Genomic DNA, 55,157 nt, shown 5'->3' with positions numbered 1-55,157 from the left:
CCTCCATGATCCGGCGTTTGCTCCACAGCGTCTCGATCAGGACGGTGAAATAGGCCTCGAAAGCCTTGCGGACATAGCCGCCACCCTGGAAAAGGAAGGCGTTCTTGGCGGTCTGCTGGCTGATCGTAGAACCGCCACGGATGCGCCCGCCCTGCGCGTTGCGATAGGCTGCGCCGGCGATCGCGCGGAAATCGAAACCATGGTGTTCGCAGAAGCGCGAATCCTCGCCGGCGATGGCGGCGCGTGCCATGTCGGGGTCCATCTGGGACAGCGGCATCCATTGCTTGGTGACGCTGCGTCCGGCGAGCAGGTCGCCCGCCATCGTCCAGGTGAACGGCACCGGCACGAAGCGGTAGATACCGACCCACAGCACGCTGACGCCGACGAATACGAGGCCGGCCTTGAACAGGATGCGGAGGATGGAGATCATCGCCGCCTCTTACGGGGCGGGTGCGGTCGCCAGCAAGCCCAGGATGGCATCGGCGGCATCGACGCCGGTCCGGTAGGCGCCATGGGCGGTCGAGAAGTCGTGACGCGAACAGGCCTCGCCCGCGAAGAACAGCCGGTCGTCCACCGGCGCCGCCAGCACAGCGCGCGCGGGGGCATGGCCGACGCGGGCGTGGCTGTAGCTGCCGTGGATATGCGGGGCGGCGCGCCAGTGCGTCGCCGTCAGCGGCGTCACGCGCGATCGCCACGACGCGCCGAGCAGCGCGACCAGTTCCTTATGCGCGAAATCGGTCGCGGCGGCGGCATCGGGCATCGCCTCCGCACAGGCGCCGCCAAAGAAGCTTTCGATGATCGGCAGACCGAAGGGCGACAGGCGATGGCTGGCGGTGCAGGCACTGTCGGGAGCGCCGATGAGGTGGGCATTGGCCGGCCATTCGGGCGCGTCGACGGCGAAGAACACCTTGTCGGCGAGGCCGAGCGGCAACGCGGCGGCGGCATCGTGCTTGGCGGGAAGCGGCGGGTCGAAGCGAAGCGCAGCATAAGTGGTCGTTGGAATGGCGAGCACGACGCGATCGGCCTCGATCACGCCCACCGGGGTATCGAGGCGGATCGTACGGCCGCCGTGATCGATGCGGAGGACCGGCGTGGCGAGCCGCACCGGCACGTCCGCGGCATGGTGGACGACGAGCGTGCCATAGCCGGCGGGAAGCGCCCAATTGTCGTCCGTCGCGGCATCTTCATAGGCGGCCCAGTCGTGCAGCGACACGCGGTCCAGCGGCGCGCTATTGGCATAGCCGGAGATGGCGTCGATCATCGGACGCCACGGATCATCCAGCGCGACGAAGGCCGAGAGCGGCTGGTCGGGTCCGTCGAGCGCGGCATGAGCGGCGGCTTTGAAACGCGCATAAGCGTCGCGAAAGGCACTTTTTGCCTCGGGCGGGAAACCGAGGTCGCGCCATTGCTCGCCCCAATTAGGGGAGGAGCGGTCGATCGCAAAGCCGTCGCGCTCGGCGATCGCGGTCCAGGGATTGCGCCGGGCGGAGTGGAGCCAGCCGCAGCCGAGGTCGACGGTCGGCTTGACGGGGATAGGGAGGCTCAGGCTGTGCGCTCTGCCCCCCAATCGATCACCCGCCTCGACCAGCAGCACCTCCGTCCCCGCGTCGTCCAGACGACGGGCAGCAGCGATTCCGGCCGCGCCGCCGCCGATGACGACGGTGCGGCCCATGTCATGCGGCGGCGAGCAGGCGCTTTTCGCCGGCGATGCGCATCATCGCCTTCTGCAGCTTTTCGAACGCGCGCACCTCGATCTGGCGGACGCGTTCGCGGCTGACGCCATAGACCTGGCTCAGTTCCTCGAGCGTCTTGGGATCGTCGGTCAGGCGGCGTTCGGTGAGGATGTGCTTCTCGCGGTCGTTGAGGTCGTCCATCGCCGACACCAGCATGCCGTGGCGGACGTCCGCCTCCTGTGCCTCGGCGACGACGCTGTCCTGCAGCGGCGCGTCGTCCTGCAGCCAGTCCTGCCACTGCCCCTCGCCATCCTCGCGCATCGAGACGTTGAGCGACGTATCGCCGCCCATCGCCATGCGGCGGTTCATCGACACGACGTCGCTCTCGGCGACGCCCAGATCGGTAGCGATCTTGGTGATATGCTCGGGCTTGAGGTCGCCGTCCTCGAACGCGTCGAGCTTAGACTTCATCCGGCGCAGGTTGAAGAACAGCTTCTTCTGCGCCGCGGTGGTGCCCATCTTCACGAGGCTCCACGAGCGCAGGATATATTCCTGGATCGAGGCGCGGATCCACCACATCGCATAGGTGGCGAGGCGGAAGCCCCGGTCCGGCTCGAATTTCTTCACGCCCTGCATCAGGCCGATGTTGCCCTCGCTGATGAGTTCGGACGTCGGCAGGCCATAGCCGCGATAGCCCATTGCGATCTTCGCCACGAGCCGCAGGTGCGAAGTGACGAGCTGCGCCGCCGCATCGGTGTCGCCATGCTCCTGGAAGCGCTTGGCGAGCATGAATTCCTGCTCGGGCGTGAGGATGGGGAATTTCTTGATCTCGGACAGGTAGCGGTTGAGGCTCTGCTCCCCGCCGAGGGCAGGAATCGTCGCGGGGACGTTGCTGCGTGCTGCCATGATCTGATCTCCCTTATTTTGCGGAGGCATTCATCCCGCACTGCGGCGACGAACGGCTCTAACCTATACGTGAAGCTCGGTGAACAGTTCCTGCATGTCAGCAGGCATATCGCTATCGAACGCCAAAGCGGTGCTTTTCACCGGATGGATGAACCCGAGGTGCGCGGCATGCAAGGCCTGCCGGCGGAAACCGAGGGTTTCCAGCAATGCTTTTTGAGCACCCTTTGTTCTACCATAGACCGGGTCACCCAGCAAGGCGTGGCCGATCGAGGCCATGTGAACGCGCACCTGATGCGTGCGGCCCGTCTCCAGCCGGCATTCGACCAGCGCCGCGTCGCGCAGCCGTTCCATCGTGCGGAAATGTGTCACCGCGCGCTTGCCGCCCTGCACGATCGCGATCTTCTTGCGATTGGTCGCCGACCGCGCGAGCGGGGCGTCGACCTTGCCCTCCGCCGGGCGGGGCAGGCCGCCGACGATGGCGCGATAGCGGCGGTCGATGCTGTGGTCGTGAAACTGGCGGGCGAGCCCCTCATGCGCGCGGTCGGTCTTGGCCGCGACCATCAGGCCCGACGTGTCCTTGTCGATGCGATGAACGATGCCCGGCCGGGCGACGCCGCCGATCCCCGACAGGCTGCCCTGGCAATGGTGAAGCAACGCGTTGACGAGCGTGCCGTCGAGATTGCCCGCGGCGGGATGGACGACGAGCCCGGCGGGCTTGTCGATCACGATGAGGTGTTCGTCCTCATAGGCGACGACGAGCGGAATATCCTGCGCTTCGTTGTGCGGCAGCGTCGGGATCGGCACCGCGACCGACAGCCGGTCGCCCGCCGCGGCGCGCTTGGCGGGGTCGCGCACCATCGTGCCGTCGCGGGTGACCGCGCCACTGGCGATCAGCACCTTCAGCCGCTCGCGCGACAGCGTCGGCACCGCATCGGCGAGCGCACGATCCAGCCGCCAGCCGTCGGCCGTGGTGGCGATCGTCGCCTGTATGATGGAAACCCCCCGGTCCATGGATTAGGGATGTGGGCATGGCGGTGACGATTGCAAGCGAGCTTGTCCGGCAAATCCTGACGGAGGCCGCGGCGTCCCCGCAGGTGGAGATCTGCGGGCTGTTGTTCGGCGATGCGCAGGCGATCACCGCCGCCCTGCCCTGCCGCAATGTCGCCGCCGATCCGGCACGCTGGTTCGAGATCGATCCCGCCGCGCTGGTGGCGGCACATCGCGCGGCGCGGACCGGCGGACCGCAAATCGTCGGCCATTATCATTCGCACCCGACCGGCGTGGCGGTGCCGTCGCCGCGCGATGCAGAGAGTGCGATGGCGGACGGCGCCTTGTGGCTGATCGCGGCGGGCGGCGTGGTGCGCGGGTGGCGCGCGGTCGCGGACGGCCCGGTCGAGGGACGGTTCGAGCGTGTTGCCCTAGATGCGCGTCCCATCGGCTGAGCCGCGCGCGGCTTGCCAGCGCGACTCGGGTCGGCCACAGATCGCCCGAGAGTTCAGGGGATACCAATGTCCGTCAGCCCGGTCGATTTCGCGAGTTTGCTGTGTTCGCGGCTGTGCCACGATCTGTTGTCGCCGGTCGGCGCGCTCAATAACGGGCTGGAACTGCTTGGCGACGAGAACGACCCGGAGATGCGCGCGCGGGTGTTCCAGCTGCTCAGCGAGAGTGCGCGCGCATCCGCAAACAAGCTCAAGTTCTTCCGGCTGGCGTTCGGCGCGGGCGGCGGCTTCGCCGAGCGGATCGACAGTCGCGAGGCGAAGACCGCGATCGAAGGGCTGCTGGTCGACAACAAGCGGACGACGTTCAACTGGTGGGTCGAGGGCGAGGCGCTGCCGAAGACCGCGATGAAGGTGATGCTGAACCTGACGCTGATCGCCAGCGAGGCGCTGGTCCGCGGCGGCACGCTCGACGTCGGTGGCGAGGAGAACAACGGCCAGCTCGAGATCGTGGTCAAGATCGAGGGGCCACGGATCATCCTCGACCCGGAATTGCGCGAGACGCTGACCGACGGCGAGCGCACGGGCGGCGTCACCCCGCGCGCGGCGGCGGCCTATCTGGTGCATACGTTGGTCGCGCAGGCAGGTGGCGCGGTGCAGGTCAGCGAGCCGGCGGACAACGTCATGATCCTAGGCGCGGTGTTCAACGCGGGATAAACCCGTCACCCGTCATTGCGAGCGCAGCGAAGCAATCCAGAGCGTCATACGGTTCTCTGGCGTGCTTCGCTGCGCTCGCAATGACGAACGGTGGGGGCAAGGTCGGCTGGGTCAATTACTCAGCATCGCATCAAGCGCTGGCGTCAAATATTCGCGCGTTTCGCCATCGACCAGCGTGACGATCCGGCCGGCGATGCGGTGCGTCGCCGCCAGTGCCAGCCCCAGCTCTACCCCCAGCACGGTCAGCGCGGTCGCCCAGGCGTCCGCGGTCAACGCGTCGGCGTGGATGACGCTTACGGACACGATGCCGTTGGTCACGGGATGGCCGGCGCGCGGATCGATGGTGTGGGCGCCGCGCCGATAGTCGCCGGAGGTGGCGACGGCGAGGCCGTGCAAGGCGATCCGTAGCGGCGCCAGAGTGCCGCCGGGCGGCACCTCCAGATCGACCCACCATGGCTCGCCGTCAGGGCGCAGGCCGCGGCCGATGAGTTCGCCGCCGATCTCGACCAGCGCATGGACCACGCCGCGCCGCGCGAGCAGGTCCGCCACGGCGTCGACCGCAAACCCCTTGGCGATGCCCGACAGGTCGAGCGCCAGCCCGCCCGGCTGGCGCAGGCGGCGGTCGCCAGCGCTGTAGGTCAGGCGTCGCCAGCCCGCCGCAGCGAGCGCGGACGACAGCGCCACGTCGGTCGGCGGCGCATCGACCGGGTACGGACCGAAGCCCCACAGGTCGACCAGCCGGCCGATCGTCGGATCGAACGCACCGCCGGTTGCCGCGGCGATCGCCAGCCCACGCGCGACGACATGCGCGAAATCGGGCGGCAGCGTCGCCCACTCTCCTGCGCCCGCGCGATTGAAGCGCGACAGCAGCGAGGTCGGCGACCAGTGGCTCATCTCGCCGACGATGCCGTCGAAGCGCGCGACGATCGCGGCCTCGAGCACGGCGACCGACATGCCGGCGGGAAGGACGGCGCGCACGCTCCAGCGCGTCCCCATCGTCTCCCCGCCGAGATCGACGACCGCCGCGGCCGGATCGTGCGCCGCAACCGCCGCCGGGTCGATGACCGCGGGCAAGGCGATCCGCATCGCGGGCGGGCTCAGGGGGTCAGCACTTCCAGCGTGGTGACGTAGGTCATCCGGCGTTCGGTCGCGCGCGGAACGGTCGTCTTGGTGTCGGTCGCGGTGGCGTTGAGCCAGTACATACCGGCAGTCGGCCAGGTCACAGTGAGCACGCCGTCAGCGCCGGTTGTCAGGTTCATCGCGCCTTCGTCGTTGCGATAGCGCTTGCCGCCGGGGATGACGGTGACCTTGAGACCGGGCGCGGGCTTACCGTCGATCAGGAAGCGGAATTTCGCTGCCTCGCCGGCGACGAGTTCGTCGGGATGGGTGACGGGCGCAAATTCCAGCCCCTTGCCGGTCGGCTTGAGCACCGTCGTGGTCGGCGCGCCGGCGGTGAGGAACACCTCGTTGCGCGACGACATTTCGGTCAGCTTCACCTCGGTGGCGTTGGCGGGGATGTCGGCGACGGTCAGCGGCGCGGGCTGGCCGGGACGCGGCAGGCCACCGCGGCCGCCGACGCGCTTCTCGACGCCATCCGCCTTGAAGCTGCCCATGACGGCGGACATCTGCGTCGCCACCTTCCATGTGCCGGGCTTGTCGAGTTCGACGTCGAACACCGAGCGATAGCGGCCGGTCGCGCCGTTTTGCAGCTTGCCCTCGCTGCCATCGGGCTGCCACACCTTGACCCCGTCGAGGCGCAGCGGCTGGTGATCGAAGAAGAACAGGTCGTTCGACACCGCGGCGTCGATCGTCGCCCAGCTGTCGGTGCCGGAAAAGACGGTGCCGGACGGCAGCATCCACATCCGGTGAGCGGAGAGCACCGCCGGGGCCGCGATAAGCGCAGTCGCGGCCAGCAGGCGGATGGCATAGGGCTTCATCGGGCGGTCCTTCAGCGGGCGGAGAGCGTGATCGCGCCGAGCTCGGTCTTGCCGGCGGCACGCGCATTCGGGTTGGGCACGGTCAGCGGCAGCGTGACAAGTTCGCGGCCGCCGGTTTCCCGCGCCGCCTCGACGTTGAGGACATATTGGCCGGGCTTGAGATTGTCGGGCAGGCGGACGGTATATTGCCCCGGCGCGCGGGTGGCGCCGCTGACGCCGTCGGCGGGGACGGTCATCGAGCGGCCGCCCTTGCGCCACCAGGCGCGCAGGTCGGCGAGATATTTCGTGCCGGCGTCCTTGCCGGTCTTCTTCGTCTCATACCAGAGCGCAACGGTGCGTGGCGCGCCGCCGCCGACCGGCTCCACCCACATCGCGACATAGGGGCGGTGATATTCGGCGACATCCTGTTTGGGGATGGTGACGGTGACGGTAGCGGCGCTCGCCGGGGCGGCGATGACGCCGCCGATCAGCGCGAAGGTCGATGGGCGCATATTTTCCCCTTAATGGATGAAGACGAGGATCAGGACGATCGGGATGACGACGCCGGCCGCGACGATCGGCCAGGTGGTCGGGCGGTGGCGGGCGTGGAGCTGGAGCAGCAGCAGCCCGGTCAGCGTGAACAGGATGCAGGCGCCGGCGAAGATATCGAGGAACCAGCTCCACGCGCCGCCGGTGTTGCGGCCTTTGTGGAGGTCGTTGAGATAGGCGATCCAGCCGCGGCTGGTGGCTTCCGAGGTGATCGCGCCGCTGGTGCGGTCGATGCTGACCCAGGCGTCGCCGCCGGGCCGGGGCAGCGCCACATAGACGTCGGCGTCGGACCATTCGCCGGGATGGCCGGCGGGATCGAGGCCGACCGCGCGGCTGACCGCGGCGGCGACGGGCGCGGGCAACGGTGCATCGGCGGCAGCGGGCTTCGCGAGTGCGCGCAGCAGCGGCGGAGGCAATGTGCCGGCCTTGTCGGTGACGACCGGGGTCGCGCCGATCGAGGCGGCATGGTTGAGCGTGATCCCGGTCGCGGCGAACAGCAACATGCCGACCAGCGAGATCGCCGCGCTCATCCAGTGCCATGTATGCAATTGCTTGAGCCACCAGCCGCGCCATTTGCTCTTGCGCTTGCGGACGACGGGTCTGGGGGCGGATTCGGTGCGGCTCACCCGCCTCGACTAGCCGCGGCGGAACAACAGTTCAACTCTCTTGCGAATGATTATCATACGCACCTGTCAGAGATAGCGCATCCACCGCGCACCGCTGGCCCGCTTGTGCGCGGCGAACCATCGCGTCGCCAGCCACAGCGGCGGCGTCAGTACAGCGGCGATCAGCCAAAGCCAGGCGACGGATGGGACGTCGGGCAGGTCGGCGGTGGTCACGCCCGCCGCCCTTGCCGCGACGATCCGCACGATGTGAAGGACGTAGAGGTGGAGGATATAGAAGAACAGCGGCGCGCCGCCGAGCACGGCCAGCCAGCGCCCTGCCCGTGCCGGCCATGCCGCCAGCAACAGCGCACCGATACCGAGCGTCAGCAGCAGGAAATCGAGCGAAGGCGGGTATTTGGTGACATTGAGCAGGCTCATCACCGTCGCGAGCGGGGTATCGCCGACCTGCCACGGATGGGGATCGCCATAGCCGTTCAGCCCGCGGACGACGGCGAAGGCGACCAGCGCTACCATACCGCACCGGCGCAGCCGGTGTGTGCGCACCGCCGCCGGCGTGTCCACCGCGAACCACGGCCCGATCGCATAGCCGAGCGCGATCACCCCGACCCACGGCAGCACCGGATAGGAGGTTCGCGCCCGCGCCCCCTCCCACAGATCGATATAGCCGCGATCGTGCAGGATGGCCCACAGGACATGGCCCGGCTGGCCGTCGGCGATGGCGACCGGATCGAGCATATTGTGGCCGACGACGATGATCCCGCCGATCGCGGCGATCCACGCGCGCGGCAGGTGGACGAGCGCGGCGAGTGCGATCATCGACCAGCCGATCGCCCAGATCACCTGCAGGAACACGGTAGTCGGCGGCCAGGCGAAGGTCCAGGCGAAACCGATGACGGTCAGTTCGAGGAGGATCAGGAACAGCCCGCGCTTGAGCAGGAACGCCGAGGTCGCCGCCGCCGGCCGGCGCGCGCCGTACAGCCATGCGGCGAGGCCGGTGAGCGCGACGAAGACCGGCGCACACAGATGCGCCGCCAGCCGCGTGAAGAACAGGCCCGGCGTCACCGCGGCAAGACCCATCGGATCGGCGACCTGATGGCCATAGAAGAAGGTTTCGCGCGCGTGATCGACCAGCATCAGCAGCATGACGAGCCCGCGTAGGCCGTCGATCGATCCGATACGGGCGGCGGTTGCGGCGGTGCGGGCAGCAGGGGCGCGGACGGGCGTGGCGAGCGTGTCGATCGTCATTATCCCGCGCTATGATATAGCATTACCCCAAGATCAACCTCGGGATCGGTGCTTGCTTCCCGCCCCCCCCGGGCGTTAACCGCGCTGTCGCCAGAAGTTACCCGGAGTGATCCCGATGAAGACCCGTGCCGCCGTCGCGTTCGAGGCGAAGAAGCCGCTCGAGATCGTCGAACTCGACCTCGAGGGACCGAAGGCCGGCGAGGTTCTGGTCGAGATCATGGCGACCGGCATCTGCCACACCGACGCCTATACGCTCGACGGCCTCGACAGCGAGGGATTGTTCCCGAGCGTGCTGGGCCACGAGGGCGCGGGGATCGTGCGCGAGGTGGGCGCGGGCGTCACCAGCGTCGCGCCCGGCGACCACGTCATCCCGCTCTACACGCCCGAATGCCGCCAGTGTAAATCCTGCCTCAGCGGCAAGACCAACCTGTGCACCGCGATCCGCGCGACGCAGGGCAAGGGGCTGATGCCCGACGGCACGACGCGGTTCAGCTACAAGGGGCAGCCGATCTTCCACTATATGGGGTGTTCGACCTTCTCGAACTTCACGGTGCTGCCCGAGATCGCGGTGGCGAAGATCCGGCCCGACGCGCCGTTCGACACCAGCTGCTACGTCGGCTGCGGCGTCACCACCGGCGTCGGTGCGGTCGTCCACACCGCCAAGGTGCAGCCGGGCGACACCGTCGTCGTCTTCGGGCTGGGCGGCATCGGCCTCAACGTCATCCAGGGCGCGAAGCTGGCCGGCGCGAAGATGATCGTCGGCGTCGACATCAATCCCGACCGCGAGGACTGGGGCCGCCGCTTCGGCATGACCCATTTCGCCAATCCGAAGCTGGTCGGCGATATCGTTCCCCATATCGTCCAGCTGACCGACGGCGGCGCCGACTACAGCTTCGACGCGACCGGCAACACCGACGTGATGCGGCAGGCGCTGGAATGCTGCCATCGCGGCTGGGGCACGAGCATCGTCATCGGCGTCGCCGAGGCGGGCAAGGAGATCAGCACCCGCCCGTTCCAGCTGGTGACGGGACGCAACTGGCGCGGCACCGCGTTCGGCGGCGCGCGCGGGCGCACCGACACGCCGAAGATCGTGGACTGGTATATGGACGGCATGATCCAGATCGACCCGATGATTACCCACCGGCTGACGCTGGATGAGATCAACAAGGGGTTCGACCTGATGCACGCCGGCGAAAGCATTCGCAGCGTCGTGATCTATTGAGGAAAGAGCCCCCATGCTGGTGTTGTGCCAGACATGCTCCGGGTGACGCGACGGTCCGGTCCGGCATGCACGGACCATAACGATAAACAGGAGAGTGACTATGTTCAGCCATGTGATGATCGGCACCGACGATATGGATGCGTCGAAGGCCTTCTATGACGCGACCCTCGGTGCGCTCGGCATCAAGCCGGGGCGGAGCGATCCGCTGGGCCGCACCGTCTATATGAACGACGGCGGGCGGCTGATCCTGACCAGGCCGATCAACGGCGAGCCGGCCTGCCATGCCAATGGCGGGACGATCGGCTTCGCCGCCGCCTCTCCCGAGGCCGCCGAGGCATGGCATGCCGCCGGGCTCGCCGCGGGCGGCACCGCGATCGAGGACGCGCCGGGTGTGCGCCAGTCACCGTTCGGGCCGCTGTTCCTCGCCTATCTGCGCGATCCCGCGGGCAACAAGGTGTGCGCGATGCACCGCGTCGCCGCCTGATGACCGATGCGGCGCGCGCGCTGGTCCTGACGCTGACCTGCCAAGACCGGGTCGGCATCGTCGCGGCGGTGTCCGGCGCGCTCGCCGGGATCGACGGGTTCATCCTCGACAGCCAGCAATATGCCGATCTGGAGACGGGGCGCTTCTTCATGCGCGTCGTCTTCACAGGCGGCGGTGCGCGCTTCCCGGACGAGCCCGCGGCGGTGCGCGCGGCGCTGGCGCCGGTCGCGGCGACGTTCGGCTTCGACTGGGACCTCAACGCCAACGACGACCGGCCGCGCGTGCTGATCGCGGTGTCGAAGGGCTCGCATTGCCTTAACGATCTGCTCCACCGCTGGCAGACGGGCGCGCTGCCGGTCGAGATCGTCGGCGTGCTGTCCAATCACGATGCATTGCGCCCGCTGGTGCAATGGCACGGCCTGCCCTGGCACCACCTGCCGGTCACCGCCGACACCCGCGACCGACAGGAAGCGGCGATCGTCGCGCTGATGGCGGAGACGCGCGCCGATTATCTCGTGCTCGCCCGCTATATGCAGGTGCTCGGCCCCCGCCTCGTCGCGGCGGTCGAGGGGCGGTGCATCAACATCCATCACAGCTTCCTGCCCGGCTTCAAGGGCGCGCAACCCTATCACCGCGCGCATGCCCGCGGCGTCAAGCTGATCGGTGCGACCGCGCATTTCGTCACCGGCGAACTCGACGAAGGGCCGATCATCGAACAGGCGGTCGAGCGCGTCGATCACCGCGCGAGCGTCGACGACCTCATCCGCATCGGCCGCGACATCGAATCGCAGGTGCTCGCCCGCGCAGTCGCCTGGGTTGGCGAACGGCGCGTCTTCCTCAACGGCAACAGGACATTGGTGTTCAGATGACGATCGACACGGTTTCGACGGCGGCCGCCTATGGCGGCACGCAGGGCGTCTATACCCACGCCTCGACCGCGACGGGGACGCCGATGACCTTCTCGGTCTACGTGCCGCCGCACGAAGAGGGCGCCCGGCTGCCGGTGGTCTGGTATCTGTCGGGCCTCACCTGCACCCATGCCAACGTCACCGACAAGGGCGACTATCGCCGCGCATGCGCCGAGCTGGGGCTGATCTTCGTCGCGCCGGACACCTCGCCGCGCGGCGAGGGCGTGGCGGACGATCCCGCCTATGACTTCGGGCAGGGTGCGGGCTTCTACGTCGATGCGACGCAGGCGCCGTGGACGTCGCATTTCGGCATGCGGTCCTACGTCACCGAGGAACTGCCGGCGCTGATCGGCGAACACTTTCCCGCCGACATGACGCGCCAGTCGATCATGGGCCATTCGATGGGCGGCCATGGCGCGCTGACCATCGGGCTGACCTTCGCCGACCGGTTCCGCGCGGTGTCTGCATTCGCGCCGATCGTCGCGCCCTCGCAGGTGCCGTGGGGCGAAAAGGCGCTGGGCGGCTATCTGGGTACGGATCGCGCGGCATGGCGCGCGCACGACGCCGTGGCGCTGATCGAGGACGGCGCGCGGGTGCCGGCGCTGCTGGTCGATCAGGGCGATGCCGACCAGTTCCTCACCGAACAGCTGAAGCCCCGATTGCTCGCCGACGCCTGCGCCGCGGCGGGGATCGACCTGACGCTGCGGATGCAGCCGGGCTACGACCACAGTTATTATTTCATCGCGACGTTCATGGCCGATCACCTGCGCTGGCACGCGGAGCGGCTGGGGTAAGGCCGACCGCGTCAGGCCGGCTTCGCCAGCATCTTCTCCGCGCTGGTCTTCACGAAATCGGCGATCGGGCCGGACATCATCGCGAGCATCATCGGCACCTTGACGGTGCCGCCGACGTTCGCTTCGCCGATCACCATCTCGGCTGCGACCTTCTGACCCATCGCGACGATCGCCAGCGCGAGCGTGTCCGGCCCGGTCCAGTCCGCCTCCACCGTGCCGCCGCCGGGGATGTGCTGCGCCAGCTTGGGCAGCCCCGCCTCGATCCGGCGGCGCGCCTCGTCCTTGCCGAGGCCGTGGGGGATGTCGAACGGGATGTTGGCCATGATGGTCCTTCTTCTGTCAGCGACGGGTGATGGTGATATCGCCTGCCTTGCGCTGGTCGGGCAAGGTGAAGCTGAGCGTTCCCGCGGTCGCATCCACCTGCGCCGCCACGGTGCGGCGCGCCGCCGATACCGCGCCCTCGCCCGTCCAGCCATGGACGACGACGCGCAGCTGCTTCCACCACGGCGCATAGCGCCCCTGTCGCGCCGCGAAGCGCAGCGTCATGCCGGTGTCGCCGATCTGGCAGGTGATCGCCTGCCGCAGGAAGGCGCCGCGGGTATAGCCCATCGAATGGCCGTCGTCGGCATACAGGTCGCCGCGACAGTCGTCGCCGGGATAGACGTCGAGCTGCAACGGCCCGTCCGGCACCTGCGCGGTGCTCTGCACGAGCGGCTGGCGTGGCAGGATCGTGCCCGCACGCACGAACACCGGCAGCGTCTCGATCCGCGGCGTCACCGTCACCCGGTCGCCGAGCACTGTCGCCTGACCCGTGGCCTGCGTCGCCGACTGGATCTGGCCCGGCCCCGTCTGCTCCTGCGGTACGCCAGCGCGCTGGCCGGTCCAGTAATCGTACCAGCCGCCCGCCGGCAGGCACACGTCGTAATCGCGCGGCTGTTCGGGGTTGGGCGCGGGCGCGACGAGCAGCGAGCGGCCGAGCGTGAACGTCCAGGACTGGTCGCACGACATGCGCATCGCCGCGGGATAATCGTAGAAAACCGGGCGCAGGATCGGATCGCCGGTGCGCGCATTCTGCTCGGCCAGAGCATACAGATAGGGCATCAGCCGGTAGCGCTCCTCGATGAAGCGGCGGCGGATGGCGAGATGGTCTGGCGTACCGACCCATGGTTCCACCCGCGGCGTCCCCTTGGCGCTGTGGTTGCGGAACACCGGGTAGAAGGCGCCGATCTGATACCAGCGGGTCAGCAGGTCGGCGCCCGGCCCGCCCGCGAAGCCGCTGACGTCGGCGGCGCCATAGGAGAAGCCAGACAGGCCGAGGTTGATGATCTGCTGGATAGACAGCTTGAGGTGCTCCCAGGTCGCCAGATTGTCCCCTGTCCACGTCACTGAATAGCGCTGGCCACCGGCATAGCTCGCCCGCGTCATCACGAACGGCCGCTCGTCGGGCGCGAGCTTGCGCAGGCCGTCGTAGGTCGCTCGGGTATTCTCCATGCCGTAGACGTTGTGCACTTCGGCATGGGTGGCGGTGCGGCGGGCGAAATCGTCGCTGACGATGCGGTGGACGACGTCGTCGGGCATCGTCTTGGTCGGCGTTTCGAAGATCGCCGGCTCGTTCATGTCGTTCCACGCGCCGGCGACGCCCATCTTCACCTGGTCGGCGAACAGCCCGCCGAACCAGTCGCGCGTCGCCCCTTGCGTGAAGTCGGGAAAGACCGAGGGGCCGGGCCAGACCGGCGCGACATAGACCGAGCCGTCGGCACGACGGACGAACTCGTCGCGCTTGGTGCCGTCGTCATAAGGTGCATAGCCCTGCCCCTCCGCCTTGGCGATATGCATGTCGGTGATCGTCACCACCCGGAAGCCCTGCTGCTTCAGCGCGCCGATCATCCCCTTCATGTCGGGGAACGCCTTGGTATCGACGGTGAACGGCCGGTTGCGATCCTGCCAGTCGATGTCGAGCCACAGCACGTCGGTCGGCACACGTTCCTGCCGCAGCCGCGCCGCGACGCCGCGCAGTTCGTCGGCGGTCATGTAGCTGTAGCGCGACTGTTGATAACCCAGCGCCCATTGCGGCGTCAGCGGCGCCTTGCCGGTGAGGTCGGTGTAGCGGCGCACCACCTCGGCGGTGGTCGGGCCGGCAATGAGGTAATAGTCGACCGGCCCGTCCGGCCCGCCGAAGCTCAGCTCGCGGTCGTTGCGGTGGCCGAAGTCGAACCACGTCCGCCACGTATTGTCCAGGAACAGCCCATAGCTGCCCCCTGCCCCGCCAACACCGATGAAGAAGGGAATCGATTTGTAGATCGGATCGTCGCCGCTGCCGAAGCCATAGGCGTCGGTATTCCAGTGGACGAAGCTCTTGCCGCGACGGTCGAGCCCGCCGGTCTTGTCGCCCATGCCAAAATAATGCTCGGCCTGCGGCATCGCCTTCTTGAGCGTGAACGCCTTGCCGTCGAAGGCGATCGGCGCGACGTCTTCGGAGATGAGCGTGCCGGCGAGGTCCTCGACGCGCAGCCGACCGTCGGCGAGGAAGCGGACCCGCATCGCCCGGGTCGCGAAGCCGTCAGCGGCGGGGGTGACGGCGACGTGCTGCGCGCGCGTGTCTTTGTCGACCGCCCAGCTCGCATCCTCGGGCATCGTACCGCCGCGGGCGATGCGCACGCGCAGGATGCTGTCGGTGAGCGCGACGACGCGGACGGTGGCGTCGCCCTGCCGGGCCTCGGCGCCGTCGGCACGCGCGGTCACCTGCGCCTGCGCGATGGCAGGCATGGCGATCGTGGCAAGGGCCGTCATGGCCAGCAGCGTGGTCGCGCGCATCATCGTGTCTCTCCCGGTCTTGTTGGCCGGGGCTGTGCGCAGTCGCCCGGGCGGCGTCAATCGACCGGGACAGGGCATACGTATGCAGCGCCGGAATGACGGCACGCCCACGAGGAGGTGACGAAACCGCCGCGCCTCGCTAAGGCGCGCGCATGACCGAGATCACGCCCCAGATCGTCGCCGACCACGGCCTGTCCCCTGAAGAATATGAGCGCGTCCTGTCCGCGCTGGGCCGCACGCCGAACCTTGTCGAACTCGGCATCTTTTCGGTGATGTGGTCCGAGCATTGCAGCTACAAGTCGAGCCGCATCCACCTCAAGAAGCTGCCGACCGAAGGCCCGCAGGTGATCTGCGGCCCGGGCGAGAATGCCGGCGTGATCGACATCGGCGACAATCAAGCCGCGATCTTCAAGATGGAGAGCCACAACCACCCGTCGTATATCGAGCCCTATCAGGGCGCGGCGACCGGGGTCGGCGGCATCCTGCGCGACGTGTTCACGATGGGCGCGCGGCCGGTTGCCAACATGAATGCGCTGCGCTTCGGATCGCCCACGCACCCGAAGATGCGCCACCTCATCAGCGGCGTCGTCCACGGCATCGGCGGCTATGGCAATTGCGTCGGCGTGCCAACAGTGGGCGGCGAGGTCAATTTCCACCCCGCCTATGACGGCAACATTCTGGTCAACGCAATGACCGTCGGCGTCGCCGATCAGGACAAGATCTTCTATTCCGCCGCATCGGGCATCGGCAATCCGATCGTCTATGTCGGGTCGAAGACCGGCCGCGACGGCATCCACGGCGCGACGATGGCGTCGGCCGATTTCGGCGAGGATGCCGACGCCAAGCGCCCGACTGTTCAGGTCGGCGACCCCTTCACCGAAAAGCTGCTGATCGAGGCGTGCCTCGAGCTGATGGCGACCGACGTGATCGTCGCGATCCAGGACATGGGCGCGGCCGGCCTCACCTCGTCCAGCGTCGAGATGGCGTCGAAGGGCGGCGTCGGCATCGAACTGGTCATGGACGACGTGCCGCAGCGCGAAACCGGCATGACGCCGTACGAGATGATGCTCTCCGAATCGCAGGAGCGCATGCTGATGGTGCTGAAGCCCGGCCGCGAGGCGGAGGCGGAGGCGATCTTCACCAAGTGGGAGCTCGACTTCGCGGTGATCGGTCACGTCACCGATACCGAGCGGATGGTGCTGAAGTGGAAGGGCGAAGTCGTCTGCGACATCCCGCTCGGGCCGCTCGCCGACGAGGCGCCGCTGTACGACCGCCCGCACGTGCCGACGCCGCAGCCCGCGCCACTGGAGAACGTGCCCGAGAGCAACGACATCGCGCGCGACCTGCTGGTGCTGATGGGATCGCCCGACGTCGCCAGCCGCCGCTGGATCTGGGAGCAATACGATCACATGGTCGGCGCCGACACGGTGCAGGCACCGGGCGGCGACAGCGCCGTGGTCCGCGTCCACGGCACCGACAAGGCGTTGGCGATCACCACCGACTGCACGCCGCGCTATTGCTTCGCCGACCCGGTCGAGGGCGGCAAGCAGGCGGTGGCCGAGGCGTGGCGCAACCTGACCGCGGTCGGCGCGACGCCGCTGGCGATCACCAACTGCCTCAACTTCGCCAACCCGCAGCGGCCCGAGATCATGGGCCAGATCGTCGGCTGCCTCGACGGCATGGCACAGGCGTGTCGCGCCCTCGACTTCCCGATCGTCAGCGGCAACGTGTCGCTCTACAACGAATCGAAGGCGACCGGTGGCGGCAGCGCGATTCTGCCGACCCCGGCGATCGGCGGCGTCGGCCTGCTCCAGGACTGGACGAAGAACGCCACGATCGCATTCAAGGGCACCGGTGACATGATCCTCGTCGTGGGCACACGCGGCGGCCATCTCGGCCAGTCGCTATTCCTGCGCGAATGCCATGGCCGCGAGGAAGGTCCGCCGCCCCCGGTCGATCTCGACGCCGAGCGCCGGGCGGGCGACCTGATCCGCAGCGCGATCACCGAAGGGCAACTGTCGGCGGTGCATGACGTCTCCGATGGCGGTATCGCGGTGACGGTCGCCGAGATGGCGCTGGCCGGCGGGATCGGCGCGATGATCGACCGCAAGCAGCCCTTCGGCTGCGCGCGCTCCTTTTTCGCCGAGGATCAGGGCGTGTACGTCGTCACCGTGCAGGACCATGCGCTGCTCGACTTCCTCGGTGCGGCGCATGCCGCCGGCGTCGAGGCGGAGCCGCTCGGCCGGACCGGCGGCAAGCGGCTGATCTTCGAACGGCCCGACCGCGACGACGTGGTCGCGCTGGATGCGCTGCGGACCGCGCATGAGGGCTTCTTCCCGACGCTGATGGGAACCGACGCCGCGCTGGCATGACCGACTGCAGGGATTGCTGAGCCCGATTGCGACGAACCGTGCGCCGGCGACTGCGAATCAGTCGCATAATGACTTGCGAGCGCCTCGCATTAGCCCTACCAAGGGGCGAAGCGAAGGAGCATCCATGGTCGTCTGCGTCTGCAATGCCATCCGGGAATCCCAGGTCCGCGCCGCCGCGCGCAGCGGCTGCATGACGGCTTGCCAGGCGTATCAATCGCTTGGCTGCCAGCCGAAATGCGGACAGTGCACCGTGGTAGCGCGAGCCATTATCGATACGGAACGCGCTGCTGCATAACGTTCGCACTTCGTAAAAACCGCAGAAAACCGCCATTTTCGGGGTTGCCGCCCCCATGGTTTGACGCCTAGATCGGATCCGTAACGGACGATCCGAAAGGTGTTGGAGTCATGGCGATGAAGGGCGACCCGCGGGTCATCGAATTCTTGAACGAAGCGCTTAAGAACGAACTGACCGCAATCAATCAATATTGGCTCCATTACCGGATGCTCGACCATTGGGGCGTCTACAAGCTCGCCCAGTATGAGCGGATGGAGTCGATCGACGAGATGAAGCATGCCGACTGGCTGTCGGAGCGCATCCTGTTCCTCGACGGCCTGCCCAACTTCCAGCTGCTCGGTCGCCTGCGCATCGGCGAGACCGTCGAGGAAGTACTGAAGTCCGACCTCGCAATGGAGATGGAAGCGGTCGTCCAGCTGAAGGGCGCGATCGCCTATTGCGAAGAGGTCAAGGACTACATCAGCCGCGACCTGTTCGCGCGCATCCTCGCCAGCGAGGAAGAGCATGTCGATACGCTCGAACGCCAGTTCGAGATGATCGAGCGGATGGGCATTCACAATTACGTGCAGCTCAATTCGATCAGCGAGCATGATTCGCCCAAGTCGGGCGCGGCGCCCTATTTGAAGGGCTGATAGCTTGCGCATCGGGCGGCGGCGGCTAGGCTGTCGCCCGATGAGGGAGATCGTGACCTTGTCCGCCGTGGTCGCCTGCGTCGCGACCCCGGCAGCGGCGAATGAGCCGGACGGATTGCAGGAGCGCGTCGCCGAGATTTTGCGGCGAGCCGGCCCCGGCACCCGCTTCGGACTGGTCGTACTGGACGATGCGGGGCGCGAAATCGTCGCGATCGCGCCGGACGACCGCCTCGTCCCCGCCTCCAATACCAAGATCTTCACCACCGCCGCCGCCTTCGACGCGCTCGGCGACGTGACCGTGCCCGATGCCGCGGCGGGCGCGGCGGTGCGGCTGGAGGGCGAGGACGTGGTGTTGGAGGGGCATGGCGACGCGCGCCTGTCCAGCGCGGCGGATTGCGTACGCGACTGCCTCGCGACGCTGGCCGATGCGGTCGCTGCGCGCCGACGGACGGTGCGGAACGTCGTCGGCGACGACAGCCTGTTCCCCGATCAGCGCTGGAGCCCCGGCATGAGCTGGAACAACATCGGCACGCGTTCGGGCACCGCGACGTCGGCGCTGACGCTCGACGACAATGAGTGGCGCGTGACGGTGACGCCGAACCCGGCGGGCCGCGGGCCGGCGACGGTCGCCGCCCTGCCCTATCTCGCGATCGACAACCGCATCGACACCGGCACCCGGACACAGATCGCCTACAACCGGATGCCGGGCAGCCGCATGGTGCGGATCACCGGCACGGTCGCTGCGGCGGAGACGCTGCGGCTCGGGATCGACGATCCGGCCGATTATGCCGCGTGGCGGCTGAGGGCCCTGCTGGAGGCGCGCGGCGTACGTGTCACCGGCGCGGTACAGGTGCGGCATCGCAGCCTCGACGCCGGCGATGATCCTGCGGCACGTGGCGGTGCGCCGGTCGCGCAGCCGCCGGCGGTGGTCCCGCTCGCCCGTACGGTGCCAGCACCGCTGATCGAGGATCTGACCCTTACCAACAAGGCGAGCCAGAACCTGCACGCGGAGTTGCTCCTGCGCCGCATCGGGCGGGTGACGGGGAGCGGATCGATCGCGGATGGACAGGCGCGGGTGACGGCGATGTTGACGCAGGCGGGGGTCGAGCGATGGCGCTACGATTTCGCCGACGGGTCGGGCATGTCGAGCTACAACCGGGTCTCGCCACGCGGCGTCGCGCACTTCCTGCGCTGGACGCAGATGCAGGACTGGGGCGCGTCATGGCGCGCAACGCTACCGGTGGGCGGGATCGACGGCACGCTGCGGCGGCGGTTTGGGGGAACGGCGCTGGCGGGGAAGCTGTTCGCCAAGACCGGGACACTGAACGCAGCATCGGCATTGTCCGGCTTCATGACCGCGCGGAGTGGGCGAATTCTGGCGTTCGCCAGCTATGCCAACGATATGCCCGCGGACGGATCGGCCAATGCCGCGGTCGACGCCGCACTGCTGCTGATCGCCCGCGAGCGATAGGCGGGCGGCCCGGAAGCCGCCCGCACCTTCACCTCAACGGCACTTCACGTTGCCGCGATCGATCGACCGCCCCAGCACCGCGCCGCCGCCGGCGCCGAGCAGCGTGCCGAGCGTGCCGCCGCCGACCAGATTGCCGAGCACGCCGCCACCCAGCGCGCCGACGACGAGGCCGGTGGTGCCGTCGTTGCGCTTGCAATAGGCGCGGCCGTCGCGACCCTTGTAGATGCGGTCGTTGCGGCCGAGCCGGCGCTCGCGATGCTTGCCGGAGCGATAATGCTGCGAGGGTTCCCAGTTACGCCCCTTGTCGCCCTGCCAGCGATAGTCGCCGCGCTGCGCGACGGCGGCATCCATCGTCACGGGCGATGCCATCGCCACGGCGGCCAGAACGGCGAGCAATCCGGTCTTCATCGGTGTTCCTCCTGCAAGATGATGCAGGATAACCGAGGCGGCCGGATTTGGTTGCGATGACTGACCTATTTCGCCGGCGTACCGGGCTTCGCCTTGGTCTTGACCAGCCAAGGCTTGACGAGACCGGTCGGGCGCGGGGTGCCGGTGAGGCGGCGCGCGGCGACCAGCCGGATCGGGCGGAGCAGCATCTGCCCGCCCATGCCGCCGCCGGTCGGCAGCGCGAGGATGCGCTTCACCACCGGCATGCCCGATACGACATGGCCGAAGGCGGCATAGCCGGGGTAGCTGCCCTTCGCGTCCATGCTCGGCATCGCACCGACGGTGATGAAGAAATTGCCGCCCGCCGATCCCGCCTCCGCCCGGCGCGCCATCGATATGGTGCCGTCGAGATGCCTGACGCCGGTCATCGCGGTCGTCTCGAGCGGAAACGGCGGCAGGATGCGCCGCGCATCGGTACGGATGCCGCCCTGGATGAAGCCATAGGTCGGCGCGCTGCGGTTGCGCGCGGCGCGGTAGAAGCTCATCCCATCGAATCGCCTGTCGTCGACATAGCCCATGAAATTGGCGACCGTCCTCGGCGCCCGCCGCGCCTCCAGCGCGAGCACGATCGGCCCGTAGGGCGTGTCGAGCCGCACGCGGACGATCGCGGGGTCGCGCGGGGCGGCGGCGGGAGCGGCGCTGGCCAGCGCTGCGGCTGCGAGCAGGATCATCGAAAGGCGCATGGCCGACACCGCTATGCGGATGGCCGGCGGTGCGCAACTGCCTCGTATGGGTCTATGGTAGCGCTATGATTGTGCGAGACGAACGCTGGATTGCATATTTTGCAATTGCTCGAGCCCGTGCTGCGGTGCACAAAGACCCTGCCTTTCAGGCATCCTCTCCTAAAAACTTTCCGGCCGGTCTTTGACCGGCCTTTTTTTTGGGCGCAATCCGGCGTACAGACGCGCTGCCCAGAACGCGCCGTCAATGAGATATAGACGGAGTGGAGCCCGCCGGTAAGACCGGCACCGGCGCGTTGGGGCGCGGGGGATCGAGTCCACCGGCGTATCCGGATTCTCCCCCGCGGTTCCCATATCGACGACGGCTCCGGAGCGTCCGCATGCATATCGGCATCCTTGAAACCGGCGCGCCTCCGGGCGAACTTGCCCGCGCGCATGGCGACTACCCGTATATGGTCGCGCGGCTGCTCGGTCCTGACCATCGTTACAGCCGCTATGATGTCCGCGCTGGCGCCCTGCCCGCTGACGTGGGGGCATGCGACGCCTATGTCGTCACCGGGTCGCCCGCGGGGGTGAACGGCGGAATCGGCTGGGTCGACGCGCTGGCTGCATTCCTGCGCGCGGCACGCGGACGGCGGCGGCTGATCGGCATCTGTTTTGGGCATCAGGCGATCGCGCACGCCTTCGGCGGCACCGTGGCCAAGGCGCCGCAAGGCTGGGGGCTTGGCCTCACCCGCTACGATCTCGCCATTCCGGTGGCGGGGCTGGAGAGCGGCGTCGCGGCGATGGCGTCGCATCAGGATCAGGTCATACAGCCGCCGGCGGACGCACGAGTGCTGGCATCGAACGCGTTCACCCCCTGCGCAGCTCTTGCCTATACCGATGGCGATGCGCTGACGCTGCAATTCCACCCGGAGTTCGACGCGGACTACGGCCGCGCGCTGATCGGCGCGCACACTGCGCCCGACATCGATGAGTCTTTGCGTGTGATGGCGACGCACTCGCTCGACGGGCGCAGCGACAATGCGGCGATCGGCGCGTGGCTCAACCGCTATCTGGCGACCGGCTTGGCAGACTGAGCCCGGTCGAAAGCGGCGATCACCGCCTCGCCGACTGCGGGGCGCAGCGCGAAGATGCCGCTGTCGCGATGGCGGGTCGGATGGACGCGGTTGGTGAGCAATGTCCAGGCGAGTCCACGCTCGACATCGATCCACAGGCCGGTGCCGGTGAAGCCGGTATGGCCGATCGTTGCGTCCGAACAGGCATCGCCGCCCGGCCAGCCGGCAAAGCGCCGTTCCCAGCCGCAGGTCCGGTGGCCGTGCTGCCGCGCGAGGATCGCATCCAGCATCGCCGGCGACGCACCGCTGCCGTCAAGCAGGCCCTGCGCCGCGTCGAGCACGCCATCGACGGTGCCGAACAGCCCCGCATGACCCGCCGCACCGCCGAGCGCGGCAGCGTTTTCGTCATGCACTTCGCCGCGCAGGACCCGCCCGCGCCATGTGCATGCCTCGGTTGCGACTGCGGGGCCGGGCGGCGGGCCATAGCCGAGCCCTGGCGGCAGCGGCCAGCCGTCGAGGCCCCTCCCCGTGATCCGCTCGATCGCGATGCCGAGCAGGATGAAGTTGATGTCCGAATAGACCGGCGGCCCGGCCGGCCATGCGCGCTGTAAAACGAAGGCGCGCAGCCGCTGCGGATCGTCGCCATAGGTATAGATCGGCGCGACCGCTGGCAGATGGGTGGCATGCGACAGGCAGTCGCGAAAGGTCAGCCGCCGCTCCGCCGCATGGTCGACGTCATATTGGCGCAGGTCTGGGATGGCGTCGGTCAGCGGCCGGTCGAGGCCGATCCGCCCCTGATCCGCCAGCGTCAGGATTATCGTCGTCGTCGCGAGCACCTTGGTCAGCGAGGCGAGATCGAACCAGTGCGCGCGGGTGAGCGGTTCCGGCGCAGGGAGCAGCGCCGCCTGCCCCGCCACGCGTACCTCGCGCGCGCCGTCACGGGTGACGAGCCCCAATGTCGCGCCGGGCAGGCGCCCGTCGGAGACCGCCTCCGCAACGGGTGCGAAGGCATCGGCCAGCACCGGTTCGATCATGCGGCCGCATCCCGTGGCCGCAGCCGCGTCACCCACGGCAGCAGGGGGATCGCGGCGAGGCTGAGCGCGCCCGACAGCAGGAAGAAGCCGTCATAGCCGATCCGTGCCTGCATCGACCCGGAGGCCCCGGCAAGCAGCCGCGGCAACAGGAAGGCGAAGCCGGAGAGGAAGGCATATTGCGCGCCCGCATGGCGCGGATGGACGAGCATCGACAGATAGACGACGAACACCGCGCCGGCGAAGCCGTTGCCGAACTGGTCGAGCGCGGTGGCGGTATAGAGCACCAGCGTCCCCGCCGGCCGGTGCGCCAGCCAGACGAAGCCCCAATTGCCGATGGCCGCGAGCAGCGCGCCGAGCGCGAGCGTCCATCCCTGCCGCCAGCATGTCACCAGCCAGCCGCCCAGCGCCACCCCCGCCATGCTCGCCGCCAGCGCGACGACACCATCGGCGATGCCGATCGCGCGCAGGCTGTAGCCCGCCGCCTTGACCAGCGGCTTCGACAACGTGAGCGCGAGCACGTCGCCCATCCGGTACAGCGACACGAAGGCGAGCACCGCCAGCGCGCCATAGCCGTAGCGCCAGAACACATCGACATAGGGCCCGATCGCCGCCGACCGCCGCAGCGGATCGTCGGCCTGCGCCCGGCGGATGCGCGGCAGCGCGAGCGCCATCGCCACGAACGGCAGCAGGCAGAGCGCGAGCACGACCGGCGTCACGTTGCTACGCGCATCGATCCCGGCCGAGGCCGCGGCGCCGAGCACCAGCCAACCGACGACCGCGCTCGCCGCGGCGACGACGAGCAGGATCGCGACGCTGGCCAGCAGGCCGGTCGCGAGCGCGACGCCGCGCCCGCCGCCGCCGTCCGGATCAGGCCGCATCGCCGCGAGGATCGGGAACGGCGCGAAGGCGGCGATCGCGATCAGCAGATAGGCGGCGGTCCAGCCGGCGCCATCGGCGACGATCAGCGCGCCGCTGCCCGCCGCGACCATCGCGCTGCGATAGCCCCACAGGTTGGCGGCGACGATCGGGCCCTGCTCCGCCTCGCTCGGGGCGATCTCGATCCGCCACGCATCGGCAGCGACCTCCAGAGTCGTCGTCCAGAACGCCAGCAACACCGCCGCCAGCGCGGTCAGCGGCAGGCTCCGGTCGCCGCTGTTCGCCGCCAGCGCGACAAGCGAGGTGGCGATGCCGAGCTGTGCCAGCATGATCCACCCGCGCCGCTTGCCCCAATAGCGCCCGAACCCCGGTACCGCGACGCGGTCGAGCAGCGGCGCCCACAGGAACTTGCACGTCGGCAGCAGCGTGATCCAGGCGAAGAAGCCGATCACCACCAGCCCGACGCCATGCTGCGTCAGCCGCAGCGCGAGCACGGTCGAGAACATGTAGAAGGGCAAACCCGCCGAAAAGCCGAGCAGCCCGAACAGCAGCAGCCGCGCCGGCGCACGGTCGAGGCCGGTGGCGGATGGCGGTATATCGTGGGAAGCAACGCTGGCTGGGGGCATGAGGCGATCTGCGGGGGACGATGGCGGATCGTCCGCCGGGACGCGCCGTCAGTCAATCGCGGGATCGGCATGCCCCGCGATGCGGGTCCTCAGATCCCCGACATGCCGACGCCGATGCCCAGCACCGCCATCGCGATGACCGACATGGTGCCGGCAAGTGCGAACAGGCCCCACACGCCGCGCGCCGGGGCCGGCCCGGCAAGATCGCGCCGGACCGTGAGACAGCAATAGGCTGCGTTCCAGAGCAGCAGCAGGAACGTCGCGACGAACCAGATCACCATCATCGCAGGATCGCCCGCGCGATCCCGTCGATCAATGGCCCGCGGGCTTGCGGCCGAAGCCGCCACCGGCGGGACGGCGCGAGACGAGCGGATTGGCCTCGCGCTCCAGCAGGCCGAGCGTTTCGAAGAACAGCGGGCGCAGCCGCACGACATGCTCCAGCGCCTCCTCGCAGCTGTCCTGCCGCTCGACGCAGTCGCGCGCGATCTCCTCGATCGTCTCCGCGAGCGTGGCCAGTGGCTCGGCACCGAACTGGCGCGATTCGCCCTTCAGCGTGTGCGCGGGGATGACCATCGCGGCGGCGCTGTTGCTGCGCATCGCCTGTTCGATCGCCGCGACCGATTTGACGCCGTCCTCGCGGAAATAGCCGAGGATGCGCACGAACCCGGCGCCGAGCTCGCTCCGCGCCTTCGCGAAGGCCGCCCAATCCACCAACGTGCTGCCTTCGAACGACACTGCCATCTCCCCGGTTGACGGACGTCCCATCAAGGTTCGCAGGCACGATTACGCGAAAGCGGTAAACACGACGTTGCCGACGCCGCGTATCAATCCTTGTTGTCGAAAGGATTTTTAGGCGCGCGGAAGGTGATCCGGACCGGAACGGCACCGAATCCCAGTTCCTTGCGCATCGAATTCACCAGATAGCGCGCGTAACTTGCCGGCAGCTGGTCCACGCGGGTGCCAAAGATCACGAAGCTGGGCGGCCGCGTCTTGACCTGCGTCACGTAGCGCATCTTGATGCGCTTGCCGCCGGGGGCGGGCGGCGGGTTCGCCTCGATCGCGCGTTCGAACCAGCGGTTCATCTCGCCGGTGCCGACGCGCTTCGACCACGCCTCGCGCGTGTCGAAACACGCCTGGATAAGCTGGTCGATGCCCTTGCCCGTCGCCGCCGACACGGTCATCACGGTGACGCCCTTCACCTGGCTGAGCCCGTCCTCCAGCGCGCGCTTGACGCCGTTGAACAGCGACGAGGCGTTTTCGGCGACGTCCCATTTGTTGAGCGCGATGACGAGTGCGCGCCCTTCCTCCAGCACTTTGTCGGCGATGCGCAGGTCCTGCGCCTCCAGCCCCAGTGTCGCATCGAGCAGCAGCACGACGACCTCGGCGAAATCGACCGCGTGGAGCGCGTCGGCGACCGACATCCTCTCCAGCTTGTCCTGCACCTTGGCGCGCTTGCGCATGCCGGCGGTGTCGATCAGGCGCACCGGGCGCGGCTCCCCCTTCGGGTCCTGCCACAGCCAGTCGACCGCGATCGAATCACGGGTGATGCCGGCCTCGGGACCGGTAATCATCCGGTCCTCGCCGAGCATCCGGTTGATGAGCGTCGACTTGCCCGCATTCGGCCGCCCGACGATCGCGAGCTTCAGCGGCGCGTCGGGACGGTCGTCGTCCTCCTCCTCGGGCGTCTCGGCGAGCACGCGCTCGATATGCGGCAGCAGCGCCTCGAACAGGTCGCCCATGCCCTCGCCATGTTCGGCGGACAATTGCACCGGATCGCCGAAGCCGAGGCTGAGCGATTCGAGGATGCCCTGTTCGCCTGCCTTGCCCTCCGCCTTGTTGGCGACCAGCACGATCGGCGTGGTCGACTGGCGCAGCCAGCGGCCGATCTCCTCGTCCAGCGGCACGATGCCCGCGCGCGCGTCGAACAGGAACACCGCGACATCGGCCTGCCCCACCGCCGCCTCGGTCTGCAGGCGCATGCGGCCGGGCAGCGTCTGCGCGTCGTGATCCTCGTACCCGGCGGTGTCGATGACGCGGAAATCGAGGCCGATCAGATGCGCATCGCCCTCCCGCCGGTCGCGGGTGACGCCGGGCCGGTCGTCGACCAGCGCGAGCTTCTTGCCGACGAGGCGGTTGAACAGCGTCGACTTGCCGACATTGGGACGGCCGACGATCGCGACGGTGGGGAGACGGGACATGCCCGCGCTCCTAGAAGAAGTGGCGGGATAAGGGAATGGTGCGCCTGACGTCCTCCCCGGCACGGGGAGGACGCGGCGACATCAACCGATCACTTGTAGGCGGTGATCTTGCCCGACTGGCCGAGCGTGTACAGCGTGCCGTTGGCGACGATCGGCGGCAGTGCGAAGGCGTCCTTGGCATCGATCGTCGACACGACGCTGCCGTCGTTGGGCGAGGCGAACACGATCCGGCCGAGCGAATTCGTCATCACCAGCCGGTTGCCCGCCAGCACCGGGCCGAACCAGGTGACCTGCGGCCCCTTGTTCTTCTTCGCGTTCTTGAACCGCTGCAGCTGCGCGATCCAGCGCGCCTTGCCGTTCGACCGCGCGAGGCAGACGAGGCGGGCATCGTCGGTGACGACGAACAGCCATTCGCCCGCGATCCACGGCGTCGAGATGCCGGCGAAATTCTGCTCCCACAGGCGCTGGCCGGTGGCGAGGTCGAGGCTGACCATGCGACCGCCCTGCCCGACCGCGAAGACGCGGCCGTTGTCGATCACCGGCGCGGCGTCGATATCCGACAGGCTCGACACCGAGGTGGTGATCGAGGTGCGCGACAGCGCGTCGCCCCACAGCACGCGGCCGTTCTCGTAGCGATAGGCGTTGAGTTCGCCGCTGGAGAAGCCGGTGACGATGGTTCCCTGGCTGGCCGCGGGCGCCGCGACGCCGAACACGCCCTGCGTCTCCAGCGTGCCGGACTGCGCCCATTGCACCTTGCCGTCGCTCTGATCGAGCGCGAACACCTGATTGTCCTGGCTCTCGACATAGACGGAGCCGTTGGCGACCGTCGGCGCGCCGCGCAGCGGGCCGCCGGGCTTGGCGCGCCACACTTCCTTGCCGTCCGCCGCGTTGAACGCGACCACGTCGCCGAGGCCGTCGGAGGCGAAGACGCGGCCGTCCTCATAGCTGACGCCACCGCCGAAGCGCGCCGGGCGGTTCTGGTCGCCGCTGCTGACGCTCGCATCCCACAGCTTCGCGCCGGTATCCGCCGCGAAGGCATGCAGTCCCGCCTGCACGTCGACGACGAACAGCTTGTTGTCCGCCACCACCGGTGCCGCGCCCAGCCGCTCGCGTGGCGAGCCGCCGTTGATCGACGCCTGCCAGCGCCGCGTCGGCGCCTCGGCGAGCGCGAGCTGCCCCATCGACTTGGCCGCATTGCCGCCCGGCTGCGACCAGGCGTCGTTGGTGGTCGCCGCGGGCAGCGTCACCTGGATGTCGGCGATCGTCTTGTCCGCCTCGATCGCATTCTCGGAGGCGAGGATCGGCACGCGCTCGCCCACCGTCGGCGTCTTCTTGGGGCCACCGCCCTTGAAGATGCCGCACGCGGACAGCGCCATCAGCGCGGCCACCGCCACCGTGGCCCGATATGTCGTGGTCGCCCGATACTGGCTCATTGCGCGGGTGCTTCCTTGGATTGTGCGGCGGGGGCGCTGGCGGGGGTGACGACGCGGACGTTCGCGGCAGCATTCGCGCCATCCTCGACGCCCATCGCGCCGGCCATCTGAACGCTGCGTTGACGGATCGATTCGGGCACCGTCTCGTCCTTCGCCATCTGGCCGAACAGCTGTCCGGCAAGGTCCTTGCGGCCGCTGGCGAGATAGGCGATCGCCACCAGCTCGCCGGCGCTGCCGAAATAGGCGTTGCCCGTCACCGCCAGCGGCCGCAGCCGCTCGATGACCACCTGCGGCTTCAGCGTGTCGAATTCGGCGACGGTCTGGCGGATCAGCGCGAGGTCGCGGAACGGCTGGGCGATGCTGGTGTCGGCGGCGATCGCCGCGAACTTGGCGGCGGCGGCCTTGTCCTGCTTCTTGCTGAGCAGGATGTCCGCCTCGGTCATCAGCGCCAGCGCCTTGTAGCCGTCTCGGCCCGACGCGGCGATCGGCGCCAGCGTCTTGGCCGCCTGGTCCGGCTGGCTGTTGCCGAGCGCGTCATAGGCGGCCTGCAACTGTTCGCCCTCGACGCCCGCGGCCTCGGTGCGGCGATGCTGCCAGTAGAGGAACCCCGCGAAGGCGACGAGCGCCAGCACGATCGCGGCGATCGTCCAGCGGCCATAGCGTTCCCAGAACGTCATCAACTGGTCGCGGCGCAGCTCGTCGTCGACCTCGCGCAGGAACGCTTCGTTGTTTTGCGGCGTAAGGGCCAAGGAGGGCTCCGGACAAAGAGACAGGAAAAAGGGGGAACGGCGCGCATCCTTAGCGATCAGCGCCGGGAAACAAAAGGTGGCGTAACGACCCCGCCGGATCAGCCCCTCGGCGGATAGATCTGGTCGGGTCCCGGAAAGCTCCGCGCCCGGACCTCGGCGGCATAGGTCTCGGCTGCGGCGGAAATGCGGCCGGCCATGTCCTCGTAGCGCTTCACGAAGCGGGCGGTGCGTTCGAAGAGGCCGAGCATGTCTTCCGCTACCAGCACCTGCCCGTCGCAGCGGGCCGAGGCGCCGATGCCGATGGTCGGACAGGCGACGGTATCGGTGATACGGATCGCGATATCCTCCATCACGCCCTCGATCACGATTGCGAAGGCACCGGCATCGGCGATTGCGGTCGCATCCGCGACGATCTTCGCCGCCTCCGCCTCGGTGCGTCCGCGCGCGCCATAGCCGCCGAGCACGTTCACCGCCTGCGGCGTCAGGCCGACATGGCCCATCACCGGGATGCCGCGTTCGCTCAAGAAACGGACGGTCGGCGCCATCGCCTCGCCCCCCTCCAGCTTCACCGCCGCCGCGCCGGTCTGCTTGAGCAGCAGCGCCGCGCTCTCGAACGCCTGTTGCGGCGAGGCCTCGTAGCTGCCGAACGGCATGTCGATGACCACCACCGCATGATAGCTGCCGCGCACCACCGCCGCGCCATGCGCCGCCATCATCTCCAGCGTCACCGGCACCGTCGACGGCAAACCGTAGATCACCTGCCCCAGGCTGTCGCCGACGAGCAGCATGTCGCAATGCGGATCGAGCAGCTGCGCCGTCCGCACCGTATAGGCGGTGAGCATCACCAGCGGCTCAGCCCCCTTGCGCCGGCGGATCGCAGGCACGGTCAGCCGCTTCAGCGGCGCGGGCGTGGGATTGGCGCGGCTGGTCGCGGTGTCGATCGTATAGGTCGTTGACATCGGACAGCCTTAATCCGGCGCGCTCAGCCGATCCAGCCCCGCCGCCGCGCCCGCGCCGACAGCCAGATGCCGTAGATCGCGACCACGAGGATGAAGACGGGAAACGGCAACACCTGCGCCGCGCCGCGCACCGCGATCAGGTCGGTCGCAGCAAACAGCCAGCCGAACTGCGCGACCACGGCGAACGCCGAGACGACGAACAGCGGCTGCGCGCGCTTAGACCCGAACAGCAGGGCGAGCGCCGCCAGCAGGCCGGTGCCGGTCGCCAGGGCATAGACCGCATTGTACCAGATCGGGAACGTCGCGTAGAGGCGCCGGTAATAATCGTCCGCCGGCCCCATCGCCTCCGCACCCAGCCGGATCTGCTGCGCGCAGGCGAACACGCCGACCCCGCCCCAGATGACGAGGATCGCCGCGACGATCCGAAACCAGCCGGGCGACGGCCTGCGAAAGTCGGTCATGGTCATCCTCCTGCCAGCCCGATCGACGGGTCCGTCCGCTTCACTTCTTCTTCGGCAGCACCGCCAGCGTCCAGTCCTTCGCCGGCACCAGATATTTCGCCGCCGTCGCCTGCAGCACTGCGGGCGTCACATCGCCGAAATCGCGACCCAGGCGCCGCGTCGCGTCGAGGCGACGGTCGTCATAGGCGCCACCCGACAGCTCGCGCAGCCAGAACAGGCTGCTGGTCGAGGCGCGGGCATAGACCTGCTGCAACGGCCCCTTCACCCGCGCGAGCTCGTCGTCGCTGACCGGATTTTTCGCGAGGTCCGCCGCGATCTCACGCGAGAGGCGGAAGAAGAGATCGACGTTGGCGGGCGCGACCTGGCTGACCGCCATCAGGCGGCCGCCGCCGGGCAGGCCCTTGGGCCAGCTGCTCGCGACGCCGGGGCTGTAGCTGGCCCCCGCCGCCTGTCGCATCCGTTCGAACAGGCGGTCGCTGAACACCTGCGCCAGCACGTCGAGGCGGCGCGCCTCGGCGATGTCGGTCAGGCCGGCGCCGGTCGGCCAGGCGATGACGGCACTCGCCTGATTGTCCGGGCCGTTGTGATAGCGCAGCACCGGCGTCGCAGTGTGCGCGGGGAAGCGGACCGGCGGCGGCGCCGCGGTCGGCGCGGCGCGTGCCGAAATCGCGCCGAGACTCTTCGCCACCGCGGCGATCGCCTCGTCCGCCTTGACGTCGCCGAACACGTCGACCTCGATCGGTCCGCTGGCGAGCAGCGGCGCCCAGAAGGCCTGGAAGCTCTTGGGCGTCAGCGCGTCGACCGCCTTGGCATCGGGCGTCGCCCAGCGCGGGTCGCCGGCATGGAGCAGTCCCTCGAGATCGCGCGACAGCACGCCGTCCGCCGAGGAATCATAGCCCGGGATCGCGGTCAGCGCCGCCGACTTGGCGCGCGCGACCGGCGCCGCATCCCAGCGCGGATGCGCGAGCTTCGCGGCGATCAGCGTCAGCTCGTCGGCATAATCCTTGGGATTGCTCAGCGCCGCGATCGAGAAGGTGTCCTCGTCGATGCCGAAATCGAGGCCGAGCTGGCGTCCCGCGGTCAGCTGGTCGAGGTCGTCCTGCCCCAGATTGCCGATCCCGCTTTCCATCAGCGCCAGATCGCCCGCCCAGGCCGGGCTCGGCCGGTTCGCCGGCAACGCGTTATAGCCGTTGCCGAAGCGCACCCGCACGAACACGCGGTTGGTATCGTCGGGATTGGCGAACAGCAGCATGCGCACGCCGTTGGAGAACACCACCTTTTCCGCCGGCAGGCCGTCGATCGGCGTCCGCGTCGCCACCGTGCCGGGGGTGCCGAGCGCAGGCAGCTTGCTGAAATCGACTGCGGCCTGATTGGCGCGCTTGATGGTCAGCGCCGACACGTCCGCCTTCAGCGCCGCGGCGAGCTTCTCCGCCGTCCCCTTTTCGACGGTGCGGGTGTTGACCAGCGCGCGGGTAGCGACACCATCGAACAGTTTCTTGGACGAGGCGAAGACCGCCGCGGGATTGAACATCCCCTTCTGCTTCGCCTCGGTCAGGATCGCATAGGAATTTTCCGGCGCGGTCACCGTCTCGCGGATGTCGAGTGCGCCGGCCATGTCGTCGGCCTGCTTGGCGCTCGCCTCGACCCGCGCGGTCTCCACGCCGTTGCGGATCGCGACCTCGTAATCGGCATATTCGCGGTCGATCTCCGCCTGCGTCGGGGCCGAATTCTGTGCGTCGGCGATCACCGCGCGCACGTCTTTCAGCGCCTGTTCCCACTGGTCGCCGACCGGCAGGATCAGCACCGTCGTCATGTTGGCCGAGCGCGACCGATCGTCGAGGTCGACGCCGGCCTGGACGAAGCTCGCCCCGGCACGCGCGCGGCGTTCGAGGCGGCGGCTGATGACCTTCGCCGCGATCGTGTCGACCATCCGCTTCTGGTTGAAGATCCTGGTATCGTCATTGTACTGCCACGGCCGCAGCACGCCCATCATGACAAGCGGCGGCAGGCCGGGTTCGACCAGCGTGGCGGACGTCGGCTGACCGGGATCGGGCTTGCCGAAATCGGGCGCGGGGCTGGCCGTGCCATTGCCCTTCCAGTCAGCGAAATGGCGGGTAACGAGCTGGCCGAGCAGCGCCGCATCCATGTCGCCCGAGATGATGACGACCGCATTCTCCGGGCGATACCAGCGATCGTGGAACGCCTTCACGCTGGCGCCGTTCGCCGCCTCCAGCGTCTCGACCGTGCCGATCGGCGAGCGCTTGGCGAGCGGCTGGCCGGCGAAGAACAGGCCGTTCATCGCATCCTGCAGCTTGACCTGCGGCCCCGGCTGCTCGCGGCGTTCGGCGAGCACGATCGGGCGTTCGCTCGACACCGCGGCGTCGGTCAGCGCCGGCGCGGCCATCATGCCCGACAGGATCTTGAGGCTTTCGTCGACCGTCTGGTCGGTCGCGGAGGGCAGGTCGAGCTTGTAGAGCGTCTGCGTCGGCGTCGTCGAGGCGTTGCTGTCCGATCCGAAGGTCGCGCCGAACCGCTGCCACACCCGCTTCGCCTCGCCGTCCGGCACGTATTTCGAGCCGCGGAACGACAGATGCTCGATGAAATGCGCATAGCCGCGCTCGCTGTCCTTCTCGTTCAGCGACCCCGCGTCGATGCGGACGCGAATCGACACCTGCCCCGGCGGGACACCGTTCTTGCGGACGGCATAGCGCAGCCCGTTGGGCAGGGTGCCGAACACCCAGGCCGGATCGTGCGGCAGGTCGCTGCCCTTGTAGAGCCAGGCGGTCGGATCGACCTTCATGGCGGGGGCGGCGACCGGCGCAGGCGCCTTGGTCTGTGCGGTGACCGTCGATGCGAGAGCGAGGACGAGAACGGGCGCGAACGCGCGGGGGAAGAACGCCATAGCGTTCACGTGTAGCGGCTGCCGCCCGTCGCCGCCAGCGATGACCGTATCGCCCTCGTTTCGGTCATCATTTCGCCCCAGCCCGGTCCTAGCCGCAGTGCAGGAAGGCGGTCGGCCGGACGAAACCGGTGTGATTCGATGATGGTGCGGACGATGACGGTGGCCAGACAGCAGACGCAGCCGGCAATGTGGCGGCAATCGGGCGAGGCGCCGACGGCGCCCGGGCTGGCGCTCGTTCACGGCGCATCCGAACCCGATGCGGCGATGCAGGCGGAACCGGGCCGGCCGCTCATCATCCGCGTCGGCAAGCATCTGCGCGGTGTGTTCGACCGGCTGATCGCGACATCGTCGCTGGTGTCGACCGATCCGGTGCTCGACGTGCGCGACTTCGCCTGGACCGCCATGCTCCGCGATCACTGGCAGGCGATCCGCGACGAGGCGATCGCGGTCAGCCAGACCGGCGCGGCGCCCAGCCTCGCCACGATCTCACCCGATCACCGCGCGATCGCGCGGATCGGCAAGTGGCGGTCGTTCTTCCTGTGGGGCTATGGCTATCCGATCGACGAGAATCTGGCGCGCTGCCCGCGGACGCAGGCACTGGTCGAGCGCATCCCGGGGCTCAACAGCGCCTTCTTCTCGATCCTCGCGCCCGGCACGCACATCCCAGCGCATCGCGGCGTGACCAAGGGGCTCATCACCTGCCACCTCGGCCTGATCGTGCCGCGCGACGGCGACGTCCGCATGCGCGTCGCCGACCGCGTCGTCCGCTGGGCGGAGGGCGAGACGCTGGTGTTCGACGATACCTACGACCATGAGGTGTGGAACGACACCGCCGGCACCCGCGTCGTCCTCCTCGTCCAGTTCGAACGGCCGTTGCGCAATCCGGGCAAATGGTTCGCCGACCTGTTCCTCGGCTTCGTCCGCCGCTCGGCCTTCGTGCAGGAGGCGCGGCAGAACATCGCCAGCTGGAATGCCGCTGTGAAGGCGCTCGAGGCGTAAACTATCGTTCCCCTTCCGGTCAGGGAGGGACGTGAGACGAGCAAAGACACGGGCGGGGAAACAATCCCTTTCCCTCGTCGCGCTTGATACCCCGCCCCGCACGGTCCACATGGCAGCCATGTTGATCGAAACCGAAACCACCCCCAATCCGGCGACGCTCAAGTTCCTGCCGGGCCGTATCGTCATGGATGCCGGCACGCGCGACTTCGCGACGCCCGAGGAAGCGGAGGCGAGCCCGCTCGCCGAGATGCTGTTCGCGCTCGGCGACGTCACCGGCGTGTTCTTCGGCCGCGACTTCGTCTCGGTCACCGCCGCGCCGGGCGTCGAATGGCACGGGCTGAAGCCCGACGTGCTCGCCTTGCTGCTCGACCATTTCGCCGCCAACATGCCGCTGTTCCGGCAGGGCAGCGCCGGCTTCAGCGTGCCGGGCGCCGACGAACCGATCGCGACCGACGATCCCGCCGATGCCGAGATCGTCGCGCAGATTCGCGAGCTGATCGAGACGCGCATCCGCCCGGCGGTGGCGAACGACGGCGGCGACATCGTCTATCGCGGCTTCGACAAGGGCAAGGTGTTCCTCGCGATGCAGGGCGCCTGCGCCGGCTGCCCGTCGTCCAGTGCGACGTTGAAGAACGGGATCGAGCAGCTGTTGAAGTATTACGTGCCCGAGGTGACGGAAGTGAGGGCAGTCTGATGGGGCAGGTCCTGTCCGACGCCGCGCTCGACGCGATCTTCCGTCAGGCGCGCAGCTACAACGGCTATACCGACCGGCCGGTCGGTGAGGATCAGCTCCACGCGATCTGGGAGCTGATGAAATGGGGGCCGACCTCCGCCAACCAGCTGCCCGCGCGCCTCGTCTGGTGCGTCAGCGACGCGGCGAAGGCGAAGCTCGCGGCCTGCACCTCGGCGCAGAACCAGCCGAAGATCCTGAAGGCCCCGGTCAGCGTCGTCATCGCGATGGACCTCGAATTCCACGAGAACCTGCCCGAGCTGTTCCCGCACACCGATGCCCGGTCGTGGTTCAGCGGCGACGCCGCCAAGCGCGAGGTGTCGGCGTTCCGCAATTCGACGTTGCAGGGCGCCTATTTCATCATCGCCGCGCGCGCGCTGGGGCTCGATACCGGGCCGATGTCGGGGTTCGACAATGACGCGGTGGACAAGGCGTTCTTCGCCGATCAGCCGAACCTGCGCACCAATTTCATCTCGACCCTGGGCTATGGCGACCCGGCGACGATCTTCGACCGCCTGCCCCGCCCGGCATTCGAACGGTTCAATTCGATCGCCTGAATCGGCCCCCCGCCCGCTTGTGTCGGCCACGCGCCTGTCGCAAAGCGGGCGGAACGCCTCGCCATGACCGATACCCCCTCCCCCCGCACGCTCGTCGTCGACACCGCGACCGCCGCCTGTTCGGTCGCGCTGATCGAGCGGGGCGCGATCATCGCCGCCGCGCATCGCGAGGTCGGCCGCGGCCATGCCGAACAATTGCTGCCGATGATCGCCGACCTGCCCGGCGGTGGCCGCGCCGCGCATATCCTGGTCGACGTCGGCCCGGGCAGCTTCACCGGCCTGCGCGTCGGCATCGCCGCCGCGCGCGGCCTCGCGCTCGGCTGGGACGCCGACGTGCAGGGCTATTCGAGCCTGTCGCTGATCGCCGCCGCCGCCTTCGCCGCCGGACAGACGGGCGAGATTGCGGTGATGTTGGAAGGCGGTCATGGTGAGGTGTTCATGCAAGCCTTCGCTCCCGGCCCCTTGCCCCTCGATGCGCTCGCCTCGCGCAAGCCCGATGCCGCGATCGCGGCGCTCGCCGGCCGCCATCCGGTCGGCAACGGCGTCCGCTGGCTGCAACAGATCGCGCCCGATCTCGACGGCACGCCCGCCCTGCCCAGTGCCGCCGACGCGCTGCTGCTGCCGGTCGCGCTCGCGACACTGGCGCCACGCCCGCTCTACGGCCGTGCGCCGGATGCCAAGCTGCCCGGCGGGAAATCGCCCCCGGCCGGGGTCGCAGCCTGATGGCGACCCGCCAGACCCTGCTGCGGACCGGCGACGCGCGCGACGTCGCGCTGGTCGACACGCTGATGGCCGCCGCATTCGACCCGCGCTACGGTGAGGCATGGACGCGCAACCAGTGTCTGGGCGTGCTCGCCATGCCCGGCGTCCGCCTGACGCTGGCGTTCGTCGACGACCGGCCCGCCGGGTTCGCGATGGTACGCAGCGTCGCCGACGAGGCGGAACTGCTCCTGCTTGCGGTCGATCCCGCCTGCCGGCGCCGCGGCATCGCCACCGCGCTGCTGCGCGCCGTCATCGCCGAGGCGCAGGCGGGCGGCATCGCCGACCTCCACCTCGAGGTGCGTGCCGGCAACGAGGCGGTGAAGCTGTACGCGGCGCAGGGTTTCGCCAAGGTCGGCGAGCGACGCGGCTATTATCGCGGCAAGACCGGGCAGGTGTTCGACGCGCATACCTACCGTCGCGCCGTTTAGCGGTTGTTGCGAGTCGGTTTCGCTTTTCGCAACAAGGCAGCTGCACTACATTGCGCGCATGCCTCGCAAGATCGACCTCGAAGCCCTCTGCAACCAGAAGGGCCTCCGCATCACCGAACAGCGCCGCGTCATCGCGCGCGTCCTGTCCGAAGCCGAAGACCATCCGGACGTCGAGAAGGTCTATGAGCGCGCCTCGGCGATCGATCCGGGCATCTCGATCGCGACCGTCTATCGCACCGTGCGGCTGTTCGAGGAGGCGGGCATCCTCGACCGCCACGATTTCGGCGACGGGCGCGCGCGCTACGAACCCTCACCCGAGGCGCATCACGATCACCTGATCGACGTCGAGACGGGCCGCGTCATCGAGTTCGTCGACCCCGAACTCGAGCAATTGCAAAAAGCGATCGCGGAGAAGCTCGGCTTCCGCCTCGTCGACCATCGCATGGAATTGTACGGGGTCAGCCTCGACCGCAAGGCGTGATCCCGTCCGCGGCGCGGCCGGCGTGATCGCCAACCTGCGCCTCGGGCTGCGGCTGGCAGCGCTGGTCGTGGCGCTGGTCTCCGCGCTCGTCATCCATGGCCTGTGGCGGCTGCTGCGACTGCCCTCGCCATGGCCGCGGCTGTTCCTCGGCCTCGTCGCGCGTATCGTCGGGGCGCGGGTACGGGTGATCGGCACGCCGCTGCGCCGCGACGTCGTCTTCCTCGCCAACCATCTCAGCTGGATCGACATCCTCGCCATCGCCGGCGCGACCGGCAGCGCCTTCGTCGCCAAGGGCGAATTGCGTGGCGTGCCGCTGGTCGGCTGGCTCTGCACGCTCAACCGGACCCTGTTCGTCAGCCGCGAGGACCGTTTGCAGGTGACGACGCAGATCGCGCGCCTGCGCGATGCGATCGGCGAGGGATGGAGCGTCATGATCTTTCCCGAGGGCACGACCGGCGACGGCCGCAGCCTGCTGCCGTTCAAGGCGGCGTTGCTCGCCGCGCTCGATCCGCCACCACCCGGCGTCCGGGTCCAGCCGGTCCGCGTCGACTATGGCGCGGCGACCGACGAACTCGCCTGGGTCGGCGACGAACCCGGGCAGAGCCATGCGTTGCGGGTGCTGCGCCGCAAGGGCACGTTCGCGGTGACGCTGCACCTGCTCGACCCGTTCGATCCCGCCGCGGTCGGCAATCGCAAGGCGATCGCAGCGCAGGCCCGGGCCGCGATCGAGGCCGCGGCCTGAACCGCGCGGCTCAGTGTACGCCGGCGCCGAACGTATAGGACAGCGCCAGCCCGCCCGACAGCTGGTTGCGCGATCCGAAGGCGCGGACCACCGGCGAGCGGCCTGGATCGCTCACCAGCCGGTCGTATTTGGCATAGCCCGACACGCCCCAATGGCTGGTCAGCTGGCGCAGCGCGCCCGCGGTCGCACCGACCGCCTGCAGCCCGCCATCCGCCTTGAAAGCGGGCAGGCCCGCGCGCACCGCATCGGCGGGCGCGACACCGAAATAGGCACGATTGTAGCACCCGCCCGACAGCGTCAGCCGCGGCCCGATCGAGAACAGCCAGCGGTCGGCATCGCGCGCGACATAGTCCGCGCCGACCATGCCGATCAGCCCCTTGTGCCCTCCGACGCCCTGCCGCGCCTCCACCCGCACGCGCAGCGCGTCGGTCAGCGCATATTGCGCGAAGCCGCCCAGTTCGACGGTGAAGCCGACCGACGGCAGCACGCCGCCGACGTCGCGGCTGCGGCGACGCCCCTCGAAGCCGATCGTCGGCCCGAACTGGAACTGGTTGTCCCGGACGACCGGGAAGCCCGCGCTCTCGTCGGGTGCCTCGAACGCGAACGGCGTGTCGCCGCGGGTGCGCGAGACATCGACGAACGGGCGCAGGCTGACCGAATCCGATCCGGGATAGCTCGGCACCAGTTGCGGCCCCAGGCCGATGCGGGTGCGACGCGGCGCCTCGGGTGCGGCCTCCTGCGCCTGGGCGGGAACCACGCCAGTGCCGGTCGCGACCAGCAGGGCAAGGACGGTCGGGCGAATGCTCTTCATGGCACGGACGGTACAGCTTTCCCGCGATTTGGCGAGTCGCAACCGCGCGCGGTCAGCGCGTCTGGCGGGCGATCGGCTTGGGCAGCGGCCCGGTCACCGGGTCGAGGGTGTCGATCCGCCGGTTGACGCAGCCGAGCACATCGACGGTCGTATCGTTGCCCTCGCGCACGCAGGCCCGCACCATCGCGCAGCCGATCCGGTCCAGCCGCGGATCGCCGCTCGAGATGTCGGCATGGCACCAGCGGAACGCCCTGCCCCGGCTGGCATAATGCAGCCGGACGCGACGCAGCTTGCGCGCGACCACGACGATATCCTCGGCCTGCGGCGGTGCGCTATGCGTGGCGGAGGAGCGCGGCGGCGGCGCGGCGGTTTCGCCGTCCGCCTCCGCGGGATGATCGGGCGCGCCCGGCAGCGGACCGGCCTCGTACTCGGGCTCCTCCGCCGCCGCGGACCGCACCAGCTGCGCCGCCGGGCCGGTCTGCGCGGAAGCAGGAGCCGGCGTGGCGACCTGCCGTACCGCCGGCGCCTCGCATGGGCCGATTAGCCGCGCCGACACCCGCCAGCGCATTTTGGGGGCATCGGCGCCCGGCAAGCCGATCTGTTCCTGATAGTCGGCGGTCAGGTTGCTTTCCGCGATCCTCGCCCGCATCCGCGTCTCGGCGATCACGCCGACAATATAGCCGGCGTCGCGGGTTTCGATCGGCGGCAGCGGGCAGCGTCGACTGCCGTTCACCCGGTTGCGCGTGATCGTCAGCCCCATCGGCGAACACAGCACGCCCTCGTCGAACACCGCACGGGCGCCGATCAGCTGTTCGAGGATCGCGGGCGTATCGCCGTCGCGGATGCACAGACTCCAGTCCTGCGGCCCCCGCCCCCGAGGCCCGACGACCCCCGGCACCGCGTCGCGGCTCGCGGCACCGGCGTGGAAGGTCCACAGACCGGCGAGCATCCGCGGCGTCCCGGCGTTGACGATGATGTCCTGCCCGATCGTCGGTGCCGCCGACATCACCAGCATCGCCGCGACAGCAGCCGCTCCCCCGGTGACGATCGCCCGTATCATCCGCCCGCCTCTCACGCTCTCCGTCGGGGCAACATTCCATGGAACGCCGGGCCGGGCCAGCCCCGGGCTGGCGACACCGCGCCGCATCCTGTATGCGCGCCGCCATGACCGCCCCGGAAAAGCCCAAGACCTTCCACGTCAAATCCTTCGGCTGCCAGATGAACGTCTACGATGGCGAGCGCATGGCCGAACTGATGGCCGCGGACGGGATGACGGCGACCGCCGATCCCGATGCGGCGGACCTCGTCGTGCTCAACACCTGCCACATCCGCGATCGCGCGACCGAAAAAGTCTATTCGGACATCGGCCGGCTGCGCAAGAACGCGCGCCTCAACGCGCGGAGCGCGCCGATGATCGCGGTCGCCGGCTGCGTCGCGCAGGCGGAGGGCGAGGAGATCGTCCGCCGTGCCAAGGTCGACGTCGTCGTCGGGCCGCAGGCGTATCACAACCTCCCCGCGCTGGTCGCCAGCGCCACCGCCGGCACGCCGAGCCTCGACACCGACATGCCTTTGCTGTCGAAGTTTGGCGCGCTGCCTGCACGCCGCCGCGTCGGTCCGTCTGCCTTCCTGACGGTTCAGGAAGGGTGCGATAAGTTCTGCACCTATTGCGTCGTGCCCTATACGCGCGGAGCGGAGGTCAGCCGTCCGTTCGCGGCGATCGTCGACGAGGCGAAGGCGCTGGTCGACGCCGGCGCGCGCGAGATCACGCTGCTCGGCCAGAACGTCAACGCGTGGGACGACGATGGCAAGGGGCTGCACGACCTGATCCGGGTGCTCGATCGCATTCCGGGGCTCTCGCGCATCCGCTACACCACCAGCCATCCCAACGACATGGCGCAGGGGCTGATCGATGCGCACGGCGACGTCGAGAGCCTGATGCCCTTCCTCCACCTGCCGGTGCAGGCGGGCAGCGACCGCGTGCTGCGGGCGATGAACCGCAGCCACGACCGCGACAGCTATCTGCGGTTGCTCGACCGCGTCCGCGCGGTGCGGCCGGATATCGCGCTGTCGGGCGACTTCATCGTCGGCTTCCCCGGCGAAACCGAGGCGGAGTTCGCCGAGACGCTCGGCCTCGTCGACGCGGTCGGCTATGCGCAGGCCTATTCGTTCAAATACAGCCCCCGCCCCGGCACGCCCGCCGCCGACATGGCCGGCGCAGTGCCGGCCGCCGTGATGGACGAACGGCTCCAGCGCCTGCAGGCCGCGCTCGGCCGCGACCAGCAGGCGTTCAACCAAGCGAGTGTCGGGCGGACCTGCGACGTGCTGATCGAGCGGCGCGGCAAGCTGCCCGGACAGATGCTGGGCAAGTCGCCGTGGCTGCAATCGGTGCATCTGATGACCGATGCCGCGATTGGCGACATGGTATCGGTCGACCTGCTGTCGGCGGGCCCGGTATCGATGGCGGGCGCCGGACGGGTGCCCGTCGCGGCCTGATCGCGCCATTTGCGGGAGGTATGATTCACGCGGAGACGCGGAGACGCGGAGAAGAGCGCGCGCACGGCGGTCTTGAGCACTCCTGTCGGTCGTCGAGACGAAGGCGCTTCGCGCCGGAGCCGACGCCTTCGCGTCCTTGCGTTTCCGCGTCATCTCCCGTCGCCTGCCCCCTCCCCGCCTTTGCATGAAAGTCCGGTTTTCCAGCTTCCCTTTCGCCGGTCCGCATCCCACATTCGCTGCATGCCATCACGGCATGAAAGGACCGCATGAGTCGCAAGCCCGTCCCCGCCCGCTCCGGTGAACGCAGCCGGGCAGAGGTGTTGTTCGACAAGCCGCAATTGCTCGCCACGCTCTTCGGCCAGTATGACCAGAATCTGGTGGCGCTCGAAAACCGGCTGGGCGTGTATATCACCGCACGCGGCAATCGCGTCGGGCTGGAAGGGACTGCCGAGAACGTCGCTCTCGCCCGCGACGTGTTGCAGGACCTCTATCACCGGATGCAGCGCGGGGAGGAGGTCGACACCGGGCTGGTCGACGCCGCGATCGCGATGGCGTCCGAACCGACGCTGGCCGGCATCGTCAGCGCGGAGCGCGGCGGCATCCCGTCGGTGATGATCCGCACCCGCAAGAAGACGATCGTGCCGCGGACGCCGGCACAGGCGCATTACATGCGCGAGCTCGCCACCAACGACATGATCTTCGCGCTGGGGCCGGCGGGGACGGGCAAGACCTATATCGCGGTCGCGCAGGCGGTGTCGCAGCTCATCACCGGCAGCGTCCAGCGGCTGATCCTGTCGCGCCCGGCGGTCGAGGCCGGCGAGAAGCTGGGCTTCCTGCCCGGCGACATGAAGGACAAGGTCGATCCCTATCTGCGTCCGCTCTACGACGCGCTGCACGATTGCCTGCCCGCCGAACAGGTCGAACGTCGCATCACGTCGGGCGAGATCGAGATCGCCCCGATCGCCTTCATGCGCGGCCGTACGCTGGCGGATGCCTTCGTGATCCTCGACGAGGCGCAGAATACGACGCCGGCGCAGATGAAGATGTTCCTCACCCGCTTCGGCCAGAACAGCCGAATGGTGATCTGCGGCGATCCCAACCAGACCGATCTGCCCGGCGGTGTCGGCGCATCGGGCCTCGCCGATGCGACGGTGCGGCTGGAGGGCGTCGAGGGCATCTCGATGACCCGCTTTACTGCCGCCGACGTCGTGCGCCACCCGATTGTCGGGCGTATCGTCGAGGCGTATGAAGGGCCGAACGGTTGACATGAACGCACCACCCACGCCCTTGAGCCGTGCCGAGCAACAGGCCTTGTCCGCCCCGTTCCTCATCGAGGACACGGACCTTGTCCTCGCGATCGCACGGCTCGCGGATGCACGGGGAACTCCGATGCAGACGATCGTCGAACTGGCGATCGCCGATTACGCCAGGCGCCATGCGCGATCAGCGCCGGCGCCGGAATGGCTGGAACGGTTCTGGCGCGAACATCCCCTGCCGTTGCCGTCCGGTCTGGAGGCAGACAAGAGGTTCTACGATTCGCTCAACGACGAACTGTGACGATCTTCATCGACGCATCGGCGATGGTCGCGATGATCGCCAAGGAACCGGAGGCGACCCATTTCGCGGACCGCATCAGCTGGGAGGAGCATAAACTCACCTCGCCCATAGCGGTTTGGGAGAGTGTTCGAGCCGTGGCACGCGTTCGCGGTATCGCGTTGGATGAGGCACGCACATTGGTCGCAGACTTCCTGCACGACGCGGCGATCCGGTTGGTCGCGATCGATGCCGGGGATGGCGATATCGCGCTGGATGCGCATCAGCGTTACGGCAAGGGGGTGCACGAGGCCGCCCTGAACATGGGCGACTGCTTCGCTTATGCCTCGACGAAGCGGCACGAAGCCGTGATCCTGTTCAAGGGTCGCGACTTCATTCACACCGACCTTGAGGACGTTACGCTCGCATGATCCACATCGAACTCACCCGCGAAGAGCCGTGGCCGGCGGATACCGACTGGGACGCACTCGCGGTACGCGCGGCGCGCGCGGCGATCGAGCGGACTCCGCACGGCGAATTGCTCACCACCGCCGCAACCGTGGAGATCAGCGTCCGCCTGACCTCCGACGACGAGGTGCATGCGCTCAACGCGCAATACCGGCAGAAGGACAAGCCGACCAACGTCCTCTCCTTCCCGATGGTGCAGGCCGACCTGCTCGACACGGTCAGCCAGAACAGCGACGACGGCGAGCTGCTGCTCGGCGACATCGTGATGGCGCACGGCGTCTGCACGCGCGAGGCGATGGAAAAGGGCGTCAGCGTCGCCGAACATGCCACGCACCTGCTGGTGCATGGCACGCTGCATCTGCTAGGCTACGACCACATGGGGGACGAGGAAGCCGAAGGCATGGAGGAGATCGAGCGTCAGGCGCTCGCCAGCCTCGGCATCGCGGACCCCTATTCTGTACGAGAGGACTGACACGGCCGCCATGGCAGACGACCGAAGTAGCGCCGGCAACGGCGACTCCAGCGAATCCAATATCTGGCGCGGGCTGAAGCATCTGATCTTCGGCGGCGCGCCGGAAGAATCCCTCCGCGACCAGCTGGAGGAAGCGATCGACCGGCATGAGGACGATCCCGCGCCCGATGCCAAGGGCGACCTGACCCCGCTCGAACGGCAGATGGTGCGCAACCTGCTGCACTTCGGCGAGCGCGACGCGGGCGACGTCGGCGTACCGCGCGCCGACATCATCGCGATCGAGGAAGGCACCACCTTCGCTCATCTCGTCCAGATCTTCGCGGAGGCCGGCCACAGCCGCCTGCCCGTCTATCGCGGTGCGCTCGATACGATCATCGGCATGGTCCACATCAAGGACGTGTTCAACATTCTGGCGACGGGGGCGGAGCATCCCGCCGATTTGTCGGGGCTGATCCGCGATCCGCTGTACGTGCCGATGAGCCGCGGCGCGCTCGACCTGCTCGCCGACATGCGCGCAAGCCACGTCCACCTCGCGGTGGTGCTCGACGAATATTCCGGCACCGAAGGCCTCGTCACGATCGAGGACCTGATCGAGGAGATCGTCGGCGAGATCGAGGACGAGCATGACGAGGCGCCCGAGGCGCTGCTCGTACCGATCGACGGCGGCGCATGGGAGGCGGACGCCCGCGCCGAGCTGGAGGATGCCGCCGAACTGATCGATCCGCAGCTGGGCGAGACGGAGCATGACGTCGACACGCTCGGCGGCCTCGCCGCGGTGCTCGCGGGGCATGTGCCGGCGCGCGGCGAATGCGTCGACCATCCCAGCGGCTGGAAGCTCGAGGTGCTCGATTCGGACGAGCGGCGCATCCATCGTTTGCGCCTGCATCCGCCGGTCGCGCGCGAGGTCGAGGACGCCTGAGGTCAGCGTCGGTTCATCGACGTGCCGCATGATCCTCGCAAAAAGGGAGATGCCCGATGCCGACGTTCCGCCCCGCCCTTACCCCGTCGCCCGCGTCGCCCTTTCGCCGCTCTCCCGCCGGGAATGGGATGGCAGGATCGGTCGCGTTGCTGCTGATCGCCCTTCCCGCCCCTGTCCTGGCGCAGGCGTGGACCACGATCAGCAGCGCGCCCGCCGGACCGTCCGTCGAACGTCAGGTCGGCAGGATCCGGGACGACGTGCGAGACGGTCGCAAGGCCGGCCAGCTCTCCAGACGCGAGGCCAGGGACCTGCGCAGGAAGGCCGACGGCATCGGCCTCCGCGCGGGCATGTATGCGCAAAACGGCCTGAGCGATTCCGAGCGTTCGTTTCTGGAGAGCAACGCGGCGGCCCTGCGCAGCGAGGTGGTCGGCAAACGATCGCAAGAACGGCGCTGATCGTCGTATCCGATCACCACGTTCGCGATTTCGCGTTTCCTCGATCACTGCGGCTGGAGTAGTTTTCCTGCAACACCGCGCCGGTAACGCCGGCCCTGCGGCAATGCGAGGAGAGCGACATGGACGCGATTACCCAAGGCAGCCCGATCAACGACCCCGGCAAGCAGCCCGCGGCAAAGCGCCGGCTGCTCGGTCGTACCGCCAAGGACTGGTGGCCCGAATCCTTATCGATCGACATCCTTCACCAGAAGGGCGTCAGCGGCAATCCGATGGGCGACGACTTCGACTATCGTTCGGAGTTCCTCAGCCTCGACTACGATCAGCTGAAGGCCGACATCACCGCGCTGATGACAGACAGCCAGCCGTGGTGGCCGGCCGATTACGGACATTACGGCCCCTTCTTCATCCGCATGGCGTGGCATAGCGCCGGCACCTATCGCACCGGTGACGGTCGCGGCGGCTCTTCGGCGGGCCAGCAGCGCTTCGCGCCGCTCAACAGCTGGCCGGACAACGGCAACCTCGACAAGGCGCGGCGCCTGCTGTGGCCGATCAAGCAGAAATACGGCCGCAAGCTGAGCTGGGCGGACCTGTTCATCCTTACCGGCAATGTCGCGATCGAATCGATGGGCGGCCCGACGTTCGGCTTCTCCGGCGGCCGCGAGGACGTGTTCGAGCCCGAGAAGGACGTCTATTGGGGCACCGAGGAGGAATGGCTCGGCCAGACCCGCATCGACGAGGAGGCCGGGCTCGCGCTCGAAAGCCCGCTCGCCGCGATCCAGCACGGCCTCATCTACGTGAACCCCGAGGGTCCGGGCGGCTGCCCGCATCCGCAGGGGTCGGCGCGCGACATGAAGGAAACCTTCGCGCGGATGGGCATGAACGACGAGGAAACCGTCGCGCTGACCGCCGGCGGCCATACGTTCGGCAAGGCGCATGGCGCGGGCGACGCCAAGCTGGTCGGCGTCGAGCCGGAGGGCGCGGACATCGCCAGCCAGGGCCTCGGCTGGACCTCCACGCACGAGAGCGGCATGGGCGATCACACGATCACCAGCGGCATCGAGGGTGCGTGGACGCCGACGCCGACGACATGGGACATGAGCTATTTCGACATGCTCTTCGACCATGAATATGAGCTGGTGAAGAGTCCCGCGGGTGCGCATCAATGGCAGCCGGTGGGCAGCCCGGACGACACGCTCGCGCCGGCCGCCCACACCGCGGGCAAGCGCGTCCCGACGATGATGACGACCGCCGACATGGCGCTGAAGGTCGACCCGGCGTACAATGCGATCTGCCAGAAATTCCGCGCCGATCCCGCCTATTTTGCCGATGCCTGGGCGCGTGCCTGGTACAAGCTGACGCATCGCGACATGGGTCCGAAGATCCGCCTGATCGGCCCGGAAGTGCCGCAGGAAGAGCTGATCTGGCAGGACCCGATCCCGGTCGCCGACTATCCGCAGATCGAGGCGGGCGACATCGCCGATCTGAAGACGGCGATCGCCGATTCCGGCCTGTCGATCGAGGAGCTGGTCACCACCGCCTGGGCCTCGGCCTCGACGTGGCGCGGGTCGGACCATCGCGGCGGCGCCAATGGCGCGCGCATCCGCTTCGCCCCGCAGAAGGACTGGGAGGTCAACCAGCCCGAACAGCTTGCCCGCGTGCTGGCGGTCTATGAGGGGATCAAGGCCGATTTCGACGGCAACAGTGCACGGAAGGTCTCGATCGCCGACCTGATCGTGCTCGGCGGCTCGGTCGGCATCGAGGCGGCGGCGAAGGCGGCAGGCCATGCGGTGGAGGTGCCATTCACCCCCGGCCGCACCGATGCCAGCGAGGCGCAGACCGAGACCGAAAGCTTCGACGTGCTCGAACCGCGCGCCGACGGCTTCCGCAACTACCTGCAGGTCAAGTTCAACGTGCCGACCGAGGAATTGCTGGTCGATCGCTCGCAGCTGCTCGGGCTCAGCGCGCCGGACATGGCCGTGCTGGTCGGCGGCCTGCGCGTCCTCGGGGTGAACCATGCCAAGGCGAAGCAGCACGGCGTCTTCACGAACCGTCCGGGCCAGCTGACCAACGACTTCTTCGTCAACCTGCTCGACATGGGCACTGCGTGGAAGCAGGTCAGCGACGAAAGCGACGAGGAGTTCGTCGGCACCGATCGTCACACGCACGAACAGCGCTGGACGGCGTCGCGCACCGATCTGGTGTTCGGCTCCAACTCGCAGCTGCGGGCGATCGCCGAGGTCTATGCCTGCTCCGATGCGCAGGAGATGTTCGTCCGGCACTTCGTCAAGGCATGGGTGAAGGTGATGAACGCCGATCGTTACGACCTGCTGGTCGGCAGCCCGGCGTAACGTAAACGGCGGGGGCGGGGTGGCGCGGAAGAGCCATCTCGCCTCCCCCCTTCCGCTTCCTCCTCGCGCCTCCTATCGTAGGTCCATGCTGAAGCACGTCCTGCGCCTCGCCGCGCTCCTCGCCGTTATCGCCGTGGCGGTCGTCGTCTATCTCGCCTGGCCCGACACGGCGCAGGTGCCGTTCGACAGGATCACCGGCAAGCGCCCGCAGATCGGCGAACCGCGCATCCAAACGCTGCCGACCGTCAAGGTCGCGGACGTGATCGGCTGGCAGGGCGACCAGACCCCCGTCCCCGCCGCCGGGCTGACGGTGAAAGCCTTCGCCAAAAATCTCGATCACCCCCGCTGGCTTTATCGCCTGCCCAACGGCGACGTGCTGGTCGCCGAAACCAATTCGCCCCCACGCGAGGGCGGCGGCATCCAAGGCTGGGTGATGGGCAAATTGATGGCCAAGGCCGGCGCCGGCGTTCCCTCCGCCAACCGCATCACCTTGCTGCGCGATACGAACGGCGACGGCGTCGCCGACCAGCGCCACGTCTTCATGACCGGGCTGAACTCGCCGACCGGCATGGCGCTGCTCGATGGCCAGCTCTACGTCGCCAACACCGATTCGCTCGTCCGCGTGCCCTATGTGGAAGGCGCGACGTCGATCGCCGCCAAGCCCGAACTCGTCGTCAAGCTCAACGGCGGCGGCAACCATTGGGCGCGCACGCTGATCGCGGCGCCCGATGGCCGCACCCTGTTCGTCGGCGTCGGATCGGCATCGAACATCGCCGAAAACGGGCTGGAGGCGGAGAAATTCCGCGCCAACATCCTGCAGGTCTATCCGCAGGAAAAGACGTTCCGCATCTACGCCTCCGGCCTGCGCAATCCGCAGGGCATGGCGATCAGCCCGTTCAACCAGCAACTGTGGACCGTCGTCAACGAACGCGACATGCTCGGATCGGACCTCGCGCCCGACTATCTGACGCAGGTCGAGCTCGGCGACCAGTTCGGCTGGCCGTGGTTCTACTGGGGCGGCTATCCCGACACCCGCGTCGAGCCCGCGCGCCCCGAGTTGCAGCAATATTCGAAGCGTCCCGATTATGCGCTCGGACCGCATGTCGCCGCGCTCGGCCTCACCTTCGCCGGCGACGTCAAGCTCGGCAACCGGTTCGCGCGGGGCGCCTTCATCGGCGAACACGGCTCGTGGAACCGCAAGCCGGTGTCGGGCTACAAGGTGGTGTTCGTGCCGTTCGCCGCGCGTGGCTTCCCTGCTGACGGTGCCAAGCCCGTCGACGTGCTGACGGGCTTCCTCGACAAGGACGGCAAGGCGCATGGGCGGCCGGTCGGCGTCACCGCGGATCGCACCGGGGCATTGCTGGTCGCCGACGATGTCGGCAACACGATCTGGCGCGTCGCAGCAAATTAAAAGCCCCTCCGTTTCAGCGGAAGGGTTGGGGCGGACGCCATCACCTCCCGGCTGGTGGCGCCCTTACGCCCTCAGACCGTCCGCAGGCGCAGCGGCGTCCGCTCGACCGTGCCCGACAGCACCTTGCGCCCGAACACGCGGTTCATCGCCGCGGCGGCGTCGCCGTTCATGAACACGACGCGCGTGCCACCCGATGCCAGCGTCTCGATCGCGCTGATTGGCGCCTTGTGCTTGAGGCACAGCGCCTCGACATCGGTCTTGCTGGCGTTGACGTTGATCGCGCGCGACATGCGGGTCTCCCTTTCGAAGCGGGAGCGCATATCATCTCTCAGTCGGGACCATGCTCGAATAGGGCGGCCCGATGGTCCCCAAATGGCCCCTTGTGCGATGCTCCGCAACCCTTGCCGGTCACGACGCACAGCGAAACCCTTGCCGAAACCGGTCCGATGCCCCATATAGACCCTGCTAGAGTCGCACATCGACGGTCTACGGTGCTTTGCGGCTCCCTCTTCCTTCCTTCCCTGCTTCGAGCGCAATTTCGCGCATCGGTAATCGTACCGCCGCGCGGCAGAGTAGAAAGGATACTGCCATGAGCAGCATCACCGGCACCGTAAAGTTCTTCAACGCCGACAAGGGCTATGGCTTCGTCGCACCCGACACGGGCGGCGCCGATGCGTTCGTCCACATCACGGCGGTGGAGCGCGCCGGCATGGCGACGTTGAACCAGAACCAGCGCATCAGCTATGATCTGGAGCAGGACCGTCGCGGCAAGACCTCGGCCGTCAACCTTCAGCCGGTCGACTGATCGGACGGGCGGGTCGCAGCACCCGCCCGCTCCTTCGCGATCGCGTCCTTACGGACATGAAGAAGCCCGCGGGAAACCGCGGGCTTTTTTGTGTCGTCATGACAAGACGGACGCGACTCCACTTCGCCCTGCCGCTCAGGCTCGCGCAAACGCAAGGCCAGACATGGCTTCGGGCGCCCGTCACCCGTGTGACAGCCGCCCGGGCGGATCAGTGCTTTGTCGTAAAACCCCGCTTATACAGCGGGTTCGGAACCGAATGGTGGAGCCGAGGGGGATCGGTCCATACCCGCCTAAGTACCTGTAAAACAACGATATTTTATTCGGCGTCGGGACGTTCGTATTAGCCCTTTGTACTAGCCAAGGCAAGGGCGCGCTTTGACACGGTGAACGCCCCCTCGCCATAGCTCAGCCAAGCTGGGGCCTCTGATCCGTAGGCGTCGTTATCGACTTCTCTCGTTTGTCGAGCAAAGACCGCATCCGCACGTTGAAGTTACGCGATGCAATTTTTGAGGCGGCAACCTGCGCTGCAAGGAATGTTAAAATCTCTCGCACTTCTACAGCAAGCTCCAAGCACCTCTCATCACTATCTGCGTGCAAACCTTCACTTAATACTCCGTGCAGCAGAGAGAGTGGATTCATGTTGTCAGGGCGTAGAATTGCAGGCAGCATATCTTTTACAAGATCGATCTTCTCCGCTGTCACTCTTGTTGCCTTCACCGCCTCTAAGGCCTCGTTATATCTAGCGCTTTCCTCCGGAGACATAAGCTCACCTATATCTACGATCAGAGCATCGATAATCTCTTCTACGATACGGCGATAGTAGGCAAATGCAGCGACTCCATAACTCTGGCTTTCACATATCAGTCCCTTGTTCAGGTAGTCTTTATGAGCACCCAACATCCCATTAATGTTCTCGTCGCCAACAAGCGTCCACGGTGGAAATTGACCAGCCTTACACATCGACTTGCTGTCATCAAATAACCTTATAAAAAAGTCTATTTGGAAGGACTGGCAGTATGTACAGAGATATGTCGCCTTAACGGTTTGCCCTTTGGACGGATAGTTGCTGTAGCCAAACCCATCGAAAAACTCGTTTGTCATCACGAAGGTGCGTATTTGCGCGCACTTTGCACAATACATGCTAATCGGCGGCTTCGACAATTTGTCGACTGTGCTCGGCACATCAACCTTCATCTTCCTGTAGAGCGGGTAGGTTTCTAAAAAGGAAGAGTCAGGCACGAGCATTCCTTTAATGAAGAGGCAGCGCTTGATGATGCCTACGGCCTGAAAATGCTATAGATATGCGAGAGGGTAATCAAACTGTCCTGAGCGGTGTTTGCCCCCGTGGCCCCTCCCTGCCCAGCCTCGCACGATTATGACACGCCTAGCGCGACTTGCATTATTGCGCACGGTTCGTTCTCCCGGCGTAGCGTGTCACAGTAGCGATTACCCTGCCCAGCCCATCGATCCCGGTAGCGATGGCCCTGCCTCTCAAGTTGTAGCTTGTGAGTCATGCCAGATGGATCACTAGCAATTGCCTCACAAGGTACTTGACAGGTTTGTGATACTGCCTCACATATCGAGCATACCTTGTGAGGATCGCACCATGAGCCGCGTTGCCTACTTCCGCGTATCGACAGAAGCCCAGAGCATTGAAGCCCAGCGCAAGGCATTGGGTGATAGCTTCGACCGTGAGTTTACCGACGAAGGCGTAAGCGGGGCGATCCTCGCTGCTGATCGTCCCGGCTTTGCCAAGCTGCTGGACTACATACGGGAGGGGGATACCCTCTACGTCTATGCGCTTGATCGATTGGGCCGCGATGCCTTGGACGTACAGGCCACGGTACGGAAGCTGCTAGACCGGGGCGTTACGCTGGACGTTAAGGGGCTGGGACCGATTGGCCGTGGCGTCGGGGAGTTGATCGTCGCTGTCCTCGCCCAGATGGCTGACATGGAACGCCAGCGGATCAAGGAACGGTGCGACAGTGGCCGGGTAGCTGCCCGCGCTTCGATAGAGGCAACCGGGCTGACGCATCGGGGCAAGGCCAGCTTGGGCCGTCCGTTCGCGGCAGATGCCAAGGCGGTTGCCGATTGGCGTAGGGAGAATGGCGCTTCGATCAGTCAGACGATGGCGCATTTCGGTATCTCGAAGGCGACGGTATCCCGGTATTGCGCCGGGTGACTGCGGTACACGACGGGCTGGGATCGGACAGGCGACGGGGATGGCACCGTATTCGCCCAGAGACGGCCACAGGAGTCGATATGGGAGGCTCGGGCATCGACCTAGCCGGGATGCCGTGGCGGCTCTGTACGGGGCTGTGAGGCGGTCGGCCCGGATGCGGCAAACGGCTCCCGGCATTTCGGGACCGTTAGGCATAGGAAGCCTCGCCGTATCTATATGTCGAGGTATCCATAAGGAATTATTCCGGCACGAACCTGAGGCTAAGCCTCGATAATCGCCGATCCTAAATCAGTACCGTCTCGATACAGAACCATTCATTACCGCCAGCGTCCGTTTAGCCGGAGCAGGTCTGACAGTACCTAACTGTAGATATCCGAAGCCAGCAATGGTTAGCGTAAGCGAAGGGGTGTGCCGTCTTTAGGGACAGTGCATGGATATCGGCCGATGCTCTACAAGCGACGTATTATCTCAACTCAAGATCATGCAAGCTGTATAGCTCCCACTGACTGTGACCTAGGCATTCGGCCTGACGTTATGTAGTCGAATTATCCTCATACCCGATTACGGGTAGCATCCATATTGGAAGCTCTGGGGGGTAGGGGGGCCGATGATACAGCTTAATATATCTCAATCTAAGATCATACTATATCAGTATAGATCATTGGTACTCTACGGCTCGATACCGTGGATGCCATACACAATCCCTGCATCCTTCAGATAGCCTCAGATAGTTATTACCTTTTCCTGTTAGGTAATCGCTATGCATACCCTGAGGCTTTCTGAGGAATGTAGGACCATTGAGCTTCAATAGCTCTGGTTCATGGCAAGCTGTTACGGCGATGGCTTGCCGCTCCTCTCCCTATAGCATCCGTATTTATCATTCCCGGTAGTAAATCCAAGTCCGTCGAGTTGCGCCCGTGATGAATACTGCTGCTACGGCCTGACAGCTATAGCATTGCCCTTGTTGGTAGCTGGCAGGCCACCCTTTTCATATCCGCCATATACCCGATCCCGTTTGCTTGTCCGTAAGCGGGTCATCTCTCTAAAACATTTGACAATGTTTCTCCATCAATTTGAAGGATCAATCATGTCCGATAACACCGTTGACCTTACTCGCCTAAACGATCCCCGCATTGCTGCCCATGTCGAACAGGTAGATGGCCGTATCCGTAGCGGCTTCCGCCTAGCTCTCGATGTGCTGAATATCCCGCTGCCTGATTATGCAGTCCGTAAGCCCGCTGGCCGTCCGTCTATCGCCAAGCTGATGGCTGCTGCCGATGCAGATACCGGGACTATCCACAATTACCGGGATGAGAAGCGGGGCATCAACGCCTTTGCTCCCCGCCGCTAATCAATTATCCTAAACAGGAAGCCGCTATGACCACCAATAAAGACACCCTTGCTGCTATTGCCATCGAGATTGAAACGCTCAGTGCTGAATTGCTCAAGGTAAACAATTATATCGATATCCTTGGCAAGCCTGCTATGGATAAGGCCAATGAGCTTGATCGGGCATTGAAGGATGCCAAGGATCGCTTTGCGACGGCCCTCGCTGACGAACAGGTAGAGGCCCGCAGTCAACGGCTTGCCCGCTTCTCTGATATCCGCGTTGAGGTGAAGGCCGGTGACAATCTGAATGTTACCGGCTTTCTCATCAAGTATGTGCGGGATACATGGGATATCACGGCTAATGCCAGCATCCCCAAAGAGCATGAATGCAACGGCTTCTCTGCCCTTGACGATGATGCTTTCGACTATCTCGTTACGGTGAAGCCTCAGTCCATCCCTGCCTGCATTATGGCACTGGCACCGGGTAAGCCACGGGAGGCGTTTACTCTGTATTTGCAGGGTAAGCAGCGCGGGTACTTCACCAATGCAGTCAACTAAGGGGTACTGATATGCTAGTCACTACTCTCCCTTATGCCGGCATAGTTGTCGGCGGAAATAAACTGCGCCGCTTGGCAGCTAAGAGCATTACGTCTATTGAGAATGCTGTTGCCGGTAAGAGCAATGCCGCTGCTAGTGACGCTGCCAAGCTCGCCGCATTCTTTCAAGCCTGCGCTGATGCAGCTAATGTACTCAGCAAGCCTAAGCAGTAATGCCCGATCTGCATGACTGGGGAACGGGAGAGGCACCCAAGCCATCCCGTCCAGACTATGTACCCAAGGTTCGCCTGATCCCTACAACGCTGGGTGATCTGATGAACCGGGCAGGCCCGTATGCCGATGCCGTCAAAGCTCATGTTGAATATATCGCTGTCTCTACATGGCTGATGAAGACTTGGCCTAATCCCGCTCTTGCCGCCGCATTTATACCTGATGAAGCTGCCAGCCTGTCCGTGCTGCTGACAAGGCAGGCGCTAGGGCATGAGGCTGGCTGGCCTAAGCTGACCAGTAATGCCCCGCCGCCACTCTACGACTTGCCAGAAGATGCCCAAGGCATAGCCCGCCGCATGGCCGGGGACATTCATGCACTCTGGGAAGCTGCTGGCCGTCCGTACCTTGGGGCCAATGATTGCAAGTTTGCCTTCCAATACCTCGCCGCCGCGATCCGTAAGGGGATCATCCCGCCTATCCCGACTTTAGGCGAAGTCGATCCGGTCCCCGCCGCCAAACCGGCAAAGCCCCACATTCTCGATACCTTCAAGGAAACCACATGACCGCACTAACTCCCCGTCAGGCCATCAAGGTAAAGGCGGCTCTATCCCTTATCGCTGTACACGGCCATAATCCCCGTACTGTACAGCAAGCTGCCAATGCAGAATTGGCTAAAGGCTATCCCGCCAACATTGCCTACAAGAATGCTATTGATGGCTTCATTGCCCGTGTCCCTGCTATGGGGAATACGCTGCATCTTGCCGTTGATCTGATCCACAATAGCGATGATGCTACGGTAGCTCTTTATGACAAGGCGCTTACCGAGTACAATAACACTGGCGATGACAGTTGCCTTGATGGCCTTGCTCCTATGATCCTTGAGGATGCCAAGGCGCTGGCAATCAGCAAGGGTGAAGTAACCGAGGCTGATGCAGCCAATTGGACTATTGAGGATGCGCTAGGGTCCAAACCCAATCATCTG

The 55,157-nt window shown here is 67.1% G+C and carries 60 protein-coding genes (1 of these 60 running past the window's edge); 33 read left to right on the top strand and 27 right to left on the bottom strand.

The features are described from left to right. From mtgA to B2515_RS00895, 4 genes are all read right to left on the bottom strand, one after another. A protein-coding gene (gene mtgA, locus B2515_RS00910) for a monofunctional biosynthetic peptidoglycan transglycosylase (protein WP_293872703.1) crosses the window boundary here: on the bottom strand, positions 1-430 show its 5' portion. The gene continues 245 nt to the left of window position 1, outside the view; 430 of the gene's 675 nt are visible here — the first part of the coding sequence; it begins with the start codon at positions 428-430; its stop codon lies off the left edge, out of view. Positions 431-439: 9 nt separating this feature from the next. After that, complete coding sequence (locus B2515_RS00905; RefSeq protein ID WP_293872702.1) at positions 440-1,672, bottom strand: flavin monoamine oxidase family protein; 1,233 nt, start codon at positions 1,670-1,672, stop codon at positions 440-442. Position 1,673: 1 nt separating this feature from the next. Beyond that, a complete protein-coding gene (rpoH, locus tag B2515_RS00900; RefSeq protein WP_293872701.1) occupies positions 1,674-2,579 on the bottom strand; it encodes an RNA polymerase sigma factor RpoH in 906 nt (301 codons plus the stop codon). A gap of 63 nt (positions 2,580-2,642) precedes the next feature. Further along, a complete protein-coding gene (locus B2515_RS00895; protein ID WP_293872700.1) occupies positions 2,643-3,590 on the bottom strand; it encodes an RluA family pseudouridine synthase in 948 nt (315 codons plus the stop codon). 17 nt (positions 3,591-3,607) lie between these two features. On the opposite strand from B2515_RS00895, the gene B2515_RS00890 reads away from it, so the two are divergent. Both B2515_RS00890 and B2515_RS00885 read left to right on the top strand, forming a co-directional pair. Next, complete coding sequence (locus B2515_RS00890) at positions 3,608-4,021, top strand: M67 family metallopeptidase (RefSeq protein WP_293872699.1); 414 nt, start codon at positions 3,608-3,610, stop codon at positions 4,019-4,021. A gap of 66 nt (positions 4,022-4,087) precedes the next feature. Next, a complete protein-coding gene (locus B2515_RS00885; RefSeq protein ID WP_293872698.1) occupies positions 4,088-4,732 on the top strand; it encodes a histidine phosphotransferase family protein in 645 nt (214 codons plus the stop codon). Positions 4,733-4,843: 111 nt separating this feature from the next. Here B2515_RS00885 and B2515_RS00880 read toward each other — a convergent pair whose 3' ends face one another. From B2515_RS00880 to B2515_RS00860, 5 genes are all read right to left on the bottom strand, one after another. After that, the gene (locus tag B2515_RS00880; RefSeq protein ID WP_293872697.1) at positions 4,844-5,818 is read right to left on the bottom strand and encodes an FAD:protein FMN transferase; all 975 of its coding nucleotides are present in this window, start codon (positions 5,816-5,818) and stop codon (positions 4,844-4,846) included. Between the two features lie 11 nt (positions 5,819-5,829). Continuing rightward, complete coding sequence (locus tag B2515_RS00875; RefSeq protein ID WP_293872696.1) at positions 5,830-6,669, bottom strand: DUF4198 domain-containing protein; 840 nt, start codon at positions 6,667-6,669, stop codon at positions 5,830-5,832. Between the two features lie 11 nt (positions 6,670-6,680). Beyond that, the gene (locus B2515_RS00870) at positions 6,681-7,160 is read right to left on the bottom strand and encodes a DUF2271 domain-containing protein (RefSeq protein ID WP_293872695.1); all 480 of its coding nucleotides are present in this window, start codon (positions 7,158-7,160) and stop codon (positions 6,681-6,683) included. A gap of 9 nt (positions 7,161-7,169) precedes the next feature. Then, positions 7,170-7,823, bottom strand: a complete 654-nt coding sequence (locus B2515_RS00865; RefSeq protein ID WP_293872694.1) for a PepSY-associated TM helix domain-containing protein — start codon at positions 7,821-7,823, stop codon at positions 7,170-7,172. Positions 7,824-7,889: 66 nt separating this feature from the next. After that, on the bottom strand, positions 7,890-9,068 hold the full coding sequence (locus B2515_RS00860) for a DUF1624 domain-containing protein (RefSeq protein ID WP_293872693.1): 1,179 nt from the start codon (positions 9,066-9,068) through the stop codon (positions 7,890-7,892). Between the two features lie 115 nt (positions 9,069-9,183). Between B2515_RS00860 and B2515_RS00855 the strand changes: the two genes are divergently transcribed. From B2515_RS00855 to fghA, 4 genes are all read left to right on the top strand, one after another. Beyond that, a complete protein-coding gene (locus B2515_RS00855; protein WP_293872692.1) occupies positions 9,184-10,290 on the top strand; it encodes an S-(hydroxymethyl)glutathione dehydrogenase/class III alcohol dehydrogenase in 1,107 nt (368 codons plus the stop codon). A gap of 100 nt (positions 10,291-10,390) precedes the next feature. Beyond that, positions 10,391-10,774, top strand: a complete 384-nt coding sequence (locus B2515_RS00850; RefSeq protein ID WP_293872691.1) for a VOC family protein — start codon at positions 10,391-10,393, stop codon at positions 10,772-10,774. Beyond that, the gene (gene purU / locus B2515_RS00845; protein ID WP_293872777.1) at positions 10,774-11,643 is read left to right on the top strand and encodes a formyltetrahydrofolate deformylase; all 870 of its coding nucleotides are present in this window, start codon (positions 10,774-10,776) and stop codon (positions 11,641-11,643) included. The genes B2515_RS00850 and purU overlap by 1 nt, the downstream gene beginning before the upstream one ends. Further along, positions 11,640-12,476 carry an S-formylglutathione hydrolase gene (gene fghA, locus B2515_RS00840; protein ID WP_293872690.1) on the top strand — a complete coding sequence of 279 codons (837 nt, stop codon included), beginning with the start codon at positions 11,640-11,642 and terminating at the stop codon, positions 12,474-12,476. The genes purU and fghA overlap by 4 nt, the downstream gene beginning before the upstream one ends. An 11-nt stretch (positions 12,477-12,487) precedes the next feature. Here fghA and B2515_RS00835 read toward each other — a convergent pair whose 3' ends face one another. Both B2515_RS00835 and B2515_RS00830 read right to left on the bottom strand, forming a co-directional pair. After that, positions 12,488-12,799, bottom strand: coding sequence for a polyhydroxyalkanoic acid system family protein (locus tag B2515_RS00835; protein ID WP_293872689.1), 312 nt, complete (start codon positions 12,797-12,799; stop codon positions 12,488-12,490). Between the two features lie 16 nt (positions 12,800-12,815). After that, positions 12,816-15,293, bottom strand: a complete 2,478-nt coding sequence (locus tag B2515_RS00830) for a TIM-barrel domain-containing protein (RefSeq protein ID WP_414711349.1) — start codon at positions 15,291-15,293, stop codon at positions 12,816-12,818. Between the two features lie 149 nt (positions 15,294-15,442). Here B2515_RS00830 and purL point away from each other — a divergent pair, with 149 nt between their 5' ends. From purL to dacB, 4 genes are all read left to right on the top strand, one after another. After that, positions 15,443-17,662, top strand: coding sequence for a phosphoribosylformylglycinamidine synthase subunit PurL (purL, locus tag B2515_RS00825; protein ID WP_293872688.1), 2,220 nt, complete (start codon positions 15,443-15,445; stop codon positions 17,660-17,662). A 124-nt stretch (positions 17,663-17,786) separates the two neighbouring features. Then, positions 17,787-17,957, top strand: a complete 171-nt coding sequence (locus B2515_RS00820) for a (2Fe-2S)-binding protein (protein ID WP_293872687.1) — start codon at positions 17,787-17,789, stop codon at positions 17,955-17,957. A gap of 116 nt (positions 17,958-18,073) precedes the next feature. Beyond that, positions 18,074-18,589: a bacterioferritin gene (bfr, locus tag B2515_RS00815; protein WP_293872775.1), complete on the top strand. Its 516-nt coding sequence runs from the start codon at positions 18,074-18,076 to the stop codon at positions 18,587-18,589. Between the two features lie 40 nt (positions 18,590-18,629). Continuing rightward, the gene (dacB, locus tag B2515_RS00810) at positions 18,630-20,060 is read left to right on the top strand and encodes a D-alanyl-D-alanine carboxypeptidase/D-alanyl-D-alanine endopeptidase (RefSeq protein WP_293872686.1); all 1,431 of its coding nucleotides are present in this window, start codon (positions 18,630-18,632) and stop codon (positions 20,058-20,060) included. A gap of 33 nt (positions 20,061-20,093) precedes the next feature. Here dacB and B2515_RS00805 read toward each other — a convergent pair whose 3' ends face one another. Together B2515_RS00805 and B2515_RS00800 are read right to left on the bottom strand one after the other, a co-directional pair. Then, positions 20,094-20,468 (bottom strand): glycine zipper 2TM domain-containing protein, encoded by a 375-nt coding sequence (locus tag B2515_RS00805; RefSeq protein WP_293872685.1) that lies wholly within the window; start codon positions 20,466-20,468, stop codon positions 20,094-20,096. Positions 20,469-20,533: 65 nt separating this feature from the next. Beyond that, complete coding sequence (locus B2515_RS00800; protein WP_293872684.1) at positions 20,534-21,190, bottom strand: peptidylprolyl isomerase; 657 nt, start codon at positions 21,188-21,190, stop codon at positions 20,534-20,536. Positions 21,191-21,567: 377 nt separating this feature from the next. On the opposite strand from B2515_RS00800, the gene B2515_RS00795 reads away from it, so the two are divergent. Then, complete coding sequence (locus B2515_RS00795; protein WP_293872683.1) at positions 21,568-22,266, top strand: type 1 glutamine amidotransferase; 699 nt, start codon at positions 21,568-21,570, stop codon at positions 22,264-22,266. On the opposite strand, the gene B2515_RS00790 is transcribed toward B2515_RS00795, so the two are convergent. The 10 genes from B2515_RS00790 to B2515_RS00745 all read right to left on the bottom strand — a co-directional run bounded on the left by B2515_RS00790 (position 22,239) and on the right by B2515_RS00745 (position 33,483). Then, positions 22,239-23,279 carry a serine hydrolase domain-containing protein gene (locus B2515_RS00790; protein ID WP_293872682.1) on the bottom strand — a complete coding sequence of 347 codons (1,041 nt, stop codon included), beginning with the start codon at positions 23,277-23,279 and terminating at the stop codon, positions 22,239-22,241. The two genes, B2515_RS00795 and B2515_RS00790, sit on opposite strands and share 28 nt — an antisense overlap. After that, positions 23,276-24,781, bottom strand: a complete 1,506-nt coding sequence (locus B2515_RS00785; protein WP_293872681.1) for a permease — start codon at positions 24,779-24,781, stop codon at positions 23,276-23,278. The genes B2515_RS00790 and B2515_RS00785 overlap by 4 nt, the downstream gene beginning before the upstream one ends. Positions 24,782-24,870: 89 nt before the next feature. Next, positions 24,871-25,065 carry a hypothetical protein gene (locus B2515_RS00780; protein ID WP_293872680.1) on the bottom strand — a complete coding sequence of 65 codons (195 nt, stop codon included), beginning with the start codon at positions 25,063-25,065 and terminating at the stop codon, positions 24,871-24,873. Positions 25,066-25,093: 28 nt separating this feature from the next. Next, positions 25,094-25,522, bottom strand: coding sequence for an Hpt domain-containing protein (locus tag B2515_RS00775; protein WP_293872679.1), 429 nt, complete (start codon positions 25,520-25,522; stop codon positions 25,094-25,096). Positions 25,523-25,605: 83 nt separating this feature from the next. Then, positions 25,606-26,979: a ribosome biogenesis GTPase Der gene (der, locus tag B2515_RS00770; RefSeq protein ID WP_293872678.1), complete on the bottom strand. Its 1,374-nt coding sequence runs from the start codon at positions 26,977-26,979 to the stop codon at positions 25,606-25,608. An 89-nt stretch (positions 26,980-27,068) separates the two neighbouring features. Beyond that, positions 27,069-28,412 carry a PQQ-binding-like beta-propeller repeat protein gene (locus B2515_RS00765; RefSeq protein WP_293872677.1) on the bottom strand — a complete coding sequence of 448 codons (1,344 nt, stop codon included), beginning with the start codon at positions 28,410-28,412 and terminating at the stop codon, positions 27,069-27,071. Further along, positions 28,409-29,161, bottom strand: a complete 753-nt coding sequence (locus B2515_RS00760; RefSeq protein ID WP_293872676.1) for a tetratricopeptide repeat protein — start codon at positions 29,159-29,161, stop codon at positions 28,409-28,411. The genes B2515_RS00765 and B2515_RS00760 overlap by 4 nt, the downstream gene beginning before the upstream one ends. Positions 29,162-29,259: 98 nt before the next feature. Next, complete coding sequence (gene panB, locus B2515_RS00755) at positions 29,260-30,120, bottom strand: 3-methyl-2-oxobutanoate hydroxymethyltransferase (protein ID WP_293872675.1); 861 nt, start codon at positions 30,118-30,120, stop codon at positions 29,260-29,262. 23 nt (positions 30,121-30,143) lie between these two features. Then, positions 30,144-30,581, bottom strand: a complete 438-nt coding sequence (locus tag B2515_RS00750) for a hypothetical protein (protein WP_293872674.1) — start codon at positions 30,579-30,581, stop codon at positions 30,144-30,146. A gap of 40 nt (positions 30,582-30,621) precedes the next feature. After that, positions 30,622-33,483 carry a M16 family metallopeptidase gene (locus B2515_RS00745; protein ID WP_293872673.1) on the bottom strand — a complete coding sequence of 954 codons (2,862 nt, stop codon included), beginning with the start codon at positions 33,481-33,483 and terminating at the stop codon, positions 30,622-30,624. 264 nt (positions 33,484-33,747) lie between these two features. On the opposite strand from B2515_RS00745, the gene B2515_RS00740 reads away from it, so the two are divergent. The 7 genes from B2515_RS00740 (at position 33,748) to B2515_RS00710 (ending at position 38,182) form a co-directional block, all read left to right on the top strand. Further along, on the top strand, positions 33,748-34,482 hold the full coding sequence (locus tag B2515_RS00740) for an aspartyl/asparaginyl beta-hydroxylase domain-containing protein (RefSeq protein WP_414711350.1): 735 nt from the start codon (positions 33,748-33,750) through the stop codon (positions 34,480-34,482). A gap of 118 nt (positions 34,483-34,600) precedes the next feature. Next, positions 34,601-35,176, top strand: coding sequence for a NifU family protein (locus B2515_RS00735; RefSeq protein ID WP_293872671.1), 576 nt, complete (start codon positions 34,601-34,603; stop codon positions 35,174-35,176). Further along, entirely contained in the window at positions 35,176-35,769 is a 594-nt protein-coding gene (locus B2515_RS00730; RefSeq protein WP_293872670.1) for a malonic semialdehyde reductase, read from the top strand. Before B2515_RS00735 ends, B2515_RS00730 begins: the two co-directional genes overlap by 1 nt. 63 nt (positions 35,770-35,832) lie before the next feature. Further along, positions 35,833-36,492 carry a tRNA (adenosine(37)-N6)-threonylcarbamoyltransferase complex dimerization subunit type 1 TsaB gene (gene tsaB / locus B2515_RS00725; protein ID WP_293872669.1) on the top strand — a complete coding sequence of 220 codons (660 nt, stop codon included), beginning with the start codon at positions 35,833-35,835 and terminating at the stop codon, positions 36,490-36,492. Continuing rightward, complete coding sequence (locus tag B2515_RS00720; protein WP_293872668.1) at positions 36,492-36,959, top strand: GNAT family N-acetyltransferase; 468 nt, start codon at positions 36,492-36,494, stop codon at positions 36,957-36,959. The genes tsaB and B2515_RS00720 overlap by 1 nt, the downstream gene beginning before the upstream one ends. A 58-nt stretch (positions 36,960-37,017) precedes the next feature. After that, on the top strand, positions 37,018-37,440 hold the full coding sequence (locus B2515_RS00715) for a Fur family transcriptional regulator (protein WP_293872667.1): 423 nt from the start codon (positions 37,018-37,020) through the stop codon (positions 37,438-37,440). 22 nt (positions 37,441-37,462) lie between these two features. Further along, positions 37,463-38,182 carry a lysophospholipid acyltransferase family protein gene (locus tag B2515_RS00710; protein WP_293872666.1) on the top strand — a complete coding sequence of 240 codons (720 nt, stop codon included), beginning with the start codon at positions 37,463-37,465 and terminating at the stop codon, positions 38,180-38,182. A gap of 10 nt (positions 38,183-38,192) precedes the next feature. On the opposite strand, the gene B2515_RS00705 is transcribed toward B2515_RS00710, so the two are convergent. Both B2515_RS00705 and B2515_RS00700 read right to left on the bottom strand, forming a co-directional pair. Next, positions 38,193-38,993 carry a MipA/OmpV family protein gene (locus B2515_RS00705; protein WP_293872665.1) on the bottom strand — a complete coding sequence of 267 codons (801 nt, stop codon included), beginning with the start codon at positions 38,991-38,993 and terminating at the stop codon, positions 38,193-38,195. A gap of 52 nt (positions 38,994-39,045) precedes the next feature. Beyond that, positions 39,046-40,053: a hypothetical protein gene (locus B2515_RS00700; RefSeq protein WP_293872664.1), complete on the bottom strand. Its 1,008-nt coding sequence runs from the start codon at positions 40,051-40,053 to the stop codon at positions 39,046-39,048. A 104-nt stretch (positions 40,054-40,157) separates the two neighbouring features. On the opposite strand from B2515_RS00700, the gene miaB reads away from it, so the two are divergent. From miaB to B2515_RS00655, 9 genes are all read left to right on the top strand, one after another. Then, positions 40,158-41,486, top strand: a complete 1,329-nt coding sequence (miaB, locus tag B2515_RS00695) for a tRNA (N6-isopentenyl adenosine(37)-C2)-methylthiotransferase MiaB (protein ID WP_414711348.1) — start codon at positions 40,158-40,160, stop codon at positions 41,484-41,486. 266 nt (positions 41,487-41,752) lie between these two features. Then, a complete protein-coding gene (locus B2515_RS00690; RefSeq protein WP_293872662.1) occupies positions 41,753-42,751 on the top strand; it encodes a PhoH family protein in 999 nt (332 codons plus the stop codon). Position 42,752: 1 nt separating this feature from the next. After that, positions 42,753-43,043, top strand: a complete 291-nt coding sequence (locus B2515_RS00685; RefSeq protein ID WP_293872661.1) for a hypothetical protein — start codon at positions 42,753-42,755, stop codon at positions 43,041-43,043. Then, entirely contained in the window at positions 43,040-43,450 is a 411-nt protein-coding gene (locus B2515_RS00680) for a type II toxin-antitoxin system VapC family toxin (protein WP_293872660.1), read from the top strand. The genes B2515_RS00685 and B2515_RS00680 overlap by 4 nt, the downstream gene beginning before the upstream one ends. Further along, a complete protein-coding gene (ybeY, locus tag B2515_RS00675; protein WP_293872659.1) occupies positions 43,447-43,959 on the top strand; it encodes an rRNA maturation RNase YbeY in 513 nt (170 codons plus the stop codon). Before B2515_RS00680 ends, ybeY begins: the two co-directional genes overlap by 4 nt. Positions 43,960-43,969: 10 nt before the next feature. After that, positions 43,970-44,878, top strand: a complete 909-nt coding sequence (locus B2515_RS00670) for a hemolysin family protein (RefSeq protein WP_293872658.1) — start codon at positions 43,970-43,972, stop codon at positions 44,876-44,878. A 146-nt stretch (positions 44,879-45,024) separates the two neighbouring features. Next, a complete protein-coding gene (locus B2515_RS00665; RefSeq protein WP_293872657.1) occupies positions 45,025-45,333 on the top strand; it encodes a hypothetical protein in 309 nt (102 codons plus the stop codon). A 119-nt stretch (positions 45,334-45,452) separates the two neighbouring features. Further along, positions 45,453-47,681 (top strand): catalase/peroxidase HPI, encoded by a 2,229-nt coding sequence (gene katG, locus B2515_RS00660; protein WP_293872656.1) that lies wholly within the window; start codon positions 45,453-45,455, stop codon positions 47,679-47,681. 85 nt (positions 47,682-47,766) lie between these two features. Then, positions 47,767-49,092, top strand: coding sequence for a PQQ-dependent sugar dehydrogenase (locus B2515_RS00655; RefSeq protein WP_293872655.1), 1,326 nt, complete (start codon positions 47,767-47,769; stop codon positions 49,090-49,092). A gap of 71 nt (positions 49,093-49,163) precedes the next feature. Here the strand turns inward: B2515_RS00655 and B2515_RS00650 are convergent, their stop codons facing one another. Continuing rightward, positions 49,164-49,382 carry a hypothetical protein gene (locus B2515_RS00650; protein WP_293872654.1) on the bottom strand — a complete coding sequence of 73 codons (219 nt, stop codon included), beginning with the start codon at positions 49,380-49,382 and terminating at the stop codon, positions 49,164-49,166. 299 nt (positions 49,383-49,681) lie between these two features. Between B2515_RS00650 and B2515_RS00645 the strand changes: the two genes are divergently transcribed. Further along, positions 49,682-49,897: a cold-shock protein gene (locus tag B2515_RS00645; RefSeq protein WP_037534615.1), complete on the top strand. Its 216-nt coding sequence runs from the start codon at positions 49,682-49,684 to the stop codon at positions 49,895-49,897. Positions 49,898-50,302: 405 nt separating this feature from the next. On the opposite strand, the gene B2515_RS00640 is transcribed toward B2515_RS00645, so the two are convergent. Continuing rightward, on the bottom strand, positions 50,303-51,136 hold the full coding sequence (locus B2515_RS00640; RefSeq protein WP_293872653.1) for a hypothetical protein: 834 nt from the start codon (positions 51,134-51,136) through the stop codon (positions 50,303-50,305). 367 nt (positions 51,137-51,503) lie between these two features. Between B2515_RS00640 and B2515_RS00635 the strand changes: the two genes are divergently transcribed. The 5 genes from B2515_RS00635 to B2515_RS00615 all read left to right on the top strand — a co-directional run. Further along, positions 51,504-52,079 (top strand): recombinase family protein, encoded by a 576-nt coding sequence (locus B2515_RS00635; protein WP_293872652.1) that lies wholly within the window; start codon positions 51,504-51,506, stop codon positions 52,077-52,079. 1,087 nt (positions 52,080-53,166) lie between these two features. Next, positions 53,167-53,430, top strand: a complete 264-nt coding sequence (locus tag B2515_RS00630) for a hypothetical protein (protein ID WP_293872651.1) — start codon at positions 53,167-53,169, stop codon at positions 53,428-53,430. Positions 53,431-53,456: 26 nt separating this feature from the next. Further along, positions 53,457-53,966: a hypothetical protein gene (locus tag B2515_RS00625; protein ID WP_293872650.1), complete on the top strand. Its 510-nt coding sequence runs from the start codon at positions 53,457-53,459 to the stop codon at positions 53,964-53,966. 211 nt (positions 53,967-54,177) lie between these two features. Then, complete coding sequence (locus B2515_RS00620; protein ID WP_293872649.1) at positions 54,178-54,738, top strand: hypothetical protein; 561 nt, start codon at positions 54,178-54,180, stop codon at positions 54,736-54,738. After that, positions 54,735-55,157, top strand: a 423-nt coding sequence (locus tag B2515_RS00615; protein WP_293872648.1) for a hypothetical protein, incomplete at its 3' end; no start/stop codon positions are given. The genes B2515_RS00620 and B2515_RS00615, both read left to right, overlap by 4 nt.

Source organism: Sphingomonas sp. UBA978 (assembly GCF_002292295.1).
In the GTDB taxonomy this organism is placed as follows: domain Bacteria; phylum Pseudomonadota; class Alphaproteobacteria; order Sphingomonadales; family Sphingomonadaceae; genus Sphingomonas.
Note: the sequence above shows the minus strand (reverse complement) of the source record. Positions and strands in the feature narration are given on the sequence as shown.

Bases quoted from the DNA above. Each gene is read 5' to 3' on its own strand.
- B2515_RS00720 (WP_293872668.1), top strand. From the start codon at position 36,492: ATGGCGACCCGCCAGACCCTGCTGCGGACCGGCGACGCGCGCGACGTC.
- B2515_RS00685 (WP_293872661.1), top strand. From the start codon at position 42,753: ATGAACGCACCACCCACGCCCTTGAGCCGTGCCGAGCAACAGGCCTTG.
- ybeY (WP_293872659.1), top strand. From the start codon at position 43,447: ATGATCCACATCGAACTCACCCGCGAAGAGCCGTGGCCGGCGGATACC.
- B2515_RS00830 (WP_414711349.1), bottom strand. From the start codon at position 15,293: ATGATGCGCGCGACCACGCTGCTGGCCATGACGGCCCTTGCCACGATC.
- B2515_RS00670 (WP_293872658.1), top strand. From the start codon at position 43,970: ATGGCAGACGACCGAAGTAGCGCCGGCAACGGCGACTCCAGCGAATCC.
- B2515_RS00880 (WP_293872697.1), bottom strand. From the start codon at position 5,818: ATGCGGATCGCCTTGCCCGCGGTCATCGACCCGGCGGCGGTTGCGGCG.
- rpoH (WP_293872701.1), bottom strand. From the start codon at position 2,579: ATGGCAGCACGCAGCAACGTCCCCGCGACGATTCCTGCCCTCGGCGGG.
- B2515_RS00775 (WP_293872679.1), bottom strand. From the start codon at position 25,522: ATGGCAGTGTCGTTCGAAGGCAGCACGTTGGTGGATTGGGCGGCCTTC.
- B2515_RS00860 (WP_293872693.1), bottom strand. From the start codon at position 9,068: ATGACGATCGACACGCTCGCCACGCCCGTCCGCGCCCCTGCTGCCCGC.
- B2515_RS00875 (WP_293872696.1), bottom strand. From the start codon at position 6,669: ATGAAGCCCTATGCCATCCGCCTGCTGGCCGCGACTGCGCTTATCGCG.
- B2515_RS00765 (WP_293872677.1), bottom strand. From the start codon at position 28,412: ATGAGCCAGTATCGGGCGACCACGACATATCGGGCCACGGTGGCGGTG.
- B2515_RS00785 (WP_293872681.1), bottom strand. From the start codon at position 24,781: ATGCCCCCAGCCAGCGTTGCTTCCCACGATATACCGCCATCCGCCACC.
- B2515_RS00805 (WP_293872685.1), bottom strand. From the start codon at position 20,468: ATGAAGACCGGATTGCTCGCCGTTCTGGCCGCCGTGGCGATGGCATCG.
- B2515_RS00625 (WP_293872650.1), top strand. From the start codon at position 53,457: ATGACCACCAATAAAGACACCCTTGCTGCTATTGCCATCGAGATTGAA.
- purU (WP_293872777.1), top strand. From the start codon at position 10,774: ATGACCGATGCGGCGCGCGCGCTGGTCCTGACGCTGACCTGCCAAGAC.
- B2515_RS00690 (WP_293872662.1), top strand. From the start codon at position 41,753: ATGAGTCGCAAGCCCGTCCCCGCCCGCTCCGGTGAACGCAGCCGGGCA.
- B2515_RS00800 (WP_293872684.1), bottom strand. From the start codon at position 21,190: ATGCGCCTTTCGATGATCCTGCTCGCAGCCGCAGCGCTGGCCAGCGCC.
- B2515_RS00820 (WP_293872687.1), top strand. From the start codon at position 17,787: ATGGTCGTCTGCGTCTGCAATGCCATCCGGGAATCCCAGGTCCGCGCC.
- B2515_RS00705 (WP_293872665.1), bottom strand. From the start codon at position 38,993: ATGAAGAGCATTCGCCCGACCGTCCTTGCCCTGCTGGTCGCGACCGGC.
- B2515_RS00730 (WP_293872670.1), top strand. From the start codon at position 35,176: ATGGGGCAGGTCCTGTCCGACGCCGCGCTCGACGCGATCTTCCGTCAG.
- dacB (WP_293872686.1), top strand. From the start codon at position 18,630: ATGAGGGAGATCGTGACCTTGTCCGCCGTGGTCGCCTGCGTCGCGACC.
- B2515_RS00745 (WP_293872673.1), bottom strand. From the start codon at position 33,483: ATGGCGTTCTTCCCCCGCGCGTTCGCGCCCGTTCTCGTCCTCGCTCTC.
- tsaB (WP_293872669.1), top strand. From the start codon at position 35,833: ATGACCGATACCCCCTCCCCCCGCACGCTCGTCGTCGACACCGCGACC.
- bfr (WP_293872775.1), top strand. From the start codon at position 18,074: ATGAAGGGCGACCCGCGGGTCATCGAATTCTTGAACGAAGCGCTTAAG.
- B2515_RS00630 (WP_293872651.1), top strand. From the start codon at position 53,167: ATGTCCGATAACACCGTTGACCTTACTCGCCTAAACGATCCCCGCATT.
- fghA (WP_293872690.1), top strand. From the start codon at position 11,640: ATGACGATCGACACGGTTTCGACGGCGGCCGCCTATGGCGGCACGCAG.
- B2515_RS00735 (WP_293872671.1), top strand. From the start codon at position 34,601: ATGTTGATCGAAACCGAAACCACCCCCAATCCGGCGACGCTCAAGTTC.
- der (WP_293872678.1), bottom strand. From the start codon at position 26,979: ATGTCCCGTCTCCCCACCGTCGCGATCGTCGGCCGTCCCAATGTCGGC.
- B2515_RS00885 (WP_293872698.1), top strand. From the start codon at position 4,088: ATGTCCGTCAGCCCGGTCGATTTCGCGAGTTTGCTGTGTTCGCGGCTG.
- miaB (WP_414711348.1), top strand. From the start codon at position 40,158: ATGACCGCCCCGGAAAAGCCCAAGACCTTCCACGTCAAATCCTTCGGC.
- B2515_RS00650 (WP_293872654.1), bottom strand. From the start codon at position 49,382: ATGTCGCGCGCGATCAACGTCAACGCCAGCAAGACCGATGTCGAGGCG.
- B2515_RS00635 (WP_293872652.1), top strand. From the start codon at position 51,504: ATGAGCCGCGTTGCCTACTTCCGCGTATCGACAGAAGCCCAGAGCATT.
- B2515_RS00655 (WP_293872655.1), top strand. From the start codon at position 47,767: ATGCTGAAGCACGTCCTGCGCCTCGCCGCGCTCCTCGCCGTTATCGCC.
- B2515_RS00905 (WP_293872702.1), bottom strand. From the start codon at position 1,672: ATGGGCCGCACCGTCGTCATCGGCGGCGGCGCGGCCGGAATCGCTGCT.
- B2515_RS00795 (WP_293872683.1), top strand. From the start codon at position 21,568: ATGCATATCGGCATCCTTGAAACCGGCGCGCCTCCGGGCGAACTTGCC.
- B2515_RS00855 (WP_293872692.1), top strand. From the start codon at position 9,184: ATGAAGACCCGTGCCGCCGTCGCGTTCGAGGCGAAGAAGCCGCTCGAG.
- B2515_RS00850 (WP_293872691.1), top strand. From the start codon at position 10,391: ATGTTCAGCCATGTGATGATCGGCACCGACGATATGGATGCGTCGAAG.
- panB (WP_293872675.1), bottom strand. From the start codon at position 30,120: ATGTCAACGACCTATACGATCGACACCGCGACCAGCCGCGCCAATCCC.
- B2515_RS00740 (WP_414711350.1), top strand. From the start codon at position 33,748: ATGCAGGCGGAACCGGGCCGGCCGCTCATCATCCGCGTCGGCAAGCAT.
- B2515_RS00700 (WP_293872664.1), bottom strand. From the start codon at position 40,053: ATGATACGGGCGATCGTCACCGGGGGAGCGGCTGCTGTCGCGGCGATG.
- B2515_RS00835 (WP_293872689.1), bottom strand. From the start codon at position 12,799: ATGGCCAACATCCCGTTCGACATCCCCCACGGCCTCGGCAAGGACGAG.
- B2515_RS00750 (WP_293872674.1), bottom strand. From the start codon at position 30,581: ATGACCGACTTTCGCAGGCCGTCGCCCGGCTGGTTTCGGATCGTCGCG.
- B2515_RS00715 (WP_293872667.1), top strand. From the start codon at position 37,018: ATGCCTCGCAAGATCGACCTCGAAGCCCTCTGCAACCAGAAGGGCCTC.
- B2515_RS00870 (WP_293872695.1), bottom strand. From the start codon at position 7,160: ATGCGCCCATCGACCTTCGCGCTGATCGGCGGCGTCATCGCCGCCCCG.
- B2515_RS00780 (WP_293872680.1), bottom strand. From the start codon at position 25,065: ATGATGGTGATCTGGTTCGTCGCGACGTTCCTGCTGCTGCTCTGGAAC.
- B2515_RS00890 (WP_293872699.1), top strand. From the start codon at position 3,608: ATGGCGGTGACGATTGCAAGCGAGCTTGTCCGGCAAATCCTGACGGAG.
- B2515_RS00895 (WP_293872700.1), bottom strand. From the start codon at position 3,590: ATGGACCGGGGGGTTTCCATCATACAGGCGACGATCGCCACCACGGCC.
- purL (WP_293872688.1), top strand. From the start codon at position 15,443: ATGACCGAGATCACGCCCCAGATCGTCGCCGACCACGGCCTGTCCCCT.
- katG (WP_293872656.1), top strand. From the start codon at position 45,453: ATGGACGCGATTACCCAAGGCAGCCCGATCAACGACCCCGGCAAGCAG.
- B2515_RS00790 (WP_293872682.1), bottom strand. From the start codon at position 23,279: ATGATCGAACCGGTGCTGGCCGATGCCTTCGCACCCGTTGCGGAGGCG.
- B2515_RS00620 (WP_293872649.1), top strand. From the start codon at position 54,178: ATGCCCGATCTGCATGACTGGGGAACGGGAGAGGCACCCAAGCCATCC.
- B2515_RS00645 (WP_037534615.1), top strand. From the start codon at position 49,682: ATGAGCAGCATCACCGGCACCGTAAAGTTCTTCAACGCCGACAAGGGC.